Below are 57,671 nucleotides of genomic sequence, written 5' to 3' on the forward strand. Positions count from 1 at the left end.
AGACAATCCGTCTACTTTAGAAGCAAGGAAAATGTTTGGGTTTGAAATCCAATGGAAAACAAAGTTAGAATTGACACCGGCATTGTGTTGATTCAAAATAAGTATTGAAGCAGCAAAAGCAGCCAAACTTACCATAAAAGCTACCGATTTAGCCAATTTGTCTCCGGAAAAATACGTTGCCAGAGCTCCAAACAATAATAAAATGAGTATAATTGATACGTTCATTATGCGTAATTATTAAACTAAAAATAGACAAATTAAAATCGACGCTACTCCAATAACAAAAGCCAAAAGGTAAAACCCGATGCTTCCGTTTTGAATTGCTTTCCCTTGTGTTCCCATTGCGGCTGCAATTTTACCGAATCCGAAAACCGCTTCAGAGAACGCTACTTCGAAGTAGTTTCTAAAGAAGTGTGATAATCGTTTCAATGGAGTAACAAATAAAGCGTCATACACTTCATCTACATAGTATTTGTTATATAAAACCGAAGCAATTCCTTTGATATCTTCGTCTTTAGCCGGAACCTCTGCTTTTTTGATGTATTTCGCATAAGCAATTCCAATTCCGATTAAAGCTCCTACAGTTGCAATACCCATTAAGGCATAAGCTGTTCCATCCAAATGATGCGCCTCATGAGCTTTTTTGAATAAAGGTGCTAAATAATGATTCAACCAACTATTCCCAGGTAGACTGATTAATCCACCTACTGCAGCAAGGATTGCTAAAATCACCAATGGAATCGTAATTAAAGCTGGGCTTTCATGCAAATGATGCTTCTGTTCTTCTGTCCCTCTGAATTCTCCGAAGAATGTCAAATACATTAAACGGAACATATAGAAAGCCGTCATGATAGAAGCGATTGAGCCCACTACCCATAACACAGTATTTCCGTGGTAGGCTGTCATTAAAATTTCATCTTTAGACCAGAAACCAGACAATGGGAAAATACCCGAGATTGCCAAAGTGGAAATCATCATTGTCCAAAAAGTGATAGGCATTGCTTTACGCAAACCACCCATGTTACGCATATCCTGTTCGCCGTGCAATCCGTGGATTACCGATCCAGAACCTAAGAACAAACAAGCTTTAAAGAAAGCATGCGTGATTACGTGGAAAACGGCAACTTCATAAGCTCCCAAACCTAAAGCCAAGAACATTAACCCTAGTTGAGAAACAGTAGAATATGCCAATACTTTTTTGATGTCGTTTTGAACCAATCCAATCGAAGCCGCTAACACAGCAGTTGCTGCTCCTATGATGGCGATGATGTCTTGAACTTGTGGTGCCAAATCGAATACGAAGTGCATTCTTGTCACCATAAAGATACCTGCTGTTACCATCGTAGCAGCGTGGATTAACGCCGAAACTGGGGTAGGTCCCGCCATCGCATCAGGCAACCATGTATACAAAGGAATTTGAGCTGATTTTCCAGTTGCACCAATGAATAAACAAAGTGCCGCTAATGCAATCAAACCTTCATTATTTGCTATAATTTTTAGATCAGAAGCATTTGCAGCGATCACTTGATAATCCAAGCTACCGAAAACGAATGCCAGAATGAACAAACCGATTAACAGACCTAAGTCACCCACACGATTCATTATGAATGCTTTTTTAGCTGCATCATTATAGTCTTGGTTTTTATACCAGAATCCGATTAATAGATACGAACATAATCCAACGCCTTCCCATCCGATGAAAAGAATCAACAAATTGCTTCCCATTACTAACGTAATCATGAAGAATACGAATAGATTAAGGTAAGCAAAGAATTTGTGCATGTTTTCGTCATCATGCATATAACTCACCGAATACATATGGATTAAAGTTCCGATGCCGGTTACGAATAATAACCACAATACCGACAACTGATCCAACAAGAAAGAAAAGTCAACATTGAATTTTTCCAAAGTAATCCATTGGAATAAATTTACCACTATGGGCTGACCCGGATTTGCATTAAGTTTGGAAAAGAAAAACAGAGTGGCAAGAAACGAAACCAAAATGGATACGGTTCCTACTACACCTACAATACCTTTTCCAGCTTTCTTTCCTACAAAAACATTGAATAGAAATCCGAATAACGGCGCTAACAATAATACTAAAGCTACATTTTTCTCCATTAGTATTTATCCTTTTAAATTCTTTAAATTATCAACATCAATCGAACCTGTGTTTCTGAAAATAGAAACCAGAATTGCCAAACCAACTGCAACTTCGGCAGCAGCCACAGCCATGGAGAAGAATACGAACACTTGTCCTTCTGCATCCTGATGTAAGGTAGAAAAAGCCACCAACAAAAGATTTACGGCATTTAGCATAATTTCGATTGACATAAACATGATGATTGCATTACGTCTGTATAATACTCCAAAAGCACCAATACAAAACAACAGTACACTCAAAAAAATGTAATTTTCAATACCTATCTCATTCAGTATATTTCCCATGTTACTCTACTGTTTTTTGTTTTTTAGACAATAATACCGCACCGATCATAGCTACTAATAACAAGATGGAAACGAATTCGAACGGCACCATGTATTCATTCAACAATACTTTACCCAAAACTTTAATCGATTGAAAATCTTGTCCACTAGACTGATAGTTATCAATCTTAGGCATAGCATTGATGAAAGCTTTCAACATTACGTAGCATAAAATACCGAAAGCAACTATGGCAGCAAATACTGAGGCTTTGGATTTAATGGGTTCATTGTCTTTGTTAAGATTCATCAACATGATTGTGAAAAGAATCAATACCATGATTGCTCCTGCATAAACGATAATATGCACCAATGCTAAGAATTGTGCGTTAAAAAGTAAATAATGCCCTCCAATACTGAAGAAACACATTACCAAATAAATAGCACTATGAATTGGATTTTTACTGATTACTGTCATAAATCCGGTAGCTAAAGTTACCGCAGCCAGTATATAGAATATAGTTAGTAACGACATATTAGTGAACTGATTTAGAATTTTTAATCGCCATTTCAAGCGGCATTACTAATTTATCTTTTCCGTAGATGAAGTCTTCTCTGTTCGATGCCGATTTCACAATTACTTTCGATTCGGTTAAGTAAATAGCATCCTTTGGACAAGCTTCTTCACATAAACCACAGAAAATACAACGCAACATATTGATTTCATATACCGAAGCATATTTCTCTTCGCGGTACAAGTGCTCTTCTCCAGGTTTACGTTCAGCTGCCGTCATGGTAATGGCTTCAGCAGGACAAGCAACAGCACACATACCACAAGCGGTGCAGTTTTCACGTCCTTGCTCGTCACGTTTTAACATATGTTGTCCACGATATACCGGACTGAACTCACGTTTTTGTTCCGGATATTTAATGGTTACTTTTCTTTTGAATAAGTGTTTGATCGTAATTACCAATCCTTTTGCGATGGCAACTATGTACAAACTTTCGAAGAAAGTCATCTTTTTGTTAGAGACTTCTTTTTTTCTTCCTGATAATGAAATGGTATCTATTGACATTTTATTATACGTATTTATCAGCTATAATAATGAAAATTCCAGTCAACACAATATTAGCAATTGCTAAAGGAATTAACATTCTCCAACCTAAGTTCATTAATTGATCGTATCTGAAACGCGGGATAGTCCAACGAATCCACATATAGAAGAATATGAAGAAACAGATTTTCGCGAACAACACAACGATACCCAATATATTGGCAATATTTACCCCTGCATTTTCGGCCATCCAGTCCATTCCTGGATAATTATAAGCACCGAAATAAAGGATAGACAAAATTGCTGATGAAATAAACATAGCGGCGTATTCACCAAACAAATAGAATCCCATTTTCATAGATGAATATTCTGTGTGGTGACCACCAATTAACTCGGCCTCACATTCTGCTAAATCGAAAGGCGTTCGGTTTGTTTCAGCGAAAGAACACACTAAGAAAATTAAGAAACCAACCGGTTGGTAGAACACATTCCAGTTCATTCCTTTTTGACCAGCAGCAATCTCACTTAAGCTTAATGTTTCAGTCATCATTACCAAAGCAATTACTGACAATCCCATGGCTACTTCATAAGAAATCATTTGAGAAGAGGCACGCAAAGCACTCATTAACGAATACTTATTGTTCGAAGCCCATCCACCAATCATGATTCCGTAAACGCTAGTAGACAAAACAGCGAAAACGTACAATAACGCTACATCAATATCTGTAGCTTGAAGAATTACCGTTCTTCCGGCGATTTCCAACTTATCTCCCCATGGTAATACCGCACTAGTAATAAGTGCCATACTCATAGAGATTGCTGGTCCTAAGATGAATAAAAATTTATTAGGCGTATCAGGCATAAACTCTTCTTTGGCGAAAAGTTTCAAACCATCAGCAAGTGGTTGAAGAATACCTCCTTTACCTGCACGGTTTGGACCGATACGATCTTGAAGCCAAGCTGCGATTTTACGCTCAGCTAATGTAGAATACATCGCCATTAACATGGTAATAGCGAATATTGCAACAATAAAAATACTTTTTTCTATGATAATTGCACTGTCCATTTCTTATTGTTTTGAATTTTCAGTGTCCTTTAAAGGAACATCTACCATACTAATTTTTTTACGGTCTTGCTCACGTCCGATAAGAATGTGGTCTTCTGTTTTGATTTCCACTTTTGGAGTATTGAGCGCATATTTGTTACGGTTGATTACCGAAGTTTTTTCGAAAGTACGAGGTCCTTCAATAGTCCAATCGTTCACCTCTTTTTTATCGAAACGGCACGTATTACAGATGAATTCTTCCACTTCATGGTATTCGTCTTTACGACCCGTAACACGTTGAATTTCGTTACCAAACATCCAAACTGTAGTTTTCCCGCAACATTTATCACAATCTCTGTGCGCGTTATATGGCTTACTGAACCACACTCTCGATTTGAATCGGAACGTTTTGTCAGTCAACGCACCAACAGGACACACATCAATCATATTTCCTGACATTTCATTGTCGATAGCTTTGGAAATACAAGTCGAGATATTAGCGTGATCACCACGATCCATTACACCATGTACACGTTTGTCTGTCAACTGATCTGCTACCTGAACACAACGTTGGCATAAAATACAACGATTCATGTGCAATTGAATATTCGGACCGATATCTTCCGGTTCGAAAGTTCTTTTGGTTTCGATGAAACGTGTTTGTGATTTTCCGTGTTCGAAGCTTAGGTTTTGCAAATCACACTCTCCTGCCTGATCACAAACCGGACAGTCCAACGGGTGATTGATCAACAAAAATTCAGTAACCGACTTTCTTGCTTCTTCAACACGAGGTGAAGCTTTGCTGGCTACCTCCATACCATCCTGACATCCTGTTACACAAGAAGCAACCAGTTTAGGCATTGGTCTTGGATCGGCCTCACTTCCTTTGGTAACATCAACCAAACAGCAACGGCATTTTCCTCCGCTTCCTTTTAATTTAGAATAATAACACATGGCTGGTGGAACTACTTCTCCACCAATCATTCTTGCAGCTTGCAAGATTGTTGTTCCTGGTTCGACTTCTATCGATTGACCATCTATTGTTACTTTCATTCTCTATATTGTTAGAATGTTTAAAGTTCGAATGTTTTTAAAGTTTTTGGGACTTTTCAACTTTCCAACTTTCAACTTTGAACTCAACTTATATTGTTTGCTTTGCCACTAAATGCTTAACTTTTTCGAAAGGTTCAGCAACAAAGTGATCTCTATTTTTAATTTTTTCAGGGAAACGAACATGGTATTCGAATTCTTCTCTGAAGTGGCGAATTGCCGCAGCTACCGGCCAAGAAGCCGCATCACCTAATGGACAAATCGTGTTTCCTTCAATTTTCGATTGAATGCTCCATAACAGCTCGATATCCTCTTCACGACCGTGACCGTTTTCGATACGGTGCAAAATTTGCTCCAACCATCCTGTTCCTTCACGGCAAGGTGTACATTGACCACAAGATTCGTGGTGGTAGAAACGTGAGAAATTCCATGTATTACGAACAATACAAGTCGTATCATTGTACACGATGAAACCACCTGACCCTAGCATTGATCCGGTTGCGAATCCACCATCCGATAATGATTCGTAGGTCATTAAACGATCTTCACCGTTTGCCGTTTTATAAATTAGATGTGCAGGTAAAATTGGCACCGAAGAACCACCAGGCACTAATGCTTTCAAAGGACGGTCATTCAACATTCCGCCAAGATATTCATCAGAATTCATGAATTCTTCCACAGAAAGGCCCAACTCGATTTCGTAAACGCCAGGATTTTTGATATGTCCTGAAGCAGAAATCAATTTGGTTCCAGTAGAACGGCCTACACCTATTTTTGCATACTCTTCACCTGTATTCATTACAATCCAAGGCACAGCAGCAATGGATTCCACGTTGTTAACCACGGTAGGATTTTGCCATAATCCCTGAACAGCAGGGAATGGTGGTTTGATGCGAGGATTTCCTCTTTTACCTTCCAATGATTCGATAAGGGCCGTTTCTTCTCCACAAATGTAAGCTCCTGCACCGCAGTGAACGTACAATTCCAAGTCGTAACCAGAACCCATAATATTTTTTCCTAACCAACCGGCAGCTTTAGCTTCGGCTATAGCTCTTTCCAAGATTTTATATACCCACATGTATTCACCACGAATGTAGATATAGGACAAATTAGCTCCTAAAGCATAACTTGACGTAATCATTCCTTCTATTAATAAATGCGGAATATATTCCATTAAATAACGGTCTTTGAACGTACCTGGTTCAGACTCGTCGGCATTACAAACCAAATGACGTGGCTTACCTGATTTTTTATCGATAAAACTCCATTTCATCCCTACTGGGAAACCAGCACCGCCTCGACCACGGATTCCGGAAGTTTTCACTTCTTCAGTAACTTCATCGGGAGTCATCTGTTTCAACGCCTTTTCCACAGAAGCGTAACCACCATTTTGACGGTACACCTCATAGGTTTTAATACCCGGAATATTGATTTTGTCTAATAATATCTTTTTTCCCATAGCACTATTTATCCAATAATGTTACTTTACCTGCTTTACAGTCATCTATAAGCTGGTCTACTTTTTCTTTCGTTAGATTTTCATGATAGAAATCACCTAACTGTAACATTGGTGCGTATCCACAAGCGCCCAAACATTCTACTCCACGCACTTCGAAAAGTCCATCGGCTGTTGGCTCACCAATTTTTACACCTAATTTCTCACAAGTGTAATCCATTAAATTTTCCACACCGCGTGTTACACAGCATGACGTTTGACAAAATTCAAACATGTATTTACCGATTGGTCTTCTGTTAAACATCGTATAAAACGATACAACTTCATAGACTTCAACGGGTAAAATTCCTAAAATTTCAGCCACTTTATCCTGCAATTCATAGCTCAACCAGTTATCGTGAGCATCCTGTACTTCATGTAATACCGGAATTAAAGCCGATTTGCGTTTATCCTCCGGATAATGACTGGTTAGCTCATTAATTCGAGCTAATAATTCAGGAGTAATATTGATTTCTTGTTTAAAATTATGTTTTTCCATACTCATTATGCGTCTAATTCGCCAGCGATAACATTTAAACTTGACAAGGTTGCGATAGCATCAGATAGATTCTGACCTCTAACCATATCGTTAAATGCTTGATAATATATAAAACACGGTCTTCTGAAATGTAAACGGTATGGCGTACGGCTACCATCTGTAATCAGATAGAAACCTAACTCACCGTTTCCTCCTTCAACTGGGTGATACACCTCAGTCAACGGAACCGGAACCTCACCCATTACAATTTTAAAATGGTAAATAAGAGATTCCATTGTAGTATAAACATCCTCTTTTGGAGGCAAGTAATATTCTGGAACATCAGCATGGAATGGGCCTTCAGGCATTTTTGCCAAAGCTTGTTTGATAATTTTCAAACTTTCCCACACTTCGGCATTACGAACACAGAAGCGATCGTATGTGTCACCTGATTTTCCAACAGGAACATCAAATTCGAAATCTTCATAAGAAGAATATGGTTGCGCAACACGAACATCATAATCGATACCTGCAGCACGTAAATTAGGACCTGTAAATCCGTAACTCATGGCTTTTTCAGCAGAAATAGGACCAACATTTATTGTTCTGTCCATAAAAATACGGTTACGCACCAACAGATTTTCAAATTCTTGCCAAACACCAGGAAATTCTTCAAGGAACGCATTAATTTTAGTCCACACGGCCGGCGACCAATCTCTTTCAAAACCACCTATACGCCCCATATTCGTTGTTAGACGGGCACCACAAATTTCCTCGTAGATTTCATAGATTTTTTCACGGAACTGAAACACATACAAGAAACCTGTTAAAGCTCCTGTATCAACACCTAGAACCGAATTACAAATAATATGATCCGCAATACGCGCCAATTCCATTACGACAACACGCATGTATTGCACACGCTTAGGCACTTCAATACCTAAAGCTTTCTCCAACGTCATCCACCAACCCATATTATTGATTGGTGCCGAACAATAGTTCAAACGATCCGTCAATACGGTAATTTGGTAAAAAGGACGATTTTCAGCAATTTTTTCAAAAGCTCTGTGAATGTAACCCACTGTTCCTTCCCCATCCAAGATTCTTTCCCCATCCATTAAAAGGATATTTTGAAAGATACCGTGAGTAGCAGGGTGCGTAGGTCCTAAATTCAATATAGTTAATTCGCTTCCGTCTTCATTTCTTCTCTGATTGATGACGTTTGCGTAACGTTGTTCTGGTGGTAATAATAACTCTGACATGGGTAAAGTTTTCAGGTTTATTAACAATTTTGTTGTGTTCTTCCGAAGAAACGGTCGTCTTTATCAGTACGTCCTCCGTCTTCAAGCGGGAATTCTCTTCGCATTGGAAAAACTGTCATTTCGTCCATATTTAAAATGCGTTTCAACTGTGGGTGACCTTTAAAAATGATCCCAAAGAAATCGTAGGTTTCACGCTCCATCCAGTTAGCTCCTAAAAACAAAGGGATAACCGAATCAATTTCCGGATTTGAAGCTGGTAAAAAGCTTTTGATTCTAATACGGACATTATCCAACCAATTGTGCATATGGTAAACAGCAGCAAATTGGCGCTCTTCTGCATATTCAGGATGATGAATACCACAAATGTCGGTTAGAAAATTAAAACGAAGTACTTCGTCTTCTTTAAGGTATTTCATAACTTCTAAAATAGCATCGGGTGCCACTTCAAAAGTTAATATATCGTGTAGTTGTACAAAATCAGACACTTTTAGCCCAAATTGTTCAATTAATTTCTGTTGAATTACAGCGCTCTCTAAAGCCATACTATTTGATGTTATAAGAACCTAATAAATCTTTATACTCGTCTGAACTACGACGGCGTACCGATTCGTTTTTCACAATTTCCTGTAAACGCATGATTCCGTCTAAGATTTGTTCCGGTCTTGGTGGACATCCAGGCACGTAAACGTCTACCGGAATCACTTTATCAATACCTTGTAATACCGAATAGGTATCGAAAACACCTCCTGAAGAAGCACATGCACCTACCGCAATTACCCATTTAGGCTCTGACATTTGTTCGTATACTTGACGTAAAATGGGTGCCATTTTTTTGGCAATAGTACCCATTACTAAAAGCATATCGGCCTGACGAGGAGAAAAACTCATACGCTCAGAACCGAATCGTGCCACATCATAATGCGATGCCATAGTTGCCATAAATTCTATACCACAACAAGAAGTTGCAAAAGGCAAAGGCCAAAGTGAATTAGCGCGAGCCAATCCCACCACATCACTTAGTTTTGTAGCAAAAAAGCCTTCTCCGGCATAACCTTCCGGAGCATCGGCCATCTTATATTTAGAAGAATCACTCATATTATTTAGATTTTGGGCATTGGGTCTCCGATTTCAATACTTCGACCGCAAATCTCAATTTCACGTTTTATTCCCACTCCAATCCTTTTTTCTTGATCACATAATAGAAACCAACCACAAGCAAAGCCATGAAGATTCCCATTTTTGCTAGACCTTCCATTCCCATTTCACGGAAATTGACAGCCCATGGATACATAAAGATAACCTCCACATCAAACAACACGAAAAGGATAGCTACCAAGAAATATTTTACAGAAAACGGTACGCGAGCATTTCCAACAGATTCAATTCCACATTCGAAATTTTTATCCTTATTGGCTGAATGACGTTTAGGCCCTAACAATCCTGAAATAAAGATCGTAGCTCCCACGAAACCTACTGCTAATCCCACCTGCATCAAAATGGGCAGAAAATCCAACTGATTTGTTTGCATATTGTTTGAATAGTTTTATCAGAACAACAAAGATAATTGGGCGCAAGTTAAATAACAATTATAAATATGTATTTCGTTACAAAAACACACTTTATTTATGTTATTTTTACTCATTCTAAACAATAAATAAAAAAACCGCCAAGATTTCTCAAGGCGGTTTTTGATAATTTTAATCTTCTATAGAATTACCGTTTTGATCTAAAAACTTGTATTCTAAATACGTGTAAGCGTCACGAGGTATAATTTTCACCCATTTTTTATGTTCAAAAAACCATTTTGAACGTATTGATGGAAAACCTTTGGTAAGGTAGGCAGCAATAAAAGGATGTACGTTTAATCGTATTTTTTTATGCTGTTTAACGAGTCTTTCTAAATCCGAAGCTATCTTATCTATAACAACAATTGGTGCATCAACTTCTGCATGCTCATTGTTTGGATCTTCTTCTTTAGTTTTAATATTCACTTCCGGTCGGACTCTTTGACGTGTAATTTGGACCAAACCAAACTTACTTGGAGGTAATATTTTGTGTTTTGCTTTATCGTCACTCATTTCTTCTTTCAAGAAATCATATAAGACTTTGCGGTTATCTGGATTTTGCATATCTATAAAATCCACCACAATAATTCCGCCCATATCACGAAGTCGTAACTGACGAGCTACCTCAGCAGCAGCTATCATATTCACTTCAAGCGCCGTATCTTCTTGATTGGCAGCTTTATTTGAACGATTACCACTATTAACATCTATGACGTGCATAGCTTCGGTATGTTCAATGATAAGATAAGCACCTTTGCTCATTGAAACTGTTTTCCCGAACGAAGTTTTGATTTGGCGTTCAATACTATATTTCTCAAAAAGAGGTACGTCTTTCGACTGATAGAGTTTGACGATTGATTCTTTTCCTGGAGCAATTTGCTGCAAATACTCCTTAGTTTCGTTTAACAACTCTTTATCATCAGTAATAATTCCGCTAAAAGTATCATTAAAAACATCCCTTAAAATGGAGGATGCTCTATTTAATTCACCTAGCACTTTTGACGGATGATGAGCTGTCGGAATGCGCTTGCACATTGCTGTCCATTTGTCCAACAAATTTTGCAAGTCTTTGTCAATTTCTGCAACTTTTTTGCCTTCGGCTACTGTTCGAACAATGATACCGAATCCCTTTGGTTTTATCGATTGGACCAAACGTTTTAGACGATCTTTTTCTTCTTTGGATTCAATTTTCTGAGAAATCGAAACTCTATCTGAAAAAGGCACTAAAACAATATATCGACCAGCAAGAGAAAGTTCAGAACTTATTCTTGGCCCTTTGGTTGATATTGGCTCTTTAACCACTTGTACTAAGATTGATTGATTTGCACTAAGCACATCGGCAATAGCACCATCTTTATTAATCTCAGACTCGAAAGGGAAATTTTTTAGGGAGAAATCTTTTATTTTACCTGCGCTTACAAGTTTAATGAATTTCAATTGAGAAGCAAGATTTGGACCCAAATCATGGTAATGTAAAAAGGCGTCTTTTTCAAAACCCACATTTACAAAAGCCGCATTCAGACCAGCAACCGGTTTTCTTATTTTGGCAATAAAAATATCACCCACCTGAAAGTTGCTTGTTTCTTCTTCTTTGTGTAATTCAATTAGTTTTCCATCTTTTAATAAGGCAAAATCTACAGCTTCAGAACTTGTACGAATAATTAATTCTTTATTCATGTGTAAATTTTTATCCCAACTTTTTGGCAAGAAATCACAACAAAACGGATCATAAACAAAAGATGACTATGATTTATACCGAATGACTCAATGCTAATTGTGAGGATGGATTAAACATTTTTTTACAGGCAATTTACCCGATGGCAGATTTCGAAATTTAAAAATGTATTTATTTCCGAAATCACCGATTTCAATGAACGTTTAAAAAGAAAAAAGTAGTTTAGAACTACTTTTTCTTTTTGTGACGGTTAGCTCTCGCTCTTTTTTTACGTTTGTGAGTAGCTACCTTATGTCTTTTTCTTTTTTTACCACTTGGCATAACTTTGTAGTTTTATTGATTAGTAAATTATTTTGCTTCGTTATTTGTTTTTACACCTTCTACGAACACTTTAGCAGGTTTGAATGCTGGGATGTTGTGCGCAGGAATTTTGATGGTTGTGTTTTTTGAAATGTTTCTTCCTGTTTTTTCAGCTCTTGTTTTAACAATAAAACTTCCGAAACCTCTTAAATACACATTATCACCTGTCTCTAATGAATTTTTCACCTCATCCATAAAAGATTCAACTGTAGCTTGAACATCTCCTTTTTCTAAGCCTAATTTGTCAGCAATTTTAGCTACGATATCTGCTTTTGTCATTTTAATATATAAATTAAGTTTATCTAATTTTTTTGAGAGTGCAAATATATAAATTAAAAAAAGAATAATTCAACTATAAACGATTAAAATTTAATAACATAAAGATTTATTTTTGCCAACCAATACTCAACAATGATATTTAGTAAGACATTAATTACGTGGTATTTAGAAAATAAACGCGATTTACCTTGGCGAAATACAACCAATCCGTACCACATTTGGTTGTCCGAAATTATGCTGCAACAAACGAGAGTCGCGCAAAGTTTGTCCTATTTTTTTGCTTTTACCGAAGCTTTTCCAACGGTTTTTGATTTAGCCAACGCAGAAGAAGAACAGGTTTTAAAACTATGGCAAGGATTGGGCTATTATTCAAGAGCCAGAAATCTGCACGCAACCGCAAAACACATAGCTTACAAATTAGAAGGCAACTTTCCCAACAACTATAACGATTTACTTTCCTTAAAAGGAATAGGCGAATACACTGCTGCAGCGATTGCCTCTTTCGCATTTAATGAAATAAAACCGGTAGTCGACGGCAATGTATATCGTGTTCTAGCACGTTATTTCGGAATCACGACTGATATCGCGTCAACAAAAGCCAAAAAAGAATTCACACAATTGGCATCAGAATTGATTGATCCAAAAAAACCCGCTTTGTTCAATCAAGCCATTATGGAATTCGGCGCTTTACAATGCACACCAAAAAGCCCAAATTGCTCCATCTGCCCATTAAACAACAGTTGTTTGGCTTTAGCACATAAAAAAGTCAACGAATTACCCATCAAACTCAAAAAAATAAAAATTAAAGATCGCTTCCTGAATTACATCCTTATTATAGACAACAACAACAAAAGTATTGCCAACAAAAGAACTCAAAAAGGAATTTGGCACAATTTGTATGAATTACCTTTAATTGAAACTGATTGCCTGGAAACCGAGAGCGATATCAAACAAAAAATAATTAAAGACTATCCAGAAGAAAAAAAAATAACACTGCTAACCTCAGAAAGCACCATTCACAAATTATCCCATCAGCATCTTCATATTCGTTTCTGGAAAGTAGAACTCGAAAAAACTTTGGACAACAGTTTACATTATGAAGAACTAATGCAGCTCCCATTCCCCATTGTACTTCATAATTTTATGGAGAACAATAAGTATTGATTTTTTACGTATATTTGATAACAACTAAATTATAAGCCATGAACGGTACATTGAACAAAGTAATATTGATAGGTCATTTAGGTGATGAAGTGAAAATGCATTATTTTGATGGTGGAAATTGCATAGGAAGATTCCCATTAGCCACTAACGATATCTACATCAATAAAACCACAGGAGAAAAAATCACCTCTACCGAATGGCACAATGTGGTTGTACGAAACAAAGCGGCCGAAATTTGCGAAAAATACCTTTCAAAAGGCGACAAAATCTATGTTGAAGGACGAATCAAATCTCGCCAATGGCAAGCTGAAGACGGGTCTACCAAATACACTACGGAAATACAAGTTACCGAATTTACTTTTTTAACTACTAAAAAAGATTCGGAAGCTGTTAAAAACACTCCGGATACACCAAAAAGCACTAATTTTGACAATCCAATTGAAAACGACCTACCTTTTTAATTCTTAATTAATGCCGACTAAATACCTTAGCCTTTTACTTTTTGCCTCTATCAGTATAGCTGTTATAAGTTGCAAAGACGATGTATTACCAAAACCCAAAGCGTATCTAAGTTTAGAATACCCAAAACCAAATTATAAAGCATTTGATCAGAATTGCGGTTACACTTTCGAATACAACACACTTGGAAAAGTAGTCGATCAGGGCAATTGCAATTTCCACATAGATTATCCCAAACTAAAGGCTACAGTATATTTAACCTACAAACCGGTCAATCAAAATATAGACAAACTATTACGTGATGCACAAAAACTCACTTATGAGCATGTCATCAAAGCCGACGGCATTGTGGAACAACCTTATGTAAATAAAGAAAAGAGAGCGTATGGTATGTTTTATGAAGTTGGAGGAAATGCCGCTTCGCAGTCACAATTTTACCTAACCGACAGTACAAAACATTTCTTGGTCGGTTCAGTTTATTTTTATGCAAAACCTAATTTTGATTCTGTTTTACCCGCAGCAGCGTATATTAAAAACGATTTACGCATTTTAATGGAATCCTTAAAATGGAAGAAATAAAAAAAAGCTTCAGCAATGCTGAAGCTTTTTTTATTACAACTATCTACAATTATAATGTAGCTGGTTTTGCATCTTTCTCAGAACATGCTTTTTTACCTGAACAACATCCCGATTTCTTTTCGGCTTCAGGTGCTGCTTCTGTTTTAGCTTCATCAGCTTTAGCAGCTTTCTTTTTCTTTTTCTCTTGTTTTGGCTCCTGATAGTTCATTGCTTTATCCGCAGAGTTTTTAACATCAGAAACTTTATACGTTTTACCATCCGCAACAGCCTCGACAGTTTCTACTAATTTCTCTGGAGTTTGAATTGCGGCATCATATTCCACAGTTGCCGTTTTCTTTTCAAAATCAACACTCGCTTTTTGCACACCATCCATTCCGGCTAATTTGTTTTCGATTGTTTTAGCACAACCCATAGCACAAGTCATACCATCAATTTTAAAAGAAGTTGTTTCTGCCTTAGCAACTGTTTTAGTTACTTCTTTTGGCGCACTTTCTACTGTGGTACTTTCAGCAGCCTCTTTTTTACAACCAATCAAGGTCAGACCAGCACACACTAAAGCCAGGACCGAAAATTTCATATTTTTCATAGTATTGAATTTTAATTGTTTATTATGCAATGAAGCAAAATTATCGAAAAAGTAATTTGATTGTCATAAAAATAACAGAATTTTGGGAAATCAAACTCCGACCCATGTTCTCAAAAAACAACAAATGGCTTTTATTAGTTCTTCTCTCATTGATTTGGGGAAGTTCCTTTATACTTATCAAACGTGGTCTAGTAGGACTAAATCCTTTTCAATTAGGCGCTTTACGGATTATTTTCGCATGTGTCTTCATGGTAATTATTGGTTTTAAAAGCATTTCTAAAATACCACTATACAAATGGAAATATGTCGCCATCACTTCCTTATTTGGAAATGGATTACCCGTTTTTTTATTTGCCTATGCTCAAACAGGCATTAAAAGCTCCGTTAGTGGAATTTTAAATTCATTAACACCGTTATACACATTACTTATTGGTGTCCTCGCATTTGGCTTGTCTTTTGTAAGAAATCAGGTAATTGGGGTCATTTTAGGATTAACAGGCTGCCTACTACTGATTATATTTGGAAAAAGTGCAAGCGGTGAAACCAACTATTTTTGTGCTTTATTAGTTGTCATTGCAACAATCTGTTATGCTTTGAATGTAAATTTAATCAAGAAATACTTATCCGATGTTAGTCCGCTCGCCATTACAACTGGTAACTTCCTAACACTCTTAGCACCTGCACTACTAATTTTATTCGCTAGTGGTTATGGCGAAATCATGACTGAACCAAAAGTGATCCATTCGACACTGTTCATTATTATTTTAGGAATGGTCGGAACAGGAATTGCCAACATTTTGTATTACCAACTCATACAGATCACCTCACCGCTTTTTGCATCATCGGTAACTTATTTCATACCCATTGTAGCAATGAGTTGGGGAATACTTGATGGAGAAATCTTAAACCTTATGCAGTTTTTTGGAGCTGGTGTAATCTTAAGTGGCGTGTATTTGGCGAGTAAAAAATAAAACGTTAGCCCTAAAACAAAAAGTTGTATTTGTAACTTGAATACAGCTTTATTTTATTATAACTTTGATTATCAAACCCACAACCTATGAAATTAAAACATTACTTATTATTACCAGTACTTTTTTTAAAAATCAATTTATTTGGACAAATTTCTAATCAGCTAAATTCACGAGTAGGAAAAGATGGAAATAGCTCTGAAATATCAGCTACACAAAATAGCAATCCATCATTAACTTCGGCATCTTCCCATTTAAACTTTGACGGAGTTAATGATTATGTAGCAATTACTCATTTTGAAAGACCGACGGAATTCACTTTTGAAGCTATGATAAAAACGAGCGTAACTTCTGAAGTATGCATACTATCATGGATAGATGATCAAATTGACACCGGTTACAATGTTGATAGAAGCAAAATAAAAATTTTAAATGGTAAATTATTATTCCATTTTGACCTTAATTCCGGAGGTATTCCTTATTCCTCTTCTGGCCGTTATATGGGAAACATCACGATTAATGACAATCTTTGGCATCATATAGCAGTTGTAAAAAAAAATCAGGCAAGTAATGATGTTTTGTTATATGTAGACGGAGTACTAGATATTACAGGAACTCTAGGGATTTATCAATATAGATCTAAAAACATTTATTTAGGAGCTGATGGCAAATATGTCTATGAGGCACCTATTGCAAATTCAAACTTGTCAAAACACAAGAAAAAGTCAGAAAACAAAGAGACACAAAGGAACGTTTATTCTCCAATCCCATTTGAATTCTACCCAGGCGATTTAGACGAAGTACGTGTATGGAACAGAGCTTTACCCATAGCTGAAATTCAAAACAATATAAATTGTGAACTGCCCTCTCCAACTACTCAAAATGGTTTAATCGCTTATTACAATTTCAATCAAGGACTTGATGGCGACAATAATAGTTCTGTAACTACATTAACAGATGCTACAAGTAATGGCTATAACGGGACTTTAACTGATTTTGCATTGAATGGTACAACATCAAACTGGATGGCAGGTTCAAGTATTGTTTCCGGTAACACTTGTGCTCCTTTTTTGAGTACAACTGATTTTGAAATAAACCATCAGTTCAAATTATATCCAAATCCAGCTACAAATGAAGTAACTATAGAATTCAAATCTTTAACAAATGTTCAGTTAGAAATAATTGACATTAATGGTAGAGTTTTATTAAATCAGGCATTAGATTACACTAGCAACAAATTAAATATGACTACTTTACCATCGGGAATTTATTTCTTTAAAATAAATTCAAAAGAAGGTGTAGCAACGAGCAGGGTAATTAAACATTAAAAATATTTTTGCAGCAATGGCTGTCCAGAAAGGACAGACGCTCTTTATTAAGAGATCAATACACTGTTCATAAACAACAAAAGAGGCGGAATTCCGCCTCTTTTGTTGTTTTATCGATATCAAAACTATTATTCAATTGCTTTTACAACTGCTTTTTCTGCTTCTTTTCTAGATCCATCAAATCCATCAATTCCCGATACTGTAGTATATTTCAATACATATTTTTTCCCAGGATTCAACTTGTTGTACACACTTTGACACATTAAAGTAGCTTCGTGGAAACCACATAAAATTAACTTCAATTTGCCTGGATACGTATTTACATCACCTATCGCATAGATACCTTCAACATTAGTCTGGTAATCCAAAGCATTGTTCACTTTAATAGCATTTTTTTCAATTTCCAATCCCCAGTTGGCAATTGGCCCTAATTTTGGAGTCAATCCAAATAATGGAATGAAATAATCACAAACCACATTCATGCGTGCACCATTGATTTCAATATCAACAGATTCTATTCGTTCTGAACCCTTAAAACCGATTACTTCGGCAGGCGTAATCAATTTGATTTTACCTTGTTTTTTTAATTCTTGTACTTTTTCAACCGAATCCAACGCACCGCGGAATTCATTACGTCTATGCACCAAAGTCACTTCGGAAGCAACATTCGAAAGGAAAATACTCCAATCCAAAGCCGAATCACCACCGCCTGAAATTACAATCTTCTTATCACGGAATTTTTCAGGATCTTTCACAAAATACTCCACTCCACGATCATCCTGCTCGTAAAACTCCAAATCTTTCAACGATGGTTTCCTTGGTTCAAATATCCCTAAACCACCTGCGATAGCAACCGCTTTTGCATGATGTTCAGTTCCTTTGTTAGTGGTTACAATAAAAGTACCGTCTTCTAATTTTTGTATTTTTTCGGCTACTTCGTTCAATGTAAAACCAGGCTGGAACTGTTTGATTTGTTCCATCAAATTATCAACCAATTCTCCTGCATTTACGGAAGGGTATCCCGGAATATCAAAAATGGGCTTTTTCGGATACAGCTCTGTCAACTGTCCGCCCGGTTGAGGCAAGCCATCTATAATATGGCATTTTAATTTTAAAAGTCCGGCTTCAAACACCGTAAAAAGTCCTGTTGGACCGGCACCTATGATAAGTATATCGGTTTCAATCATTATTCTATGGATTGTAAAGTCATCGGGCGACTACATATTGCGTTAGGGATTGCAGCATTTGTCTGAGCTCTTTTGTTTTCATCTTTTCGATGATAACAAAAAGCGAGTGCGGAAAGCCCGGCCACGCCAAAGCGAGGAAACGCCCAAAAAATTAGTACTGAGATTTTAATTTAAGCAACATTCACTACCGTTTCGATTTGCGGCGCATATTTTTTGATAGTCGTTTCAACACCTGCTTTAAGCGTACTGATACTTAAACTACAACTTGTGCACGCTCCTTCAAGGCGAACTTTAACGTGCTTTTCATCTTCGATAGCCACTAATGAGATATCACCGCCGTCAGAATTCAAGAACGGACGAATTTCCTCTAATGCCTTTTCGATATTGATTGTTAATTCTTCTTTTGTCATCTTTTTTAGATTTTTAGACATCTATAAAATCTGTTTCAGCTGTACCATTGCTTGCAACGAACAGCTGAAAAAGCGATTTTTATTTTTTATTTACAGCAGAGCAACCTGCCATAGTGGTTATTTTAATTGCTTCGGTAGCAGGTAAATTTTCATTTCTGTTTACCACTTCTTGCACTACGTTTCGTGCGATATTTTCAAAAATTCCTTCCAATGGAGAAGCGGTCTGAAGCGCAGCTGGTCGGCCGTAATCTCCAGCCTCACGGATACTTTGAACCAATGGCACTTCACCAAGGAATGGCACTTGTAAATCTTCTGCAAGATTTTTTGCACCCTCTTTACCAAAAATGTAATATTTATTGTTCGGCAATTCTTCTGGAGTGAAATAGGCCATATTCTCAACGATACCCAAAACCGGCACATTGATACTGTCTGACATAAACATTGACACTCCTTTTTTAGCATCGGCTAATGCCACTGCTTGCGGAGTACTTACTACGACAGCACCGGTGATTGGCAAAGATTGCATTATGGACAAATGGATATCTCCGGTTCCTGGTGGCAAATCGATTAACATGAAATCCAAATCACCCCAAGCCGCGTCAAAAATCATTTGATTCAATGCCTTTGCAGCCATTGGTCCACGCCAGATTACAGCCTGACTTGGTGCTGTAAAGAATCCGATAGACAACAATTTAATTTCGAAGCTTTCAATCGGTTTCATTTTCGATTTTCCGTCAACTTCGATTGAAATTGGCTTTTCAGTTTCTACGTCGAACATGATTGGCATGGATGGTCCATAAATATCGGCGTCTAAAACTCCGACTTTGAATCCCATTTTAGCCAAAGTCACAGCCAAATTAGCAGTAACGGTAGATTTACCAACACCACCTTTACCCGAAGCCACAGCAATAATGTTACTGATTCCTGGAATGGTTTTACCCTTGATTTCATTCGCCTTTTCAGGAACTTCAACTTTGATGTTGACTTTTACCTTCGCATCAGCTGAAAAAGTATCATGAATTAATTTGCGGATATCGTCTTCTGCTCTTTTTTTGATGTGCATGGCTGGTGTTGATAACACCAAATCAACCACAACCTCATCTCCGAAAGTGATTACGTTTTGTACGGCACCGCTTTCCACCATATTCTTTCCTTCACCAGCTATCGAAATGGTTTCTAAAGCCTTAAGGATTTCTTTTCTATCTAATTTCATTTCTTTGGTAATTCTGTTTCAGTTATCTTTATTTAAACTGATTTTAGATTGCAAAGATAGTCAGAAGTTTAAAAGTTTGAAAGTTTGAGGGTTTAAAGTTTTGTTATAATGGAATAGTTAGAACTTATTCAGAAAAAACAAATCCAAATACTCGTCAAAAACATAATCTGGAAACGATTTTTCAAATTCATTTCGCAAAACACTCGTATCGAATTGAGAACAATTAACAAAACCTGTAAACTCATTGGAATAATAAACATTCCCTTTATTATAGAGTTTTACTCTCAATTTTGTTTTAAAAGCTCCATAATATTTAATTATAGGGTAAACCATATATTTCTCAGGAATGAGTTTATAATGAAACTGTTCGGGGTTACCACATCCACCAAAATTATAATAACACTCTATTGGCTTCCATTTTCCATTCTTGTCTTTTGCCTCCTGAATAAATTTGAACCTACTAAGAATTGTATCATTGGATCTATTCAAAACCAGTAAAGGATAACACTCTACATAATCATCGGAGAACTTGAATTTTTCATCTAAGTATTTAGAAAACTCGATATTAACTTTTTCAGACTGCATATTTGTAGGTATTTTACCATTCAACAAACCATCTATAATAATGTTTTTTGGCATTGGAATATACTTGTATTCAAATCCGGAAGCATAGGCAACATAAGATGTATCGACAATAACATCAATATTATATCTAGGAAGCAGTGTATCCGGCCTTAATCTTTTAAAGAGATAACGCTGTTCTGTATTTGATGGATATCTCTTCTTACTATCAATATCAAAATCCTCACTAATATTCCAGGCCAAAAATGAATAATCAGAAAACTGAACCATTACATTGGCATTGACCTTTACGGCACTTCTTTCTTTATGTTCAATTATTTTAGGATATACACTTTTATCCTTACATGAAAAGAGAACAATAAATAACAAAATAAACAAATACTTTTTCATAATTGATTATTCTTCTCTAACGTCGGGTTGCCAAAAATGTTTTTCAAAATCAACAATTTGATTATCAATTACCTCAACGCCTTCACTTTCCAACAATTGCTGCATCAAGCTTGTACCGTCAAAATGATGTTTCCCGGTGAGCACCCCATTTCGATTAACCACACGGTGTGCCGGAACATATTCCATATTGTGTGATGCATTCATTGCCCATCCCACCATTCTTGCTGAACGAGCCGCTCCCAATGCTTTGGCAATAGCACCGTACGAAGTCACTCGGCCTTCCGGTATTTGGCGTGCAATTTCATACACTCGCTGAAAAAAGTTTTCGTTGTCCGGATTAGTCTTGGTTTGTGCCACGGATTCAGTATTTAGGGTACAAAGTAATACTTCAAGATATTATACAATGTAAAAACAGAAATCATTCCAGTGATAGAACCGATAATAATATTCATGTTTTTCATGATGAATTCGGTTTTATATTGAATTTTATTGAAGAAAGCAATGTAGGTATAAAACACTCCGAACGATCCTAGCACCACACCCAATACAAAACTATACACAGATGAAGGTTCAAAGTTAAAATAACCAAATGAAGCCAAACTTACACTGACAAAAACATAGTAAGGAATGGGGAAAAAATTAATTGCAGATACTAACATTCCTAGAAAAAAACGGCTTTTTTTACTTTTAAGCTTTAAATCTTTTTTGATTTTAACTTTGGGTTTTTTGGCAATCAACAAAAAATAAATGGTTACCAATGTAAAAATTCCAAAGCCGATTTCCCGTAAAAGAATAACAACTTCCTGATGTGCATCAATGTAACGTGCAAAAATTAAGGCGAGATAGGTTTGAAAGAAAATAATTAAAACAGCACCAGCCACAAACATCATGGCTCGGTTTTTACCATCCTGCAGACTAATCTTTGCTGCTGTCATATTGATTAGTCCCGGAGGAAGAATCCCTATTACGGAGGCAGCAAAACCTAGAAGAAGCGGCAGAATGTAAGCCATAATGCTATTTTATTTTAAATCGAATATACGTAATTGCCTTGTTAATTTCCAAATATTGTTTTTCGTAGAAAGTTTGGATTGATGTTACTTCTTTTGGAGCACCTTCATTTTTGTATACATTATGATTCGCATACAATACTTCGTGACCTTCTCCATGTAATAATCCCAAGGTATAACCATGCATGAATTCAGAATCGGTTTTAAGATTCATCACTCCGTCCGGTTTTAATATTTTTTTATACAATTGTAGAAATTCCGAGTTCGTCATACGGTGTTTGGTACGTTTGTATTTGATTTGCGGATCTGGGAACGTAATCCAAATCTCACTGATTTCATTTTCAGCAAAAATATAATCGATCAACTCGATTTGTGTACGAACAAAAGCAACATGCGCCATGCCGCTTTCCACTGATGTTTTGGCACCACGCCAGAATCGAGCACCTTTCACATCTATACCGATAAAATTCAAATTCGGATTATTTTCGGCAAGACCAACAGTATATTCTCCTTTTCCGCAACCTAATTCCAATACAATTGGATTGTCATTTTTAAAAAATTCAGCATTCCACTTCCCTTTTAAAGCAAAACTATCAGAAACCACTTCTTCTCTTGTTGGCTGAAATACATTCGTGAATGTTTCGTTTTCCTTAAATCTCTTTAATTTATTCTTACTTCCCACTGCGATAAAATTTTGGCAAAAGTAGGCATTTATATTGTTTTTGAAAACCAAAGTTGCTTTGATCCAAAAAATTAAATCAGGAAACTATTTTATAACATCGCAGTAACATTCCTGCAACATATCTTGACGTAATTTGAAATTAAAAACATTGAAAAAGAGAAAAGTAGAAGTCGTTGTCATTTCAGATGTTCATTTAGGAACCTACGGCTGCCATGCCAAAGAACTACTAGAGTATTTATCCTCTATCAAACCAAAAATTTTAATTCTCAATGGTGATATTATTGATATTTGGCAATTTAGAAAATCCTACTTCCCTCCAACTCATCTGAAGGTTTTGAAAAAAATCATTGCATTGAGTTCCAAAGGCACCAAAGTATATTACCTCACAGGCAATCACGATGAACTTTTACGCAAATTCACCGACATTCATTTGGGTAATTTCAGCCTACTCAACAAAATGACACTCGATTTGGACGGAAAAACAGCCTGGCTTTTTCACGGTGATGTCTTTGACGCTTCCATTACACATACCAAATGGCTGGCAAAATTGGGTGGATGGGGATACGATTCACTGATACTCTTAAACAGAGCCATCAATTGGGTATTAATTCAATTGAATAAAGAACCCTATTCTTTATCCAAAAAAATAAAATCAAGTGTAAAATCGGCGGTTAAGTTTATTTCTGATTTTGAAAATGTATGTATTGAACTAGCCATTGAAAAAAAATACGATTTTGTGATATGTGGTCATATTCACGAACCCAAAATTGAGCACATTAAAAACCAACATGGAGAAACCACATATCTAAATTCAGGAGATTGGGTTGAAAATCTGACCGCTTTAGAATACAATAAGAAAAAATGGCGCTTGTATGACCATAAGACCGAAAGCATTACTTTTGAACAATATGAGGAAACTTTCGAGTATGAAAACCATTTGGTAGAACAATTCATTTCCATCATTGAAAAATAATTTATGTTTAAAACACCAACACAAAAAAGAAATATACTTGTAGCTCCACTGAACTGGGGTTTAGGACATGCAACTCGATGCATACCTGTGATCAATGCATTAATCGACAACGATTTTAATCCGATTATTGCATCAGATGGCATTGCTTTGGAACTATTGCAAAAAGAATTCCCAAACCTACAAACCATTGAACTACCTTCCTACAAAATTGAATATGCTAAGAATGGCGCCAATTTCAAATTAAAATTGTTTTTGAACAGCCATAAAATGATTAGAGCCATACTGAAAGAAAAAAGCAAGACACGACAGATAATAAAAGAATACAATATTGACGGAATTGTTTCGGATAACCGATTGGGAGTGGTAAGTGATAAAATTCCATCAGTTTTTATTACACATCAACTCAATGTGATGACAGGCAATACCACTTGGCTTACTACACAACTACACAACATGATCATCAAAAAATTCGATGAATGCTGGGTACCCGATGTAGACACAGTACCTAACTTAAGTGGTAACCTTGGTCATCCGGAAAAAAAACAACCCAATGTAAAATACATAGGCCCTTTAAGTCGCCTTCACAAAAAAAATCTGGAAAAAAAATACGATTTGATGGTCATTCTATCTGGGCCGGAACCACAGCGTACCATGCTAGAAGAAAAATTGATTTCTGAGCTAGAATCCTATAACGGCACTATTCTTTTTGTTAAAGGCAAAATAGAGGATCAACAGATTATCGAGAAGAAAAATCAATTTACCTATTACAACTATATGAATTCGGAGCAAATCGAAATTGCTTTTAACGAAAGCGACAAAGTTGTATGTCGTTCCGGCTACACCACAGTAATGGATTTAGCCAAATTAAAGAAGAAAGCATTTTTTATTCCTACACCCGGACAATACGAACAAGAATACTTGGCCAAAAAATTCAAAGAAGAAGGACTCGCACCAAGTTGTAAGCAGGAAAAATTTAAAGTTAAAAAATTAGAAAAAATCAATTTATACAAAGGATTACGAAGCTTTGAAAGCAATACAAAATGGATGGATTTACTTGAAATATTCCAATAAAAAAACCGGCTTACTGCCGGTATTTTTTTTATCAAGTAGGTCAGTTTGGCTTATTTTCGATAAGCAACTGTTTCTTTTTCCCATTTATTAATCACAGCTACTCTGCTGTCTTTGTAATCCACTTCGTTCAATGCTCCATCACTCCAGAAAAACCACTTACCTGATTTATTTCCGTTTGTAAATTCTCCCATTGAAGTTTTGATTCCTTTTTCGTTATAAGAAACCCATTGTCCATGAACTTTACCGTCTTTGTAAAAGCCTTCTTGCTTCACACTCCCATTTTCGTAATAGTACGTTGCTTTGACTAAATTACCATCAATTTCATATTTAGGCTCAATTTCCTGCGCCATCATCATTCCTGATACAAATAAAGCGCATGCTAATAACTTATTTTTCATAGGTCTACGATTTAAGGATTCATAATTAATTAATCAAATATAGATTATTAATTTACAATAAAAAAACTTTTGCTTAACAATTTCGTAACATTGAAAAAAGCAACAAAAAAACCGAATTGATTCAAATTCAACAACTTGACATCAATTCGATTTTTTTTTCAATTTTATAGTCTAAAAAACCAAAAATTTTACACTTTTTCTAACGTAAATGAAAATTCTGAGCCTTTACCAAATTTACTTTGGACGTAAATTTTTTCATCATGTGCTTCTATAATATGCTTAACAATAGACAATCCGAGTCCGGAACCACCTTCACTTCTTGCTCCACTCTTATCTACTCTGAAGAATCGTTCAAACAAACGCGGTATATTTTGCGGCTCAATTCCTTCGCCGTTATCGCTTACACGAATGATTACTTTATTATTGGTTAAATCTTCGATACCTATTTCTGTTGAACCACCCTCTTTTCCATATTTGATAGAATTCATAACCAAGTTCAACATTACCTGCTGAATTTTTTCAAAATCAGCCAAAACCATAATTGGCTTATAATATTTAGAATCGAAACTTAACGTAATATCTTTTTTATTGGCTTTAATCTCTAACAAATCCATTACATTCTGAGCCAAATCAACCATATCGAATTCAACCATTTCAAGACTCTCGTCACCCATTTCAAGCTTGGAAATCATGTCGAGATCTTCAACGATATATACCAAACGTTCAACTCCTTTTTCGGCACGTTCCAAGTATTTTTTTCGCAAAACTTTATCCTTATGTGCACCGTCAAGCAAAGTTGATATATAACCTTGAACCGTAAAAAGTGGTGTTTTTAGTTCGTGCGAAACATTTCCTAAAAACTCGCGTCGGTATTCTTCACGGTCTTTAAGCATTTCGATTTCCAACTTCTTATCGGTAGCAAACTTCTTAACTTGTTTAGTTAACGTTGCCATATCTGTGGTAATTGGCTGACTTCTGAATTCGGCAGAATCCAAAAAGGAAATATCATCATAAATCTTTTTGACTCTTCTATAGATAAAATGTTCAACACGGTATTGCAGTACAAAAAAAGAAAAGATAAAAATTGAAATACCAAAAACTATACTGAAAGCCAAGTTTATTGCAAAAAAGAAATAGGACAAAATGGTAACAAATCCAGAAGAAAACAATCCTATATACATTGCCGATTTTACAGCAAACTTATACGTCTTCTTAAAATTGATACTCATTAAAATTCAAATTTATAACCTACTCCTTTAATTGTTTTGAATAACTCTTCTCCAATTTTTTCACGAAGTTTTCTAATGTGCACATCTATAGTACGCCCACCAACTACAACTTCATTCCCCCAAACTTTATCTAAAATTTCTTCTCTCTTGAAAACTTTACCGGGTTTGGAAGCCAACAAATAGAATAATTCAAATTCTTTACGTGGAAGAATGATTTCTTCACCGTCTTTATGAATCTTATATTCTTCACGATTGATTTCAATGCCTCCTACATTCAAACTATCACTTGCCGCTTCATCTTCTTTTAATCTACGAAGTAATGCTTTCACCTTACTCACCAATACTTTTGGTTTGATTGGCTTCGTGATATAATCATCTGCTCCGGCATCAAATCCTGCAACTTGTGAATAATCTTCACTACGAGCCGTTAGGAATGTAATAATGGTTTGACTTAATTCGGGGATTTTTCTAATATTTTCACAAGCTTCCATCCCGTCCATTTCCGGCATCATGACATCCATAATAATTAAATGTGGAAGATGTTTTTTAGCCTTTTCAACGGCTTTCTTTCCGTTATCAGCCGTAAAGATCTGATAACCTTCTTGTGTTAAGTTATATCCTACAATTTCCAGGATATCTACCTCATCATCAACTAAAAGAATCTTAATATCCTTCTTTTTCATACAAAGAGCTCGATTGTTTATTTGACGTAAAAGTAGACAATATTTGAAAGAAAATATTGTGATTACGCAAATTTAATCTCTTAACATTCCCGAAACATAATGAAAACCAAAAAGTAACTTCCAATTAACACAATCTTTACTTTGCTAACATTCCTTTGCACCAAAATTAAACACAGCTACTCAATGAAACTTAAATTAACATTTTTGTTCTTACTATTCTCTTTAGTAGGTTTTTCACAAAAAACCACTATATCTGGTGTGGTGTCAGATAAAGACTTAAAAGGAGAACCTCTTCCGTTTGCCAATGTAACCATTAAAGGAAAATCATTAGGTGTAACTACAGATATCGACGGAAAATACATATTAGAAATTCCAGCTGGAACACATACTGCAATTTTCAGCTTTTTAGGTTACGAATCCAAAGAAGTTCAATTTTCTATTGCTCAAGGCGAAAACAAAATCATCAACGAATCTATTGGATCAGGAAGCGTTACTCTTGAAGATGTCGTAATCAAGTCAACCATAAATCGTGAGAAAGAAACAGCTTTACTTTTAGAACAAAAGAAAGCCGTAGAAATCAAACAAAGTATCGGTGCGCAAGAAATGTCTAGAAAAGGAGTTAGTGATGTAGAGGAGGGATTGACTAAAATAACAGGAATAGCTAAAGTAGATGGACGCGGATTATTCGTTCGTGGTTTAGAAGATCGCTACAACAACTTATTGATTAATGATTTACAAGCGCCATCAAACAGTCCGTTCAAAAAAATCATTCCAACCGATTTATTTCCTACTGACATTGTTGGTGTATTGAATGTATATAAAACTTTCAACCCAAACATTTCGGGAGATTTTGCAGGAGCAACTATCAACATCGAAACTTCACAACCTAAAAACAACATCACTAAAATCACTTCAGGTTTTAGTTATGTAACCAACAACAACGGTCAAGATTTCCTATTATCTGAAGACGCTAATACAACACAAGGATTTTTAGGATTGAATGGAGATGATAAAGTTTTACCGGGTTATTTTGGAGGGAGACCTTCTGGCGTAGTAATGAGTCCGTCGCAATATTCAGATTATAGCAAAAACAGCAATTGGAATGCAGATAAATCTTCTAGTCCAATTAATACCAACTTAGGTTTTTTACACGCCAACAAAGTAAAAGTAGGCGACAACAGTTTGAATTATATTGTATCTGTTAATCAAGACAATGCGTATGTAATCAGAAAAGGAGTGGAACGCACTTTCAATTTCGGCCAAGGAAATTATGATAACAATTTGTTCACTACTTCTTATGATTTCAAAACAACAGTTTCAGGATTGGCAAGTGTAAAATACAAAACTAATCGTTTCGGAATTGGCTTTAATTCATTCCTTCTAAGAGCAACATCATCTAGAATCGACGATCAGTTCGGTTATACCAATAGTCAGGCAAACAAGCCAAATATGATTATTCGAATGAATCAATTTGAAGAAACACAATACTGGAACAACCAAATCATCGGAAATTATGATTTAACAGAAGACAAAAAGCACACATTAAAAGGTGGATTTTCATTTGTAAAAACCAAATTTGGACAACCGGACAGAAAATTCGTCGTAGGTGAATTGAACGGTGAAGATCAAATCACTGCGAGTTTTGGAGGAAACAACTTAATCAGACAATATTTGGATATTTCAGGTGATCGTTTCTTTTCAGGCATGTTAGAATACAACGTAAAACTAAATACTACAGAAAGTGGTAAAGAAAACAAATTATCTGTAGGATATAACGGATTCAGTAATGAAGAAATCTCATCGTACCGTTTCTTATTCGGAAAACCAATTTCATCAGGATTACCTCAGTTTACTACAAGCTTAAATAACATTGAAGGAGTGGTAGCCAATGCAGTGCAAAATGGAATTATCAATTTTACGGAGACCTCAAATGAAGATTACAAATCAAAATTATACCAAAATGTACAATCAGGATATGCTAATTTATTTTGGAATTTTGGTGAAAAATGGGAAATCAACGGAGGTTTACGTGTAGAAAAATCTTTAAGAGAAATCAAATTCAGACGTTTAGGATACGGAATCAATAGTCCCTTCTCTAAATTAACCGAAGACAACATTGACTTCTTACCATCGGTAAATACAAAATACAGCTTAAACGATAAAAGCAATTTACGTTTTGCTGCTTCAAAAACAATCACAAGGCCAGCTTCAGCGGAACTTCTTCCTATAGAATACTTAAACGCAGACGGTACGGTTGTATTAGGAAACTATCCATTAGCTAGAACTGTTTTCCAATCTCAACAAAACTGGAAATCCTTGAAAAACACTGACAATTTGAATTTCGATTTGAAATACGAAATCTTCCCAAAAGAAAACGAAATGCTTGCTATTGGCGTTTTCGGAAAACAAATTCAGAATCCAATCGAAAGAATCTTTGTACAAAGTGCAAGTAGCGGTGGTCAAATCACCACATTCGACAATTCAAAAAGTGCTACCATTTTCGGAGCAGAATTAGAGTTATTGTTACAATTAAAACGCATAAGTCCAGTTTTAGACAAATTCACTTTCGGATTCAATACTTCATTGATGAATACCAAAGTAAAAGTAGACAAAATCAATAACCCTGCTGAAAATTCAGACACAAGAAAACTGCAAGGTGCGGCGGATTGGGTAATTAATTCCGATTTAAAGTATGAATTCCAATTCAACGAAGAGATGAAAAACACTGTGACTTTAGTGTATGGTGTAACAGGTGACAGAATTTATGCTGTTGGAACTTCGAATCTGGATCACATTTACGAAAAACCATTCCAAAAACTAGACTTTGTATGGACCAGTAAATTCTCCAAAAATTTAGAAGCGAAATTATCTATTGACAACATCTTGAACCCAAATTTCAAAAGAGTAATGGGCGATAACAGCAAAGTAACCATATACGAAAACGACTTAACGGTTCGTCAGTACAAAAAAGGAACCGGTTTCGGATTGACAATTGGTTACACTTTTTAAAAAGTTAACAAACTTAACGTAGAGTTTAAACAAAATACACAAAGTATAACAATTCAATAATTTTCTGATAACCATAAAAAAAAACAATCAAACTAGTTTTGTATCAGTAAATTAAAACAGACAACACCATGAAAAAATTAATCTTAAGTCTTTCAATTTTAGCTACACTTTTTACAGGTTGTACTTCAAGTGATGACGATTCTTCAGTAGAACCAGTAACTGGGGAAATTTCTGGAGATATTACTACAAACAAAACGTATGTAAAAGGAAATTATACTTTAACAAGTTCAGTGAGAGTAAAATCTGGCGCTACTTTAACAATAGAAGCAGGATCAGTTTTAACAGCTCAAGATGCTAACGGCTTGATCACTTTAACTGTTGAAAAAGGAGGAAAATTAATCATGATCGGAACACCTGCAGAGCCAATCATCTGTACATCAACTACAAAATTAGCGGGTTCTTGGGGTGGAATCGTTATGTATGGAGATGCACCAGTTGTTCCTTCAACAAGCGCAACAACTGCTACATCTGAAGACGGAACAAGTACAACTTATGGCGGAACAGTTGCAGCAGATAACAGCGGAACATTGAAATATGTACGTGTAGAATATGCTGGAAGAAAAATTGCTGACGGAACAAAAGAATTGAATGCATTCTCTTTTTATGCAGTTGGAAGCGGAACAGTTTTAGAAAACTTAGTTGCTTACAAAGGTTCTGATGACGGGTTCGAATTTTACGGAGGAACTGTAAGCGCAAGTAACATTATCGCTTTTGGAAATACTGACGATTCATTCGACTGGCAAGATGGATGGAGAGGCCAAAACAATACCAACTGGTATGCTTACCAAACAGGAACAGGAAACTTCGGTATGGAAGTAGAAGCAAAATCAGTAAATAATGCTTTCTGGCCAAAAGTTACTAACATTACTTTAAAAAGAGCTGCTGGTACATTAACCGAAAACGCTTCTGTAGAATATGATGCTATCCAATTCAAAAAAGAAGGTAATGGTGAATTCAGTAACATCTGGATTGAAGGTTATAATGACACAAATGCCGTAGCGGTAAGAATTCAAGACGCAGCAACCAACAACAACCAAGTTAATGCTTCTAAAATTAAATTGACTGACGTTAAAATCGTTGGTTCAACACCTCAAACTGGAGCTGGTGCTTCTTTTACAGTGGCATTCCCTTCTGGACAATACACTACAGTTTCTTCAACATCAGGAGCTAGCCTTACGACTGGTGCTTGGAGCACGGTTGATGGCATCAATTTAATACAATAATCAAACATACGTTATACAAAAAATGCTCCAAATCATTGGGGCATTTTTTTTGGTATACTATTTGAAATATTTTTTATATCTTTACAATTCAATTCGATTCAATGGTAAAAAAATACTTTTATATTACATCTCTGCTACTTCTATTTTCTCTGAACGCAAGTGCTCAGGAAAGTAAGGATGGCACATTGAATTCTAAGATCCAAGAACAACCCTTTGAAAACTTGAACATTTACCCGAATCCTGTGGTAAATGACAGAGTATATATTACCTCCAAAACAACAGCCCCAAAAGACATCGAAATTTTTGACGTGTTGGGAAAAAGGGTGATGCAGGCCACTATTTCAGGAAAAGAGCTAAGTGTAGCATCATTAACTCCTGGAGTATACATCATTAAAATCAAAGAAGGAGATTTACGTGCCACTCGTAAACTAATTATAAAGTAGTTACTTACTTCTTTACATTTTTCTTAAAACTTTAAGTTTTATTTACATCATTTCTTTTTTGATAAAGAAATTACTTGTTATATTTGTTATCCAATTTTTAAACAAAAAACAATGAAAAAAATTTACTTAGCGTTCATCATAACGTTGTTTTCGACATTATTTGCAAATGCGCAAATCGTAATCAGCCAAGTTTACGGATCCGGTAACAACGCTGGAGCTACTTACCAAAACGACTTTATTGAAATCTTCAACAGAGGAAGTGTGGCTCAAGACTTAACAGGATGGTCTGTACAATATGCGTCCGCAACAGGAACAGCTTGGGCTGTTACCAATTTGACTAGTGTTGTATTACAGCCAGGCCAATATTATTTAATTCAAGAAGCAGGAGGAACAACAAATGGATCCGCTTTACCAACCCCAGATGCCACTGGAACCATCAACATGAGTGGTTCAAACGGAAAAGTTATTTTAGTGAATGTTACAACAGCACAGACAGGAACAAACCCAACAGGTTCACAAATTATCGACAAAGTCGGTTTTGGATCAACACCTAATGGTTTTGAAGGTCAAAATACCGGTGTTGCATTGACAAATACAACTTCAGCAACAAGACTTACTAGCGGTTGTACAGACACAGACAATAATGCAAATGATTTTGTAGAATTGACTCCTTCTGCAAGAAATACAGCTACCACTCTAGCGCCATGTAGTTCCGCACCAGATATTGTAATTACAACCCCTACAAATGGAACTGCATTTTCTCCAGAAACAACACTTCAAAATGTAGATTTATTTGTTGCAAATTTCAACGTAGCTAATGGAACAGGCGATGGCCACATTCACTATACAGTTAACGGGGGCCCTGTTGTAATGAAATACGACACTACACCAATTATAATCCCTACAACTCCAGGATCTTACACTGTTTACGTTGAACTTGTTGACAATGCTCACAACCCAATCGTTCCAGCACAAAATGCAACAGTTACATTCACTGTATCAAGCTACAACAACGTATCAACCATTGCTGCTGCAAGAGCAGTTGGAGTAAATAACTGGGTAAATTTTACCGGTGAAGCATTAGTATCTTTCACAAGAACTACAAGAAACCAAAAATATGTTCAAGATGCTACCGCAGGAATCTTAATAGACGACAACGCTGCTTCAATTTCAACTCCATTTATAATTGGAGATGGAATTTCAAGCCTTAGAGGTCAAATAATTAACTTCAATGGTGTATTGGAATTAGTTCCAAACCAAAATGCAACTAAACCTTCAACTGGAAATACAATAACACCACAATTAGTAACAGCTAATGATATTGTTGGTAACATTGATGCTTACGAAAGTGAATTAGTACGTATGAATGGAGTGACTTTTACTGCTGGTGATGGTAATGTAACGTTTATTGTAAACACTGACTATGCTACTACAGATCCAAATTCGTTGACTTTCAGAACTCTTTTCAGTGCAACTGAGGTTGATTATATTGGAACTGTAATCCCAGTTGGACCAACTAACTTCATTGGAATTGTTAGTGAAAACAATGGAGTAGCTAGAATAACTGCAAGATCTCTAAGCGAATTAACCTTAGCAAAAGACAAATTCGATGATATTGCAGGTTTACAAGTTTACCCTAACCCTGCTAAGACTTACTTAAACATAACTTCGGACAGCTTTGCTACTAAAAATGTTGAAATTTATGACGTTTTAGGTAAAATGGTAGTAAACACTAAAGTGACCAATTCTTCTATAAATGTTTCTGGTTTGACTAAAGGTGTTTATGTTGTAAAAATCAACGAAGAAGGAAAAACAGCTACTAGAAAATTAGTGATTGAATAAATAAAACTTCGCTATTTTATAGCTTTTAAAAAGCGTCAACATAAAAGTTGACGCTTTTTTTGTGCTTATAAACGATAAAATCTACTTATCATCCATTAAATTTCTTACAATTAACTCACCTACCTAAATTTACTCCAAACATTTAACCTTTTGTCCTATGAAAAAAAATTACTTCATTGTATTCATGACCTTATTGGGTCTATCCCTCAACGCGCAAACCACTTTGACGCAATGGAATTTTGATTCCAGCTCAACTACTCCTTCTACTGGAACAGGCACACTAACAATAATAGGAGGAACAACCCCATCCTCGACTGCATATCCTACTGGAAACCCAGGACTATCCTATAGCATCACAACCTTTCCTGGTGACACTTCAGCCTCAGGAACCGCAGGATATCGATTCGCAACCAGTACCGTAGGCTACAATGGCATAACAGTCTCTTTTGAAGTTTCAGGAACCAACCAATCCTCTAAATGGCAACGTTATGAATACACTGTCGACGGCACCAACTGGATTACTCTAGGAAACAACAATGGTGATTTACTTACAACCTTCATCTCTAAATCATTTAACCTGCCTGCAACTTGTGATAACAATCCAAATGTTGCTTTTAGAATCGTTTCTATATTTGCCCAACCAACCAATACAGCTTATGCCTCTGTAACAGGAGGAGGTTATAACGGAAACAATGGCAGATGGCAAGTTGATAATTTTCGTTTCTCATTCAACACATTACGAACAGATGAACATACTATTCCTAATCTGAAAATGTATCCAAATCCAGCAAAATCTCAAGTAACTATTTCTTCAGACAACTTTGCAGAGAAAAAAATTGAAATATACAACACCTTAGGAAAAATGGTATTGGCACAAAGAACCACAAACAATCCTATTGATATTACTTCTTTAAGTAAAGGCATTTACATGGTAAAAATTAGCGAAGAAGGAAAAACTGACACATTACGCCTTTTAATCGATTAAACAAATAATTCATTATCAATCACTTAAGCCTTGTTTCAAATCTACGAAGCAAGGCTTTTTATGTTTACAATAAAAATGTACCCAAATACACCAGATCTGCATCACTAAAATTAGTTAGATAAAAAATCTACAATCTAATCATTTTCAGTACAATGTGTCTTTTTATCGAGTAAATAGTTTTGTTAGCGATTAAATTATTCAGTATAAAATTCCAGTATTACTTTTACATCATCAATAACAACAAACATAACACAAACATCAATATGAAAACTATTTATCTTTTATTAGTATTAAGTCTTACAGTTACAGCAAACGCATTTAATGGTGGTGAAACTTCTATAGAAAATCCTAAAACAGGAAAAAAAGCTTCTGTGATTGAAAGCAAATGGACAAAAAATGCAATCGGAGGATTGAAAATTGTTTCTTACGATTCTAAAAAAATGGGAAAACACATTTATGTAGTTTCAGATAATTATGTACCAAAAAGAGTAACTATTTATAATTTCAAAGGTGAAAAAGTGTACAAAGCTACCACTGTAGGCTCGCCTATCTACTTGGCTAAATTTGAAAAAGGAAACTATGCCATCAAAATCAAAGAAGGCGGGAAAACCGAAATCAAAGAATTAATTGTGAAATAATTTGATCTTCATATTTTTAAGAAGCCCTGCATTTTGTAGGGCTTTTTTATTTTATGTATTTTTGACACATGTTAACAACTTCCGACATATTCCATATTGGTTCCAAAAAAGAATTTGAAAAAATCACACTGAAAATATTTCGTTATCAGTACGACAACAATTCAGTATACCGAGATTTCTGTACATACCTTAAAAAAGACAAAACCAACGTGAAACGTTTGGATGAAATCCCTTTTCTTCCGATTCAATTTTTTAAAAGTCATGAAGTTGTAAGTTCAACAGCACCCATTCAAACCACATTCACCAGTAGTGGCACTACAGGGATGAATACTAGCAAACATTATGTTACTGATTTAGAATTTTACGAAGATAGTTACCGCTTGGGATTTCGACAATTCTACGGATCGATAGAAGACTATGTAGTTTTGGCTTTACTTCCATCCTATTTGGAGAGAGAAGGATCGTCGCTGATTTATATGGTAGATGATTTGATTCAGCAAACCAATAATCCAGAGAGTGGATTTTACCTAAACAACCACGTTGAATTGATTGATAAATTAATTCGATTAGACAAAGAAGGCCAAAATGTGATTCTCATTGGCGTAACCTACGCGTTATTGGATTTAATTGAAAAACAGAAGTTCAACCTTAAAAATACCATTATCATGGAAACTGGCGGCATGAAAGGCCGTCGTAAGGAAATTATCCGAGAAGAGCTCCATTCTATACTGTGCGAAGGATTCGGCGTATCCGAAATTCATTCTGAATATGGCATGACCGAGTTATTGTCCCAAGCATATTCTTTGGGCGATGGCATTTTCGAATGTCCTGCCTGGATGCAAATCCTTATTCGCGACACAGAAGATGCACTGAGTTATGTCGAAAATGGCAAAACAGGTGGCGTAAACGTTATAGATTTAGCCAACATTAATTCCTGTTCATTTATTGCAACACAAGATTTAGGAAAAATCGTGGGCAACAACGCATTCGAAGTACTGGGTCGATTTGATAATTCTGATATTCGAGGATGCAACTTGATGGTACTATAAGCAAAAGAATTATAAATCAAAAACCCTCACCTCCGAAACTACGGATCGCAAGGGTTTTAACCAATTCATAATCAAAATTAGTATCTGGCAAACGAAAAACTCTGACCGCCCATACTTATTGTAAATTCGCTTTTAGATTCATTGTACTGAAGTTCTACACCAGCGGCATCAGATTTAAATTTATCTTTTCCTGCTACCTCAAAAGAAAGTGCCGGACCTTGGCCATCTTCAGGTGTACCAACCAGAGTACCATCTTCATTCGTAAAATTAAGTTTAATTGGAATCTGTTTACTTGAAAACTTTCCTAAATAAGCGTCTAAAATCGGTTCTTTTTCCAATTCACTTTTACCTTCTTCCCATACATTATTACTTGCATTCACATCAGGAAAAACACGATCAGGATCAATTGTAATCGATGCAATTTCTTCTGAAGAATTCAATTTAAATTTCCAATCCGAGTTACGTTGCCAAACCTCAACCGGTAACTGCACTCGACTTACCGCACCGGATTTCGTTTTCACTTCCAAAACAACCGGCATTGCCATTTTTTCCAAGTTTTGAATAGAAACCAACGCACCGTTTTTTGGATTATTTTTAATGTATTTAATTTTCGTTATCCCTTGATCCAATCTCCAATTATTAACGAACCAACCTCTCCAGAACCAACTCAAATCTTCACCAGTAACATTTTCCATTGTTCTGAAAAAATCATCTGGAGTTGGATGCTTAAAAGCCCAACGTTCAATATACACTCTAAATGCTCTATCGAAACGTTCTCTTCCCAGAACTTGCTCACGTAGTATAACTAAGCCTAAAGAAGGTTTTTCATAAGCTAAAACGTCCAAATTCTGTTCTTTCATTCCGTCTGGAGCAGTCATTACCGGTTCTAAATCTGGATTGGTTAAAAAGTTAGCCCCACGATGCATATTTCTAGGTCTAGTTTTATATTCACCTTGATTAAAATCAGCAGAACTTAATGAATTAATAAATGTATTCAACCCTTCATCCATCCACGCGAATACTCTTTCATTAGATCCTACAATCATTGGAAACCATGTATGACCAAATTCATGATCCGTAACTCTCCATAAATCTTCACCGCCATACTTCCAGTCACAGAAAACAATACCAGGATATTCCATTCCTCCTGCGCTACCACTAGCTACATTAACTGCAGCAGGATAAGGATACTCCAACCAACGTTTCGAATAATTTTCAACAGAATATTTGGTATACTCTGTAGCTCTTCCCCAAGCTTCTTGACCGGCACTTTCAACCGGATAAGCCGCAATCGCAATAGATTTTTTTCCGCTTGGTAAATTAATTTTAGAAGCATCAACTATGAAAGATGCGGAAGAAGACCAAGAAACATCACGTGCATTCTTAATTTTAAAACGCCAAGTTAAAGTTGTTCCCGTAGGTCTTGAATTCTTATTGGTTACTTCTTCAGCCGAACGAATCGTTACCGTTTTATCGCTATCAGCTGCCAGCTTCCATCTTTTTTGTTGTTCAGCAGTATACACCTCCGAAGGATTCATTAATTCACCTGAACACACCACAATATGATTTGAAGGAGCGGTCACAGCGATATCAAAATCACCATATTCCAAATAAAACTCTCCAGCACCAAGATAAGGCAATGAATTCCATCCTTTTACATCATCGTACACACACATTCTCGGATACCATTGTGCCATGTTGAATATCTTACCGTTTTGCGTTTCATGCACTCCCATTCGATTAGAACCGAAATTCGGAGAGATAAATGAAAAATCAATTTTAAGTGTCACCTTTCCACCATTGGCCTGAAGTTGTTGAGGCAAAAACACTTGCATTCTAGTATCTATAATTTCAAATTTCGCTTCCTTTTCAACCGTCTTTCCATTAGCATTAGAAACTACACGAACCGATTTAATCTTATGACCACCGTCAAATACTTGTCCTTTATCCACATAAAGCATCCCTGACGTAGAAACAGTCGATTTACCACGAGAACCTTCTTTAAAGAGATTTTGATCAACATTCATCCACAAAAAAGAAATCTGATCAGGGCTATTATTAGTGTAGGTCAAAACTTCTGTCCCAATAATTTCATTTTTGGCATCATTAAGAATCGCAGTCAATTTATAATCTGCTCTGTTTTGCCAATACTTTGCTCCAGGCTGTCCGCTTACCGAGCGCGTTTCAGTACCATTTTTGGTATAAAAATTCGGTCCAAATGCAGCGTGATAGTCGTAATTCGATACTGATTTAGGCTGCTCTTGAGCCAACATTTTGGTCGTCCCTAATGATGCTATCAAAAGGGAAGCCATTGTAATAATTTGTTTGTTCATGATTTTGATTTTTTCCGCTGCGCTCCAAACAGTTCGGCTGCGCCTCGTGTGATGATTGTGATTGATGAGTTACTACAATTTATTCGTCTAACTTTTTAGTCATATTGAATCCAATAAACAACGATACCCCAGCCATTGTAAAAATTGTAGCAGGATAAACACCATCTTGATTTAAAGAAGTGTAAGTAGTTAACAATAATGCGACAAAAGTGCCCACACCGATTCCCATTAACAATAATGCAAGATTTAAAAGAATTACTTTGTAAAACGGAGATTTGGATTTAGCACCTGGCATAAAAATACTGGCATCTACTCCTTTTTCGATAAGAGCCAAACGCTCTCTATTGCGTGTTGACAAATAAAGATAAAAAACACCGAAAACGGCTGCAAAAAAACTAATTGGAATTAAAATGTCTCCTAACATGATTGATTGATTTAAAAATTAATATTGATTGATATGTTCACAAGCTATGACGACAAGTCTTCTGTTTTGGTTACAAAAAAATTAAAAAAATATTTTTTCAATAAAACTGTAACCGATACACACTTTTTATCGTCTTACCTCTATATGACTTTTATAGAAGACCAGCATTATATCAACTTAGTCCTGAATGGCAACACGAATAGTTTCGCTACTTTAGTGGATCGTTATAAGGATATGGTATATACTTTGGCTTTAAAAATGCTCAACAACAAAGAAGAGGCCGAAGAAATTGCTCAAGACACCTTTATAAAAGTTTTCAACTCATTGAACAAGTTTAAAGGAGAATCCAAATTTTCAACTTGGGTTTATAAAATAACCTACAATACATGCCTTGATGCATTAAAGAAAAAGAAGAAGCAAAACAATGTAGCCTATATTGAAGATTTTAGCGAACATCAAACCAAAACATTCGAAGGAATTCTGGACAACATTGATGAAAAAGAAAGAAACCAAGCCATACAAGATTGCTTGGAGGAATTAGCAAGTGACGAAGCTTTTTTACTTACACTTTATTATTTTGATGATCAATCAGTAGACGAAATAGCCAAAGTTCTTAACTTAAGTACTGATAACGTAAAAGTAAAATTATTCAGAACCCGAAAAAAATTGGCTACCATTTTAAAAAGAAGATTAGAACCTGAAATTTTAGATTATTATGAATACGAACGAAGATAAACACATCGAGAAATTAATCGACAAAATGTTGAAAGATCAGACTTTGGAAACTCCTTCGTTTGATTTCACATCAAAGGTGTTGTCACAGGTAACCGCAATACAATCAAGTAGAATAACGACCTATAAACCTTTACTTTCAAAAAAAACAGTTTTAATTATTATCAGTATACTACTAGCATTGATTGTCTTCAGTATTTTTTACGATAGTAAACCAACAAGCAATTGGATTCCTCATATTGAATTTATTCCTTTCAAAAATCTAACAACATCGTATGAGTTTTCTAAAGTAACCACTTACAGCGTAGTATTAACTGCAATAATGATATTTATTCAGATTCCTATTTTAAAAAATTATTACGATCGTAAATTTGACGCATAATAGCCATTCAAAATAAAAAGCCGCTCTAAATAGAGCGGCTTTTATATTTAAACCGAGGTTAAATCGGATTAATATCTATAGTACTCAGGCTTAAATGGCCCTTGAACTTCAACACCAATATAAGCAGCTTGCTCATTGTTTAATGTTTCTAATTCAACTCCTAATTTAGCTAAGTGTAACGCTGCTACTTTCTCATCTAAATGTTTAGGTAACATGTATACTTCGTTTTTGTATGCTGCAGAGTTAGTCCACAATTCGATTTGTGCTAATGTTTGATTCGTAAACGAGTTAGACATTACAAATGATGGGTGACCTGTAGCACATCCTAAGTTTACCAAACGTCCTTCAGCCAAGATAATGATATCTTTACCGTTTACGTTATAAATATCAACTTGTGGTTTTACTTCTGTTTTCGTTGAACCATGGTTTTTATTCAACCAAGCCATATCGATTTCATTATCGAAGTGACCAATGTTACATACGATAGTTTTATCTTTCATTGCTTCGAAATGTTTCCCTACAACGATATCTTTATTTCCTGTTGTTGTAATTACGATATCCGCATTACCAACTACAGTATCTAATTTTTTAACTTCGAAACCATCCATCGCAGCTTGTAAAGCACAAATTGGATCAATTTCAGTCACAGTAACAATAGAACCAGCACCACGGAAAGAAGCCGCCGTACCTTTACCTACGTCTCCGTATCCACAAACCACTACTCTTTTACCTGCTAACATAACGTCAGTTGCACGACGAATTGCATCTACAGCAGATTCTTTACAACCGTATTTGTTATCAAATTTCGATTTAGTAACCGAATCATTTACGTTGATTGCCGGCATGAACAATGTTCCGTTTTTCATTCTTTCGTATAAACGGTGAACACCAGTAGTAGTTTCTTCTGATAAACCTTTAATCCCAGGAATTAATTCTGGGTAACGGTCAAAAACCATATTGGTTAAATCTCCACCATCATCTAAAATCATATTCAATGGTTTTCTATCTTCACCAAAGAATAATGTTTGTTCGATACACCAGTCAAAAGATTCTTCATCAAGACCTTTCCAAGCATATACTTGAATTCCAGCAGCAGCGATTGCAGCAGCAGCCTGATCCTGAGTCGAGAAAATATTACAAGAAGACCAAGTAACCTCAGCTCCTAAAGCAATTAATGTTTCTATTAAAACCGCAGTTTGAATTGTCATGTGTAAACATCCTGCAATACGAGCTCCTTTTAGCGGTTGGCTTGCACCATATTCAGCACGAAGTGCCATTAAACCTGGCATTTCAGCCTCAGCTAATTCGATTTCTTTTCTTCCCCAAGCTGCAAGGTTAATGTCTTTTACCTTGTAAGCCACAAATGGAATTGTCGTTGTACTCATCTATTTCTATATTTGTTTTATATTCGAATAATTTCGGACAGCAAAATTAAGCATTTCCTTTTTATTTCCTAAATCATTTTGCTTATTTTGTGAATTGTTTAAGTTTCTAATCTTTTGAAATCCAATAAAATAACAGATGCCGCTTTTTAAAACCTACCACATTAACGATTCAACAACCGTTTTTCTTTGGAAAATAACCGAAGATTACACCGATTTGTTGCGTTGTGTTACTATGAAAGAAGCATCATTAAAAAGACTGGAAAGCATGAAATCTGAAGGCCATCAAAAAGGTTTTTTAAGCGTACGAATGCTTCTTCAACATTGTGGTTATAATGATTATGACTTAGTGTACGACGAATTCGGCAAACCCCATTTACAAGACGGAAAACATATTTCCATTTCCCACTCCTTCGATTTTTCCGCTATAGCCATAAGTAATGAAAACATTGGTATTGACATCGAACAAGTGAAAGAAAAAGTACTGCGAATTGCTCCTCGTTTTATGGAAATGTGGCATTTAGAAAATCTTTCCGAATCAGAACAAATGAAAAAAGCCACCGTGATTTGGGGAACCAAGGAGGCGATTTTTAAAGTGAAAAATGAAGCCGGAATAAGCTTTCCTGAACATATTTTTGAAAAACCTTTTTCTCTATCCGATAAAAAATGCAAAGCCGAACTACACTTCAACACACGAATTGAAAAATTCGAAATTTCGTTTGAAGAGGCAGAAAATTACATGTGGGTTTGTGCTATTCTTGCCGACTAATTAAAATCTTATAGAATAGTAGTATTAACCAAAATAGCCAATACACTGATAAATACACTGGCAATAATCAAATCAAATACTAATTTATGTTTTTGCTGTGACAAAATCGCTCCGTTTACAAAACTACATGCAATCACCACAAACGCCAATTGTATCATTTGTAAAAGCGAAACTCCATTTTGCAAAATATACATGGCAGCTGCTCCACCCAAACAACTTTGCCCTATAATCGCCAAAGTAGTAAACCCTAAATACCCTCTCTCGAAGTCCTGAAATGTTTTTTGATATAAAGTCATGATTTCTATTATTTTATACTCCAAAATTACCATTGTAAGTCAACCTATTTCATGACAAAAGTCATATCCTGAAAAGTATTTTAATCGTATCCTTTTTCAATTCAGAAGATGATACACTTAAAAAAACTATTTTTACAACAGAATAAGAACAAGCAAATGATTTATCAACAAATACTAACTGCCAAAAAGGAAAAAAGGAAGTTATTGGCCATTTTACTCGACCCCGATAAAATTGACCTGAACTCTTTATCTTCACTAGTAGAAAAAATCAATCAATCACCAGCTACGCATATTTTTGTGGGAGGAAGTAGCGTTGAAAGCAACATCATAGACGAACTAATACTCTTGTTGAAAGAAAAGACAGATTTACCTATTGTATTATTCCCAGGTAATCCGTCGCAGATTTCTGACAAAGCCGATGCCATTTTATTCCTAACCTTATTGTCAGGAAGAAACCCCGACTACCTAATTGAACATCAGGTAAATGCAGTTCCCATTTTAAAAAAAACACATTTAGAAGTAATTTCAACAGGCTACATCCTTATTGAAAGCGGCAAACAAACTGCAGTTGAGCGTGTAAGCCAAACCTCTCCTTTAAATAGAGACAACTCCGATTATGCACTTCAAACAGCCCAAGCCGGTGAATATATAGGAAATAAATTAATTTATTTGGAAGCTGGCAGCGGAGCACAACAAGCCGTTCCAACAATAATGATTGAAAAAATAGCACAAAACCTTCAGATTCCTATTATAGTTGGCGGTGGTATCCGTTCGAAACAAGGTATTGATGATGCTTTTTCCGCTGGGGCAGATTTAGTAGTCATTGGAACTGCTTTCGAAAACGACATTCACTTTTTCAATTCTTAACCATAACCCAACATGATCGATTTTTTTATTGATGCTTATAAAAACACTCCTCTTTGGCAAATACTTTTAGAGGCCATCGCATTTATCTTTGGAATATTGAGTGTTTGGTATGCTAAAAAGGAAAATATTTTAGTATACCCTACCGGGCTCATCGCCACAATGATTAGTGTTTATTTGCTTTGGAGAGCAGAATACTTAGGAGATATGATGATCAATTTATACTTCTCTGTCATGAGTATCTATGGCTGGTGGAATTGGTCCAGAGGTAAAAACGAGGAAGCATTGGAAATCACCAGAACCAATACCAAAGAAAAACTTTACGGCATTGCTTTATTCTTACTCACACTATTTGTTGTAATAGGGATTTACAAATACTTTGAATACGAGATAAAAACAGAAAATTATTTTGATATTTTTGCATCTGGTATTTTCTTCACCGGAATGTGGTACATGGCCAAAAAGAAAATCGAAAACTGGACTTTGTGGATTATCGGCGACATCATAGTAGTTCCACTTTATGCATATAGAGGACTCGGGATGCTTTCGTTACAATATCTAATATTTACACTATTGGCCATAGCGGCTTATTTGGAATGGAGAAAGATCTTAGACAAAAAGAGACTTCAATTATAAAGGTAACTCTTTACGGACCTGAAAGCACTGGTAAGACTACTCTTGCCAGACAATTGGCCGAACATTTTAATACCGTATGGATTGAAGAATTTGCAAGGGATTATCTTCAAGAAAAACTAACAAAATTCAATGCGATTTGCGACGAATCTGATTTGTTGCCTATTGCTATTGGTCAAACTCAACTGGAAAACAAAGCTCTAGAAAAAGCCAACCGATTCCTTTTTTGCGACACCAATTCTTTGGTAACCAAAGTCTTCTCTGACATCTATTATGACCACTGTACAGACGAATTGGAAGAAGCCGCCCGGTTGCATGAATACGATTTGTTTTTCCTTACTGACATTGATGTACCTTGGGAAGACGACGGATTAAGAGACAGTCAAGAATATCGAGACAATTCTTTTGTCCTTTTTGAGAAGGCATTAATCGATTATCAAAAGCCCTATATTTTAATATCCGGAAACCAAGAAGAACGCCTGCAAAAAGCGATTCAAATTGTTACTGATTTGGAAAAAGCAAAGAGAATCGGACTGACAAATCACGATTTCATTGCAATTCATAAACAAGAAAAAAACATCGATTACATCGTTACTCAAATTAACAATATCAAATCCGGAGTTTCGAAAATCACCATAGACAAACCAGCCACATTAAACAATGGCATTACCCAACTGTCTGAAAACGAATTTGACTATTTCAGCTCTGTTTATGATACTAAAATGCATCAATATACAGTGGAGAAATTTGTTCCCGCATCTGGAGCAGCTAGTCGTATGTTTAAATTTTTGACCGATTTTATCCAAGAGTACAATCCAGCCACTGAAACCATAAATGGCTACATCAATAGATCCAAAAACAATTCACTTTCAACGTTTATTGTTGCCATGGATAAATTACCCTTTTTCAGAGAAGTAGACACCTATTTAAAATCAACTTATCCTGATTTCAACTCCTTTTCAATTGACCGAAAGAATCATCTTTTTATCGCAACGATATTAACCGATAAAAATTTCAATTATATTGATAAACCTAAAGGAATCCTTCCTTTCCATCAATACGAAGGGATAAATGCTACCCCAATTGAAGAACATTTAAAAGAGGCTTTAGCGTACTGTGCTAACGAAGAGAAAGCAACGCTACACTTCACTATTTCAGAGGAGCACAAAGTAGACTTTGAAACCATTATTCAAAAAGCAAAAAAGGAAATCAAGAAGAAAATTGACTACAGTTTTTCCGTTCAAAATACTTTAACCGATTCCATTACGCTAAATGAAAAACTGGAAACCAATAAAGATGGTAAGGGCGAAATTATTTTTAGACCCGGTGGTCATGGCGCTCTACTTCATAATTTAAACGAACGAGAGTCAGATATTATTTTTATCAAAAACATTGACAACGTAAGCCACAACAGCCTAAACACCATTGCATTGTACAAAAAGGCTTTAGGTGGTGTTTTAATTGAAAAACAATCGCAAATTTTTGAACAAATTCAACTATTAAACAAAGCTGAATTATCTAAACAGGATATCAAAAAAATCGCAAAATATATCACCGAAAACTTAAATATTGCCATCCCTAAGAGTTTTGAAGACTATAAAACGGAGAGCAAAATTAAGCATCTCAAATCCATTTTAAACCGACCAATTCGAGTGTGCGGTATGGTGAAAAATGAACAAGAACCAGGTGGCGGACCATTTTGGGTTAAAGAAAAAGACGGTAGTATTTCATTGCAAATAGTTGAATCAGCACAAATCGATTTAGACAATAAAACACAGGCTAATTTATTTAAAAGTGCTACACATTTCAACCCGGTAGATTTAGTTTGTGGCATCAAAAACCATAAAGGAAAAAAATTCGATTTATTGAATTTCACCAATCCGGAAACAGGCTTCATAGTAGAAAAAAGTAAAAACGGAAAAACATATAAAGCCTATGAATTACCTGGTCTTTGGAATGGAAGTATGGCCAATTGGATAACATTTTTCATCGAAGTACCGATTGAAACTTTTAACCCTGTAAAAACAGTGAACGATTTACTTAAAGCGAACCATCAACCTCGATAATCGTGGAAAAAGAGACAATCCTTTCAGAACTACAATACAAAGCTGTTAGAAGCAGTGGAGCAGGTGGTCAAAATGTCAACAAAGTTTCAAGCAAAGTCATTCTGTTCTTCGAATTACTCAATTCCAAAGGGTTAACTGACGAAGAAAAAGAATGGCTACTTAACAAATTAAGCAAAAAGTTAAACCAGGAAAACATACTGCTGTTAACTTGTGAAGAAGACCGAAGTCAGCTAAAAAATAAAGAAATAGTCACAAAAAAACTTTTTGAACTACTAGAGAAAACATTACTGAAACCCAAAACCAGAAAAGAAACTAAAATTCCAAAATCAGTCAAAGAAAAAAGACTGAAAGAAAAGAAAACGAATGCCGAAATCAAGAATTCTCGTCGCAAACCCGACTTTTAATTATTGTTTCTTGAATTGATTTAATGCATTTACTGTAAAGTCACTTAACACCAATTTACCTGAAATTGCCGCTCTTTCATACAAAAGCGTTCCCCAATTTTCGGTTCCTTCCCACAAGACTTTTTTCATTTCCAACAAAGCTTCTGGATTATAGGAACTTAATTTGAGAACATAAGCATGCAAAGCTTCATCCATCTCAACAACCGTAGAAAACAATTCGGAATATAACCCATTTTGATAGGCCCACTGTGCACTTTTCCATTCCGAAGGCTGTAACGTCATTTGCGACATTGCTGTTTTACCAATCTTCCTAGAAACTGCTGGTTCAATTACGAACGGACCGATTCCGATAGCAATTTCTGAAAGTTTTACAGCTGCATTATCGACTGCAAAAGTATAATCACAAGCAGAAGCCAAACCCACTCCTCCTCCTACAGCTTTCCCTTGAATTCTTCCCACGATTATTTTTTTACATCGGCGCATCGCGTTAATCACATTGGCAAAACCACTAAAAAAGACTGTCCCATCTTCTAAATTACGAATAGAAAGCAATTCGTCAAAAGAAGCTCCTGCACAAAAAGCCCCTTCTCCAGCACTTTGAAGGACAATAACAGAAATAGCATCATTTTCACTTAAAACATCCAACTGCTCCGTCAATTCTTTCAATTGCGAACTGGGAAATGAATTACTTGCCGGATGAGCAAAAGTTATTGTAGCTATAGCTTTATCGATGGTTGTGGTAATTGTTCCGTTAGCAGACATTGTATTTTTATTTGATGCGTAAAAATAAAGAAAAAGCATAAAAAAATCCCGATATAATCGGGACTTTCTTTATTTACCTTTATTTACTTCGGCAACATATTTTTCTAGAGCCATCGTCATGGATGGAGCTTCAGGCGTTGGTGCCATTATATCCACTCGTAAACCATGCTCTAATGCTTCTTTTTGTGTTGTACTTCCAAATACCGCTATACGAGTATTGTTTTGTTGAAAGTCAGGGAAATTTTTAAACAATGATTTAATTCCTGTCGGACTAAAAAATGCCAATACATCATAGTACACATCTTTCAAATCAGACAAATCACTCATTACAGTTTTGTAAAAAGTTCCCGGAGTCCAATCCAGTTTCAAGTTATTTAATGTTTGCGGAATATCTGCATTCAATTGATCAGATGCAGGCAACAAGAATTTTTCCTCTTTGTACTTTTTGAAAAGCGCAGACATATCAGCAAAATCTTTTTGCCCAACATATATCTTACGTTTTCTGTACACTACATATTTTTGCAGGTAATAAGCAATCGCTTCACTCTGACAAAAATAGCGTAAATCTTCAGGAACTTTGTAACGCATTTCCTCTGCCACTCTGAAAAAATGGTCAACGGAATTTTTACTCGTTAAAATAATCGCAGTAAAGTTGTTCAAATCAATTTTCTGAGCGCGAACCTCTTTGGCCGGAACTCCTTCTACGTGTATAAAAGGTCTAAAGTCAACTTTTATTTTGTGCTTATTTTGTAAATCAAAATAAGGCGAGTTATCAACTTTGGGTTCAGGTTGCGATACTAAAATCGTTTTCACTTTCATATTAGACATGCCTAAATCTGTTATCGGTTTGTAATTGCATAATACATAAAGTAATAGGGAGCAATTTCAAGAGCGCAAATATATAAAATAAAATAAAACAACTTACTCAAAAGCAAATTTTGATAATTTCTTAACGAAACGAGGTAAGTTACCGAGTTAGTTATCAATAATATAACTAAAACACCAAGAATCACATAAGAATTCATTAAATTAGTATAAAAGAGCAAAATGTTAATTGGCAACAACAACAACCCTACATAGGTTCGATAGCTCACTTTGAACAAATTGAACTGCTCAATAAAGCTTTCAATATTAAAAGAAGCGGCTATAATTTTCTCGATCAAAAATTTAGACAAGACAAAGAAACTCAGAAAAGTAAAAATTTGAATAAAGCTAATCCAGTTGGTCTTAGTGGTATACCCAAAATAACTCAAGACTAACAAAATAAAAAAAGAGAAAGAAACCAACTGCACAAAAAACAGCAAAATGGTAAACCAACTCATCAAGTTACTGGTATCTTTATACACTTTAAGGTATTTATTATTGACCAGCAGACTGACAAAATCACTGAATCGATTTTCGAAAGCCGCTCTGGTTATCACAACAATTCCTATAGTAACAATAAAAACTATTGTTATCCAGTCTTTGTTTTCGACAATTCGCGGAATCAATTCGTATTTTCCCATGGCGCAAAATTACAAATTTTTTAATCGTAATGCTGAATTATAAATTATTTAAGAAACACATAACCTAAAAAGTTTATTTTTGCATCAGATTTTAACACCATGCAAGACGGAATTGTCATTATACCTACTTATAACGAGATAGAAAACATTGAAACTATTATTCGTGCCGTTTTTTCATTACCGAAAAAATTTGACGTTTTAATTGTAGACGATAATTCTCCTGATGGCACTGCTGACAAGGTCGTTGAACTTCAACAGGAATATCCTGATGCGCTGCATTTAGAAAAAAGACAAGGAAAAGCTGGTTTAGGCACTGCCTACGTTCATGGTTTCAAATGGGCAATCCAACATCACTATGAATATATCTTTGAAATGGATGCTGATTTCTCTCACAACCCAAATGATTTAGAGAAATTATACAATGCCTGTAAAATCGAAAACGCCGGAATGTCAATCGGCTCTCGATACATTACTGGAGTTAATGTAGTTAACTGGCCATTAAACCGGGTATTAATGTCTTACTTTGCATCTGTATATGTACGTATGATTACCGGTATGCAAATTCAGGATGCCACTGCAGGTTTTGTTTGCTACCAAAGACAGGTTTTGGAAAAAATTAATTTGGACCGACTAAAATTCACTGGCTACGCTTTCCAAATTGAAATGAAGTACCGCACTTTTGTCAATCATTTCAAAATCGTTGAAGTTCCCATTATTTTTACCGACAGAACTAAAGGTGAATCAAAAATGAGCGGCGCCATTATCCGCGAGGCTATTTTGGGCGTTATCATGCTACGTATCCGAAAAATATTCAACCGATTATAACACACAACTATGAACTCGATTTTAATTAAAAACGCAAAAATTGTTAACGAAGGAAAAATAACCGAAGGCGAAGTTTTAATTGAAAATGAATTCATCAAACAGATAGGCAAGAACCTCAACATTCCTGCAAATTGCGAAATCATAGATGCAAAAGGCAATTATCTAATTCCTGGAGCTATTGATGATCAAGTCCATTTTCGCGAACCAGGACTAACCCACAAAGGAAATATCGCTTCCGAATCACGCGCTGCAGTGGCTGGAGGTATCACTTCTTTCATTGAACAACCCAATACAGTTCCCAATGCTGTTACCCAAGAAATTTTAGAGCAAAAATACCAAATTGCTTCTGAGACATCTTATGCCAATTATTCTTTTATGATGGGCGCCACGAATGATAATTTGGAAGAAGTTTTAAAAACCAATCCGAAAAATGTAGCCGGAATTAAAATTTTCTTAGGCTCTTCTACTGGCAACATGCTGGTTGACAGAGAAGAAGTGCTAACCAACATATTCTCTAATACAAAAATGCTCATCGCGGTGCATTGTGAAGATGAAACCACGATTAAAAATAATTTAGCGGAGTACAAAGAAAAATATGGTGATGACATCCCGATGGAGTTCCATCATTTGATCAGAAGCGAAGAAGCGTGTTATCTTTCTTCTTCGAAAGCAATCGAATTAGCTAAAAAAACAGGCGCACGCTTGCATATTTTTCATCTTTCAACTGCCAAAGAAACGGAATTATTCAGGAATGACATTCCGCTGGAAGAAAAACAAATTACAGCAGAAGTTTGCGTTCATCATCTTTGGTTTACCGATGAAGATTACAAAACCAAAGGCTCACTCATTAAATGGAATCCGGCAGTAAAAACCCAGAAAGACAAAGACGGATTATGGAAAGCATTACTAGATGACCGAATTGACGTAATTGCTACTGACCATGCTCCACATACATTAGAAGAAAAAGCCAACCCTTACACATCAGCCCCTTCCGGCGGACCATTAGTACAACATGCTGTGGTTGCGATGTTTGAAGCCAACAAACAAGGTAAAATCTCGGTAGAGAAAATCGTTGAAAAAATGGCACATAATCCTGCTAAAATTTTCAAAATAGACCGCCGTGGATTCATTAAAGAAGGCTTTTATGCTGATTTAGCCATCGTTGATCCAAATTCACTTTGGACAGTAGCAAAAGAAAACATTTTATACCATTGTGGTTGGTCTCCATTAGAAGGAACCACTTTCAGTTCAAAAATAACCCATACCTTTGTCAACGGAACTTTGGTATTTGAAAACCAAGAAGTCAAAGAAATCAACAAAGGAAAACGTTTAGCTTTTAATCGATAGATCATGAAAAAAATATTGTTTTGCATCACAATAGTCTTGCTGGCATCTTGTTCAAACAGTATTGAGGTTGAAAAACCTGAAAACCTTATTGAAGAGGAAACCATGGAAAACATATTATATGATTTGGCTTTATTACAAGCATTGAAAGGTCACAGCCCTAAAGAAATGAAGAAAAACGGAGTCGATGCTAAAACCTACATTTATCAGAAATACAAAATTGACAGTCTACAGTTTGTAAAAAGCAATCGCTATTATTCCGCTGATGTACAAAACTATATGAGTATGTTCGGCAAAGTAATCGAACGTTTGGAAGAAGAAAAAAAAGCAGCTAAAGAAATTGTAAAAAAAGAAAATGAAGCAATGCAAAAAAAGAAAAAAGATTCTATTGCAAAGTCTTCAAAAATCAAATCGACAAATTAAATCCAATCTTCTTTTTTAATTTCATAAATAAAATTGAGTTTTTCAGGTTCACCGTAATACTCAATTAATTTTTCACTTATTTTTTTCGCTCCAATCCTTTGTATGGCAATTTGAGAACGAATATTATTTTCGCCAATGTGAAAGTGTACTGCTTCTACAAACTGAAAAGCATAATCCAACATTATTTTTTTTACAATCGGATTAATGCCTTTACCCCAATACTCTTTAGCATAAAAAGTATAGCCAATCAAAACAACATTCATCTCAGAATCATAATCATAAAATCTAGTACTACCCAAAATCGTTTCTGAAACAACATCAACAATCTTAAAAGCGCCATTACTTTCCATAGCACCCTGGAAGAAATTCTCAAAAACTTCTCGCTTGTAGCGATCCTTATTCGGATGCTGTTCCCACACCTCCGGATTGGCAGCACAACTAAACAAAGCCTCAAAATCAGTCAACTGTAAAGGAACTAGGCGAACCATTTCCGTTTCCAAAGTCGTAGGTTGTAAGTTCATCTTATTTTTTTATATATTCCGAAATGGTTTCAAATTCTATCCCGATAGCTGTTTTTACTTTAGAACTATCATAAAAATCAACCGTGTGCAGTGTTCTTGCCATATCTTTAGACAATACTCTCTTCTTGCCAAATAACCCCAAAACATAATCCAATCGCCAAGCAATACTTGTCATCCATCGTTTAGCATGAATTTTAGGCAGACTGACTTGTAGTTTATTCGCAATTAAAGCTGTCACTTCCTGATACGTTAAGGTTTCGGAAACCAAAACAAAACGTTCACCTGTAACTCTAATCTGCATCAATTCAAACATTGCTTTTACCACATCGGTTACCGAAACAAATCCTGTTCCTCCTTTTGTATAAAAAGGCAAACCATTTTTTACTTTTTGATAAATTTCTCCGCTTCCTTCAATCCAGAAAGTCGGCCCTAAAATTACGCCAGGATTAACTACAACAACTTCCAAACCTTCCTGATGACCTCGCCAAACCTCCATTTCGGCTCCATACTTTGAAATCGCATAATCACTGTGTTGCGTTTCAGGGTTCCATTCCGTTTCTTCGGTAATTACTTTTTCAAAATCTTTCAAATCGCCCAAAGCAGCAATCGAACTTACATAGCACAATCTTTGAATCCCAAAATCAATACACAGATTAACTACATTGGCTGTCCCTTCGATATTATTTTTTCGTAATTTCTCTTCATCCTTTGGATCAAAAGAAATCAAAGCTGCACAATGATAAACTATTGCAACACCTTCAAAGGCCAATTCCAATGAAGGAACATCAAGAATATCCGCCGAAATCCATTGAATTTCATCAAACAATTCAGCTTTTTGATTGTACTCAAAAACCTTTAAAACTTGCTTTTTCGATTCTTCTTTTCTAAAGAGTGCTTTAACATGTTGCTTTTGTGAGGCCAAATGCAAAAGCAAATGCGAACCTACTAATCCTGTTGCTCCTGTGACTAAAATCATATTCCAAAGATAGAAATTTGAATCAAAGACAAAAAGACATACTGAAATTAAGGCAAATGGATTCCAAAAACATTTTAAACAGAACCGCCTTATATATCTTCAAATCTCTTTTATCTTGTAATTCTAATCTATTATCTTTGCGAAAATTTTATAATAATGGAAAACTTAATTGCTGAATTACAATGGCGTGGACTGGTACACGATATGATGCCGGGAACTGAAGAACAATTGTTAAAAGAAAGCACTGCAACATATATCGGATTTGATCCAACATCGGATTCATTACATATTGGAAGTTTGGTTCCAATTATTTTATTGGTTCATTTGAATAAATTCGGGCACAAGCCTATTGCTTTAGTAGGTGGTGCAACAGGAATGATTGGTGATCCTTCAGGAAAAAGTGACGAAAGAAACTTATTGGACGAAGAAACGTTGGCTAAAAATGTGGAAGGAATTAAAAACGTCTTATCCAAATTCCTTGATTTCAATTCGAATGAAGCCAATGCTCCAGTTTTAGTCAACAATTATGATTGGATGAAAACATTCTCATTCATTGATTTTGCGCGTAACGTAGGAAAACGAATCACCGTTAACTATATGATGGCCAAAGATTCGGTTAAAAAACGTCTATCAGGCGAGACTGGAGAAGGAATGTCTTTTACTGAATTCACCTACCAATTGATTCAAGGATATGATTTCTACCATTTGCACAAATCACACAACTGTTTATTACAAATGGGAGGAAGTGACCAATGGGGTAACATTACAACTGGAACAGAATTAGTCCGCCGTATGAATCCGGAAGGAAACAACAAGGCGTTTGCTATGACATGTCCATTAATCACAAAAGCGGACGGATCTAAATTTGGTAAATCGGAAGGAGGAAATGTTTGGTTGACTGCTGACAAAACTTCCGTTTACAAATTCTATCAATTTTGGTTGAATACTACGGATGTGGATGCGGAAAAATATATTAAGATTTTCACTTTCTTGAATAAAGAAACAATCGATACATTAATTAAAGAACACGCTGAAGCACCACACTTACGTGTTTTACAGCGTAAATTAGCTGAAGAAGTAACTATTTTCGTTCATAGCAAAGATGCTTTAGACAAAGCTATAGCAGCTTCTAATATTTTATTCGGAAATTCAACATCTGATGATTTAAAAGGATTAGATAGTGAAACGTTCCTTGAAGTTTTTGACGGAGTTCCACAAGCTGAAGTTTCACTAGAAGAAATTAAAGCTGGAATCAATATCGTTGATGTATTAAATACCAAAACCGGATTTTTAAAATCCAACGGAGAAGCACGACGCGCACTAACTGAAAATTCAATTTCAGTAAACAAGGAAAAAGTTACCGAAGAATATACCATTTCAACTAACGATTTAATCAACAACCAATTTGTTTTATTGCAAAGAGGCAAGAAAAATTACTTTGTTGTCAAAGCAATGTAATTCTGATTAAAAACCTAATAATCAACCACTTCTAAAGAAGTGGTTTTTTTATTTCTAAAACCACGCAAAACCCAATAATATTAAGGTTTTCATAATTTTATTTCTACCATTTTAAGCATTTCGTTGTTATATTTTTACTTTTTGCGGTATAAAATTGTTAAATAATTAAAAAAATATAAATATATTCGCATCCAAAATCAACTAAAAAACCAACATTATGAAAACCAAACTACTTTCCGTTATGTTATTAGCGGTTACAAGTTTTGCTTTCGCACAGGATGGCTCCCTTTGGAGAAAAACCACAAGTTCTGGCAAAGTTCAACTTGAAAAAAGAATGCAACTTCCGGAGAAGAATCTCTTTGAATTGGATGTAACTTCTCTACAAACTGCTTTAGCAAAATCACCTCGCAGATCAAGCACAACTAAAGCTACAAATATCATCGCACTTCCTAATGCTGAAGGACAATTGGAGCGTTTCAGTATCTATGAAAATTCTATTATGGATCCTGCATTAGCAGCAAAATATCCAGAAATCAAATCCTATATTGGAATTGGTATCGACAACCCAACTTCGACTGCCTATTTCAGCATGTCACCATTAGGTTTTAAATCGATGACAATTAATGCTGACAAATCAGCATCATTTATCGAACCACTTTCTGCCGACTTAAGAACTTATACCGTTTACAAAAAAGCAGACAAAAAAGCAGATCTTTCACCTTTTGAGTGTAAAGTAATTGACCGAATCGAGCCTCGTGTAACGAATGGCGGCGCTAACTTACGCCCAAATGCAGACGATTCGACTTTAAGAACATTCCGTTTAGCCATGTCGGTAACCGGCGAATATACCGCTTACTTCGGAGGCACTAAAGCACAGGCTTTAGCTGCCATCAACAACACTATGACTCGTGTTAACGGTGTTTTCGAAAAAGATTTTTCTGTAAGAATGGTTTTAGTCGCAAACAATGATGCAGTAATTTATACTAACGCTTCAACTGACCCTTACTCAGCGGCATCTTCAGGAGCTGGAGGGGCATGGAACTCAGAATTACAAAATACCCTAACTTCTGTAATTGGAGAAGCTAATTATGACGTTGGTCACTTATTTGGTGCTTCAGGTGGTGGTGGAAACGCGGGATGTATTGGATGTGTCTGCGTTAATGGTCAAAAAGGGTCTGGATATACTTCACCTAGTGATGGTATTCCTTCCGGAGATAATTTTGACATCGATTATGTTGCTCACGAATTAGGTCACCAATTTGGCGCCAACCATACTTTCTCTCACGGTAACGAAGGAACGGGCGCTAACATGGAACCCGGTTCAGGTTCATCAATCATGGGGTATGCCGGTATTACATCTCAAGACGTACAACCGCATTCGGATGCATATTTCCATGCATTCAGTATCCAACAAGTTACGAATAACATCAAGACTAAAACATGTCAAACCAATACAGCAACAGGAAACGCAGTTCCAACTGCAAATGCTGGTGTTGATTATACGATTCCAAAAAGCACTCCTTTCATGTTAACAGGCACAGGAACGGATGCTAACGGCGATGCTTTAACCTACAACTGGGAGCAATTTGATAATGCATCTAGTTCACAAACAGGAGCAAGTTCTGCTGCAAGCGCAACAAAAACTTCAGGACCTACTTTCAGATCGTATCCTTCTAGCACTTCTTCTGTGAGATATTTCCCTAGAATGGCTTCTGTATTAACAGGTGCAACAACGACTGCTGGAGCGGAAATCACTGTAGAAGCAGTACCTTCTGTTGCCAGAACAATGAACTTCAGATTAACCGTTCGTGATAATAGAGCTGGTGGTTCTGCCAACAATTCTGACGATATGGTGGTAACTGTAAATGCGACTGCAGGACCATTCGCTGTAACAGCACCAAATACTGCAGTTTCTTATGCAGGTGGATCATCACAAACTGTTACTTGGAATGTAGCTGGTACCACTGCAAACGGTGTTAACTGTGCTAACGTGGATATTTTAATCTCTACTGATGGTGGAAATACTTGGTCAACAGTTTTAGCTGCAACTCCAAACGACGGAACGCAAGCAGTAACTATTCCTAACACAGCAACTACTTCTGCACGATTAATGGTAAAAGGAACCAATCATATTTTCTTTGATGTTTCAAACACTAACTTTACAATTACTGCAGGAACAATTGACAATACAGCTCCATCAGCTCCAACTAGCTTGACTGCTTCTGGAACTACACAAACCACTACCAACTTATCATGGACTGCTTCTACTGACAACGTAGGTGTGGCAGGATATGATGTATACCAAGGCGCTACTGTAATCGGAACAACCGCTTCGACCACTTACAATGTAACAGGATTAACTGCTTCAACTGCGTATACTTTCTCTGTAAGAGCAAAAGATGCTGCTGGAAATGTTTCAACGGCAAGCAATACAGTTAATGTTACAACATTAGCACCGGTTGTTGATACGACTGCTCCAACAGCTCCAACCAACTTGGCTGCTTCAGGAACTACATCGTCTTCAACAAATTTATCATGGACAGCTTCAACTGACAATGTTGGTGTTACAGGATATGATGTATACCAAGGTGCCACTGTAATAGGAACAACTGCTTCGACTACTTACAATGTAACAGGATTAGCGGCTTCAACTGCGTATACTTTCTCTGTAAGAGCAAAAGATGCTGCTGGTAACGTTTCGACAGCGAGCAACTCGGTTAACG

61 protein-coding genes (2 of these 61 only partly in view) are annotated in these 57,671 nt (G+C 35.9%); 26 read left to right on the forward strand and 35 right to left on the reverse strand.

Annotated elements, in window-relative coordinates; genetic code table 11:
- The 15 genes from ACFO7M_RS02840 to ACFO7M_RS02910 all read right to left on the reverse strand — a co-directional run.
- Positions 1–225: the start of a complex I subunit 4 family protein gene (locus ACFO7M_RS02840; RefSeq protein WP_379718302.1), read on the reverse strand. It extends 1,224 nt beyond the left edge of the window; the window shows 225 of its 1,449 coding nt (coding positions 1–225); the start codon lies at positions 223–225; the stop codon falls past the left edge of the window.
- A gap of 12 nt (positions 226–237) precedes the next feature.
- The gene (gene nuoL, locus ACFO7M_RS02845; protein WP_379733937.1) at positions 238–2,124 is read right to left on the reverse strand and encodes an NADH-quinone oxidoreductase subunit L; all 1,887 of its coding nucleotides are present in this window, start codon (positions 2,122–2,124) and stop codon (positions 238–240) included.
- Positions 2,125–2,130: 6 nt separating this feature from the next.
- Positions 2,131–2,451, reverse strand: coding sequence for an NADH-quinone oxidoreductase subunit NuoK (nuoK, locus tag ACFO7M_RS02850; RefSeq protein ID WP_379718298.1), 321 nt, complete (start codon positions 2,449–2,451; stop codon positions 2,131–2,133).
- Position 2,452: 1 nt separating this feature from the next.
- On the reverse strand, positions 2,453–2,962 hold the full coding sequence (locus ACFO7M_RS02855; protein WP_379718296.1) for an NADH-quinone oxidoreductase subunit J: 510 nt from the start codon (positions 2,960–2,962) through the stop codon (positions 2,453–2,455).
- Between the two features lies 1 nt (position 2,963).
- A complete protein-coding gene (locus ACFO7M_RS02860) occupies positions 2,964–3,503 on the reverse strand; it encodes a NuoI/complex I 23 kDa subunit family protein (RefSeq protein WP_379718294.1) in 540 nt (179 codons plus the stop codon).
- A gap of 4 nt (positions 3,504–3,507) precedes the next feature.
- Positions 3,508–4,548, reverse strand: coding sequence for an NADH-quinone oxidoreductase subunit NuoH (nuoH, locus tag ACFO7M_RS02865; RefSeq protein ID WP_379718292.1), 1,041 nt, complete (start codon positions 4,546–4,548; stop codon positions 3,508–3,510).
- Between the two features lie 3 nt (positions 4,549–4,551).
- Positions 4,552–5,580 carry a 2Fe-2S iron-sulfur cluster-binding protein gene (locus ACFO7M_RS02870; protein ID WP_379718290.1) on the reverse strand — a complete coding sequence of 343 codons (1,029 nt, stop codon included), beginning with the start codon at positions 5,578–5,580 and terminating at the stop codon, positions 4,552–4,554.
- Between the two features lie 88 nt (positions 5,581–5,668).
- Positions 5,669–7,036, reverse strand: coding sequence for an NADH-quinone oxidoreductase subunit NuoF (gene nuoF / locus ACFO7M_RS02875; protein WP_379718288.1), 1,368 nt, complete (start codon positions 7,034–7,036; stop codon positions 5,669–5,671).
- Between the two features lie 4 nt (positions 7,037–7,040).
- Positions 7,041–7,571 (reverse strand): NADH-quinone oxidoreductase subunit NuoE, encoded by a 531-nt coding sequence (nuoE, locus tag ACFO7M_RS02880; RefSeq protein ID WP_379718286.1) that lies wholly within the window; start codon positions 7,569–7,571, stop codon positions 7,041–7,043.
- Positions 7,572–7,576: 5 nt separating this feature from the next.
- Positions 7,577–8,812 (reverse strand): NADH-quinone oxidoreductase subunit D, encoded by a 1,236-nt coding sequence (locus ACFO7M_RS02885; protein WP_379718284.1) that lies wholly within the window; start codon positions 8,810–8,812, stop codon positions 7,577–7,579.
- A 20-nt stretch (positions 8,813–8,832) separates the two neighbouring features.
- Entirely contained in the window at positions 8,833–9,354 is a 522-nt protein-coding gene (locus ACFO7M_RS02890; RefSeq protein ID WP_379718282.1) for an NADH-quinone oxidoreductase subunit C, read from the reverse strand.
- Position 9,355: 1 nt separating this feature from the next.
- On the reverse strand, positions 9,356–9,907 hold the full coding sequence (locus ACFO7M_RS02895) for an NADH-quinone oxidoreductase subunit B (protein WP_379718280.1): 552 nt from the start codon (positions 9,905–9,907) through the stop codon (positions 9,356–9,358).
- Between the two features lie 67 nt (positions 9,908–9,974).
- Positions 9,975–10,340 carry an NADH-quinone oxidoreductase subunit A gene (locus ACFO7M_RS02900; protein WP_379718278.1) on the reverse strand — a complete coding sequence of 122 codons (366 nt, stop codon included), beginning with the start codon at positions 10,338–10,340 and terminating at the stop codon, positions 9,975–9,977.
- A 169-nt stretch (positions 10,341–10,509) separates the two neighbouring features.
- A complete protein-coding gene (locus ACFO7M_RS02905; protein WP_379718274.1) occupies positions 10,510–12,054 on the reverse strand; it encodes an Rne/Rng family ribonuclease in 1,545 nt (514 codons plus the stop codon).
- A 346-nt stretch (positions 12,055–12,400) separates the two neighbouring features.
- Positions 12,401–12,691, reverse strand: coding sequence for an HU family DNA-binding protein (locus tag ACFO7M_RS02910; protein ID WP_073308587.1), 291 nt, complete (start codon positions 12,689–12,691; stop codon positions 12,401–12,403).
- A 132-nt stretch (positions 12,692–12,823) separates the two neighbouring features.
- On the opposite strand from ACFO7M_RS02910, the gene mutY reads away from it, so the two are divergent.
- Genes mutY through gldD form a run of 3 tightly spaced genes read left to right on the forward strand, consistent with a single transcriptional unit; the run spans position 12,824 to position 14,893 of the window.
- Entirely contained in the window at positions 12,824–13,855 is a 1,032-nt protein-coding gene (gene mutY / locus ACFO7M_RS02915) for an A/G-specific adenine glycosylase (RefSeq protein WP_379733939.1), read from the forward strand.
- 38 nt (positions 13,856–13,893) lie between these two features.
- A complete protein-coding gene (locus tag ACFO7M_RS02920; protein ID WP_379718269.1) occupies positions 13,894–14,316 on the forward strand; it encodes a single-stranded DNA-binding protein in 423 nt (140 codons plus the stop codon).
- 10 nt (positions 14,317–14,326) lie between these two features.
- Positions 14,327–14,893: a gliding motility lipoprotein GldD gene (gldD, locus tag ACFO7M_RS02925; RefSeq protein ID WP_379733941.1), complete on the forward strand. Its 567-nt coding sequence runs from the start codon at positions 14,327–14,329 to the stop codon at positions 14,891–14,893.
- A 49-nt stretch (positions 14,894–14,942) separates the two neighbouring features.
- On the opposite strand, the gene ACFO7M_RS02930 is transcribed toward gldD, so the two are convergent.
- The gene (locus ACFO7M_RS02930) at positions 14,943–15,479 is read right to left on the reverse strand and encodes a heavy-metal-associated domain-containing protein (RefSeq protein WP_379718265.1); all 537 of its coding nucleotides are present in this window, start codon (positions 15,477–15,479) and stop codon (positions 14,943–14,945) included.
- Between the two features lie 104 nt (positions 15,480–15,583).
- Between ACFO7M_RS02930 and ACFO7M_RS02935 the strand changes: the two genes are divergently transcribed.
- Together ACFO7M_RS02935 and ACFO7M_RS02940 are read left to right on the forward strand one after the other, a co-directional pair.
- Positions 15,584–16,450: a DMT family transporter gene (locus ACFO7M_RS02935; RefSeq protein WP_379733943.1), complete on the forward strand. Its 867-nt coding sequence runs from the start codon at positions 15,584–15,586 to the stop codon at positions 16,448–16,450.
- Between the two features lie 86 nt (positions 16,451–16,536).
- The gene (locus ACFO7M_RS02940) at positions 16,537–17,775 is read left to right on the forward strand and encodes a T9SS type A sorting domain-containing protein (protein WP_379733945.1); all 1,239 of its coding nucleotides are present in this window, start codon (positions 16,537–16,539) and stop codon (positions 17,773–17,775) included.
- A 128-nt stretch (positions 17,776–17,903) separates the two neighbouring features.
- On the opposite strand, the gene ACFO7M_RS02945 is transcribed toward ACFO7M_RS02940, so the two are convergent.
- The 7 genes from ACFO7M_RS02945 to trmB all read right to left on the reverse strand — a co-directional run bounded on the left by ACFO7M_RS02945 (position 17,904) and on the right by trmB (position 23,246).
- Entirely contained in the window at positions 17,904–18,962 is a 1,059-nt protein-coding gene (locus ACFO7M_RS02945; protein ID WP_379718261.1) for an NAD(P)/FAD-dependent oxidoreductase, read from the reverse strand.
- 170 nt (positions 18,963–19,132) lie between these two features.
- A complete protein-coding gene (locus ACFO7M_RS02950) occupies positions 19,133–19,372 on the reverse strand; it encodes a NifU family protein (RefSeq protein ID WP_379718259.1) in 240 nt (79 codons plus the stop codon).
- Positions 19,373–19,451: 79 nt separating this feature from the next.
- Positions 19,452–20,585, reverse strand: coding sequence for a P-loop NTPase (locus ACFO7M_RS02955; RefSeq protein ID WP_379733947.1), 1,134 nt, complete (start codon positions 20,583–20,585; stop codon positions 19,452–19,454).
- A 117-nt stretch (positions 20,586–20,702) separates the two neighbouring features.
- A complete protein-coding gene (locus ACFO7M_RS02960) occupies positions 20,703–21,557 on the reverse strand; it encodes a hypothetical protein (RefSeq protein WP_379718255.1) in 855 nt (284 codons plus the stop codon).
- A gap of 6 nt (positions 21,558–21,563) precedes the next feature.
- Entirely contained in the window at positions 21,564–21,914 is a 351-nt protein-coding gene (locus ACFO7M_RS02965) for an MGMT family protein (protein ID WP_379733949.1), read from the reverse strand.
- 11 nt (positions 21,915–21,925) lie between these two features.
- Entirely contained in the window at positions 21,926–22,567 is a 642-nt protein-coding gene (locus tag ACFO7M_RS02970; RefSeq protein WP_379733951.1) for a LysE family transporter, read from the reverse strand.
- A gap of 4 nt (positions 22,568–22,571) precedes the next feature.
- Entirely contained in the window at positions 22,572–23,246 is a 675-nt protein-coding gene (trmB, locus tag ACFO7M_RS02975; protein ID WP_379718249.1) for a tRNA (guanosine(46)-N7)-methyltransferase TrmB, read from the reverse strand.
- Between the two features lie 148 nt (positions 23,247–23,394).
- Here trmB and ACFO7M_RS02980 point away from each other — a divergent pair, with 148 nt between their 5' ends.
- Together ACFO7M_RS02980 and ACFO7M_RS02985 are read left to right on the forward strand one after the other, a co-directional pair.
- The gene (locus ACFO7M_RS02980) at positions 23,395–24,219 is read left to right on the forward strand and encodes a UDP-2,3-diacylglucosamine diphosphatase (RefSeq protein ID WP_379733952.1); all 825 of its coding nucleotides are present in this window, start codon (positions 23,395–23,397) and stop codon (positions 24,217–24,219) included.
- 3 nt (positions 24,220–24,222) lie between these two features.
- Positions 24,223–25,290: a glycosyltransferase gene (locus ACFO7M_RS02985; RefSeq protein WP_379733954.1), complete on the forward strand. Its 1,068-nt coding sequence runs from the start codon at positions 24,223–24,225 to the stop codon at positions 25,288–25,290.
- A 50-nt stretch (positions 25,291–25,340) separates the two neighbouring features.
- Here the strand turns inward: ACFO7M_RS02985 and ACFO7M_RS02990 are convergent, their stop codons facing one another.
- The 3 genes from ACFO7M_RS02990 to ACFO7M_RS03000 form a co-directional block, all read right to left on the reverse strand.
- Positions 25,341–25,688 (reverse strand): toxin-antitoxin system YwqK family antitoxin, encoded by a 348-nt coding sequence (locus ACFO7M_RS02990; protein WP_379733956.1) that lies wholly within the window; start codon positions 25,686–25,688, stop codon positions 25,341–25,343.
- Positions 25,689–25,876: 188 nt separating this feature from the next.
- Entirely contained in the window at positions 25,877–26,917 is a 1,041-nt protein-coding gene (locus ACFO7M_RS02995; protein ID WP_379733958.1) for a sensor histidine kinase, read from the reverse strand.
- Entirely contained in the window at positions 26,917–27,600 is a 684-nt protein-coding gene (locus ACFO7M_RS03000; protein WP_379718239.1) for a response regulator transcription factor, read from the reverse strand. The genes ACFO7M_RS02995 and ACFO7M_RS03000 overlap by 1 nt, the downstream gene beginning before the upstream one ends.
- 183 nt (positions 27,601–27,783) lie before the next feature.
- Here ACFO7M_RS03000 and ACFO7M_RS03005 point away from each other — a divergent pair, with 183 nt between their 5' ends.
- The 7 genes from ACFO7M_RS03005 to ACFO7M_RS03035 all read left to right on the forward strand — a co-directional run bounded on the left by ACFO7M_RS03005 (position 27,784) and on the right by ACFO7M_RS03035 (position 36,849).
- Positions 27,784–30,609, forward strand: a complete 2,826-nt coding sequence (locus ACFO7M_RS03005; protein ID WP_379733959.1) for a TonB-dependent receptor — start codon at positions 27,784–27,786, stop codon at positions 30,607–30,609.
- Positions 30,610–30,737: 128 nt separating this feature from the next.
- Positions 30,738–31,892 carry a hypothetical protein gene (locus ACFO7M_RS03010; RefSeq protein ID WP_379733961.1) on the forward strand — a complete coding sequence of 385 codons (1,155 nt, stop codon included), beginning with the start codon at positions 30,738–30,740 and terminating at the stop codon, positions 31,890–31,892.
- Between the two features lie 101 nt (positions 31,893–31,993).
- Positions 31,994–32,335 carry a T9SS type A sorting domain-containing protein gene (locus ACFO7M_RS03015; RefSeq protein WP_379718233.1) on the forward strand — a complete coding sequence of 114 codons (342 nt, stop codon included), beginning with the start codon at positions 31,994–31,996 and terminating at the stop codon, positions 32,333–32,335.
- 111 nt (positions 32,336–32,446) lie between these two features.
- Positions 32,447–34,177: a T9SS type A sorting domain-containing protein gene (locus tag ACFO7M_RS03020; protein WP_379733962.1), complete on the forward strand. Its 1,731-nt coding sequence runs from the start codon at positions 32,447–32,449 to the stop codon at positions 34,175–34,177.
- A 157-nt stretch (positions 34,178–34,334) separates the two neighbouring features.
- Positions 34,335–35,162, forward strand: a complete 828-nt coding sequence (locus ACFO7M_RS03025; RefSeq protein WP_379733964.1) for a T9SS type A sorting domain-containing protein — start codon at positions 34,335–34,337, stop codon at positions 35,160–35,162.
- A 263-nt stretch (positions 35,163–35,425) separates the two neighbouring features.
- Positions 35,426–35,800 carry a T9SS type A sorting domain-containing protein gene (locus ACFO7M_RS03030; protein WP_379733966.1) on the forward strand — a complete coding sequence of 125 codons (375 nt, stop codon included), beginning with the start codon at positions 35,426–35,428 and terminating at the stop codon, positions 35,798–35,800.
- A 68-nt stretch (positions 35,801–35,868) separates the two neighbouring features.
- Positions 35,869–36,849 carry an acyl transferase gene (locus ACFO7M_RS03035; RefSeq protein WP_379733968.1) on the forward strand — a complete coding sequence of 327 codons (981 nt, stop codon included), beginning with the start codon at positions 35,869–35,871 and terminating at the stop codon, positions 36,847–36,849.
- Between the two features lie 77 nt (positions 36,850–36,926).
- Here ACFO7M_RS03035 and ACFO7M_RS03040 read toward each other — a convergent pair whose 3' ends face one another.
- Positions 36,927–39,182, reverse strand: a complete 2,256-nt coding sequence (locus ACFO7M_RS03040) for a M1 family metallopeptidase (protein WP_379733970.1) — start codon at positions 39,180–39,182, stop codon at positions 36,927–36,929.
- A gap of 79 nt (positions 39,183–39,261) precedes the next feature.
- Positions 39,262–39,606 (reverse strand): DUF6249 domain-containing protein, encoded by a 345-nt coding sequence (locus tag ACFO7M_RS03045; protein WP_379718221.1) that lies wholly within the window; start codon positions 39,604–39,606, stop codon positions 39,262–39,264.
- A gap of 33 nt (positions 39,607–39,639) precedes the next feature.
- On the opposite strand from ACFO7M_RS03045, the gene ACFO7M_RS03050 reads away from it, so the two are divergent.
- Entirely contained in the window at positions 39,640–40,341 is a 702-nt protein-coding gene (locus ACFO7M_RS03050) for an RNA polymerase sigma factor (RefSeq protein WP_379733971.1), read from the forward strand.
- Complete coding sequence (locus ACFO7M_RS03055; protein ID WP_379733973.1) at positions 40,322–40,720, forward strand: hypothetical protein; 399 nt, start codon at positions 40,322–40,324, stop codon at positions 40,718–40,720. Before ACFO7M_RS03050 ends, ACFO7M_RS03055 begins: the two co-directional genes overlap by 20 nt.
- A gap of 68 nt (positions 40,721–40,788) precedes the next feature.
- On the opposite strand, the gene ahcY is transcribed toward ACFO7M_RS03055, so the two are convergent.
- Positions 40,789–42,105 carry an adenosylhomocysteinase gene (gene ahcY / locus ACFO7M_RS03060; RefSeq protein ID WP_379718215.1) on the reverse strand — a complete coding sequence of 439 codons (1,317 nt, stop codon included), beginning with the start codon at positions 42,103–42,105 and terminating at the stop codon, positions 40,789–40,791.
- 136 nt (positions 42,106–42,241) lie between these two features.
- Here ahcY and ACFO7M_RS03065 point away from each other — a divergent pair, with 136 nt between their 5' ends.
- Complete coding sequence (locus tag ACFO7M_RS03065; protein WP_379718213.1) at positions 42,242–42,871, forward strand: 4'-phosphopantetheinyl transferase family protein; 630 nt, start codon at positions 42,242–42,244, stop codon at positions 42,869–42,871.
- A gap of 8 nt (positions 42,872–42,879) precedes the next feature.
- On the opposite strand, the gene ACFO7M_RS03070 is transcribed toward ACFO7M_RS03065, so the two are convergent.
- Entirely contained in the window at positions 42,880–43,167 is a 288-nt protein-coding gene (locus ACFO7M_RS03070) for a hypothetical protein (protein WP_379718211.1), read from the reverse strand.
- A 108-nt stretch (positions 43,168–43,275) separates the two neighbouring features.
- Here ACFO7M_RS03070 and ACFO7M_RS03075 point away from each other — a divergent pair, with 108 nt between their 5' ends.
- Genes ACFO7M_RS03075 through arfB form a run of 4 tightly spaced genes read left to right on the forward strand, consistent with a single transcriptional unit; the run spans position 43,276 to position 47,134 of the window.
- A complete protein-coding gene (locus tag ACFO7M_RS03075) occupies positions 43,276–44,034 on the forward strand; it encodes a geranylgeranylglyceryl/heptaprenylglyceryl phosphate synthase (RefSeq protein ID WP_379718209.1) in 759 nt (252 codons plus the stop codon).
- Positions 44,035–44,046: 12 nt separating this feature from the next.
- Positions 44,047–44,667, forward strand: coding sequence for a nicotinamide riboside transporter PnuC (gene pnuC, locus ACFO7M_RS03080; RefSeq protein ID WP_379718207.1), 621 nt, complete (start codon positions 44,047–44,049; stop codon positions 44,665–44,667).
- Complete coding sequence (locus ACFO7M_RS03085) at positions 44,628–46,730, forward strand: DUF4301 family protein (RefSeq protein ID WP_379718205.1); 2,103 nt, start codon at positions 44,628–44,630, stop codon at positions 46,728–46,730. Before pnuC ends, ACFO7M_RS03085 begins: the two co-directional genes overlap by 40 nt.
- Before the next feature lie 2 nt (positions 46,731–46,732).
- On the forward strand, positions 46,733–47,134 hold the full coding sequence (gene arfB, locus ACFO7M_RS03090; RefSeq protein ID WP_379718203.1) for an alternative ribosome rescue aminoacyl-tRNA hydrolase ArfB: 402 nt from the start codon (positions 46,733–46,735) through the stop codon (positions 47,132–47,134).
- Here the strand turns inward: arfB and ACFO7M_RS03095 are convergent, their stop codons facing one another.
- From ACFO7M_RS03095 to ACFO7M_RS03105, 3 genes are all read right to left on the reverse strand, one after another.
- Entirely contained in the window at positions 47,135–47,896 is a 762-nt protein-coding gene (locus ACFO7M_RS03095; RefSeq protein WP_379718201.1) for an enoyl-CoA hydratase/isomerase family protein, read from the reverse strand.
- A 69-nt stretch (positions 47,897–47,965) separates the two neighbouring features.
- Positions 47,966–48,715 carry a uroporphyrinogen-III synthase gene (locus ACFO7M_RS03100; RefSeq protein ID WP_379719033.1) on the reverse strand — a complete coding sequence of 250 codons (750 nt, stop codon included), beginning with the start codon at positions 48,713–48,715 and terminating at the stop codon, positions 47,966–47,968.
- A gap of 20 nt (positions 48,716–48,735) precedes the next feature.
- Positions 48,736–49,401 (reverse strand): DUF4271 domain-containing protein, encoded by a 666-nt coding sequence (locus ACFO7M_RS03105; protein ID WP_379718199.1) that lies wholly within the window; start codon positions 49,399–49,401, stop codon positions 48,736–48,738.
- A 99-nt stretch (positions 49,402–49,500) separates the two neighbouring features.
- Between ACFO7M_RS03105 and ACFO7M_RS03110 the strand changes: the two genes are divergently transcribed.
- The 3 genes from ACFO7M_RS03110 to ACFO7M_RS03120 are packed head-to-tail and all read left to right on the forward strand — an operon-like array spanning position 49,501 to position 51,993.
- Positions 49,501–50,226: a polyprenol monophosphomannose synthase gene (locus ACFO7M_RS03110; RefSeq protein WP_379718197.1), complete on the forward strand. Its 726-nt coding sequence runs from the start codon at positions 49,501–49,503 to the stop codon at positions 50,224–50,226.
- 9 nt (positions 50,227–50,235) lie between these two features.
- Complete coding sequence (locus tag ACFO7M_RS03115) at positions 50,236–51,573, forward strand: dihydroorotase (protein WP_379733974.1); 1,338 nt, start codon at positions 50,236–50,238, stop codon at positions 51,571–51,573.
- Between the two features lie 3 nt (positions 51,574–51,576).
- Positions 51,577–51,993, forward strand: a complete 417-nt coding sequence (locus ACFO7M_RS03120; RefSeq protein ID WP_379718193.1) for a DUF4296 domain-containing protein — start codon at positions 51,577–51,579, stop codon at positions 51,991–51,993.
- Here ACFO7M_RS03120 and ACFO7M_RS03125 read toward each other — a convergent pair.
- On the reverse strand, positions 51,990–52,514 hold the full coding sequence (locus ACFO7M_RS03125; protein ID WP_379718191.1) for a GNAT family N-acetyltransferase: 525 nt from the start codon (positions 52,512–52,514) through the stop codon (positions 51,990–51,992). The two genes, ACFO7M_RS03120 and ACFO7M_RS03125, sit on opposite strands and share 4 nt — an antisense overlap.
- 1 nt (position 52,515) lies before the next feature.
- Complete coding sequence (locus tag ACFO7M_RS03130) at positions 52,516–53,490, reverse strand: NAD-dependent epimerase/dehydratase family protein (protein WP_379718189.1); 975 nt, start codon at positions 53,488–53,490, stop codon at positions 52,516–52,518.
- A 156-nt stretch (positions 53,491–53,646) separates the two neighbouring features.
- On the opposite strand from ACFO7M_RS03130, the gene tyrS reads away from it, so the two are divergent.
- Positions 53,647–54,948: a tyrosine--tRNA ligase gene (gene tyrS / locus ACFO7M_RS03135; RefSeq protein WP_379718187.1), complete on the forward strand. Its 1,302-nt coding sequence runs from the start codon at positions 53,647–53,649 to the stop codon at positions 54,946–54,948.
- A gap of 217 nt (positions 54,949–55,165) precedes the next feature.
- Positions 55,166–57,671, forward strand: partial view of a reprolysin-like metallopeptidase gene (locus ACFO7M_RS03140; protein ID WP_379733976.1) — the 5' portion only. Its footprint extends 1,433 nt past the window's final position; only the first 2,506 of its 3,939 coding nucleotides appear in the window; the start codon lies at positions 55,166–55,168; its stop codon lies off the right edge, out of view.

Origin of the sequence: Flavobacterium sp. GCM10023249 (assembly GCF_042653365.1) — a bacterium.
GTDB lineage: Bacteria > Bacteroidota > Bacteroidia > Flavobacteriales > Flavobacteriaceae > Flavobacterium.

Coding starts and splice junctions, on each gene's coding strand:
- ACFO7M_RS03040 (WP_379733970.1), bottom strand. CDS start 39,182: ATGAACAAACAAATTATTACAATGGCTTCCCTTTTGATAGCATCATTA.
- nuoF (WP_379718288.1), bottom strand. CDS start 7,036: ATGGGAAAAAAGATATTATTAGACAAAATCAATATTCCGGGTATTAAA.
- ACFO7M_RS03020 (WP_379733962.1), top strand. CDS start 32,447: ATGAAAAAAATTTACTTAGCGTTCATCATAACGTTGTTTTCGACATTA.
- ACFO7M_RS02890 (WP_379718282.1), bottom strand. CDS start 9,354: ATGGCTTTAGAGAGCGCTGTAATTCAACAGAAATTAATTGAACAATTT.
- ACFO7M_RS02940 (WP_379733945.1), top strand. CDS start 16,537: ATGAAATTAAAACATTACTTATTATTACCAGTACTTTTTTTAAAAATC.
- ACFO7M_RS02920 (WP_379718269.1), top strand. CDS start 13,894: ATGAACGGTACATTGAACAAAGTAATATTGATAGGTCATTTAGGTGAT.
- ACFO7M_RS03050 (WP_379733971.1), top strand. CDS start 39,640: ATGTTCACAAGCTATGACGACAAGTCTTCTGTTTTGGTTACAAAAAAA.
- ACFO7M_RS02990 (WP_379733956.1), bottom strand. CDS start 25,688: ATGAAAAATAAGTTATTAGCATGCGCTTTATTTGTATCAGGAATGATG.
- ACFO7M_RS03055 (WP_379733973.1), top strand. CDS start 40,322: ATGAATACGAACGAAGATAAACACATCGAGAAATTAATCGACAAAATG.
- ACFO7M_RS03035 (WP_379733968.1), top strand. CDS start 35,869: ATGTTAACAACTTCCGACATATTCCATATTGGTTCCAAAAAAGAATTT.
- gldD (WP_379733941.1), top strand. CDS start 14,327: ATGCCGACTAAATACCTTAGCCTTTTACTTTTTGCCTCTATCAGTATA.
- pnuC (WP_379718207.1), top strand. CDS start 44,047: ATGATCGATTTTTTTATTGATGCTTATAAAAACACTCCTCTTTGGCAA.
- ACFO7M_RS03125 (WP_379718191.1), bottom strand. CDS start 52,514: ATGAACTTACAACCTACGACTTTGGAAACGGAAATGGTTCGCCTAGTT.
- ACFO7M_RS03010 (WP_379733961.1), top strand. CDS start 30,738: ATGAAAAAATTAATCTTAAGTCTTTCAATTTTAGCTACACTTTTTACA.
- ACFO7M_RS03015 (WP_379718233.1), top strand. CDS start 31,994: ATGGTAAAAAAATACTTTTATATTACATCTCTGCTACTTCTATTTTCT.
- ACFO7M_RS02950 (WP_379718259.1), bottom strand. CDS start 19,372: ATGACAAAAGAAGAATTAACAATCAATATCGAAAAGGCATTAGAGGAA.
- ACFO7M_RS03005 (WP_379733959.1), top strand. CDS start 27,784: ATGAAACTTAAATTAACATTTTTGTTCTTACTATTCTCTTTAGTAGGT.
- ACFO7M_RS02855 (WP_379718296.1), bottom strand. CDS start 2,962: ATGTCGTTACTAACTATATTCTATATACTGGCTGCGGTAACTTTAGCT.
- ACFO7M_RS03105 (WP_379718199.1), bottom strand. CDS start 49,401: ATGGGAAAATACGAATTGATTCCGCGAATTGTCGAAAACAAAGACTGG.
- ACFO7M_RS02955 (WP_379733947.1), bottom strand. CDS start 20,585: ATGAAATTAGATAGAAAAGAAATCCTTAAGGCTTTAGAAACCATTTCG.
- ACFO7M_RS03025 (WP_379733964.1), top strand. CDS start 34,335: ATGAAAAAAAATTACTTCATTGTATTCATGACCTTATTGGGTCTATCC.
- tyrS (WP_379718187.1), top strand. CDS start 53,647: ATGGAAAACTTAATTGCTGAATTACAATGGCGTGGACTGGTACACGAT.
- nuoL (WP_379733937.1), bottom strand. CDS start 2,124: ATGGAGAAAAATGTAGCTTTAGTATTATTGTTAGCGCCGTTATTCGGA.
- mutY (WP_379733939.1), top strand. CDS start 12,824: ATGATATTTAGTAAGACATTAATTACGTGGTATTTAGAAAATAAACGC.
- ACFO7M_RS03065 (WP_379718213.1), top strand. CDS start 42,242: ATGCCGCTTTTTAAAACCTACCACATTAACGATTCAACAACCGTTTTT.
- ACFO7M_RS03100 (WP_379719033.1), bottom strand. CDS start 48,715: ATGAAAGTGAAAACGATTTTAGTATCGCAACCTGAACCCAAAGTTGAT.
- nuoE (WP_379718286.1), bottom strand. CDS start 7,571: ATGGAAAAACATAATTTTAAACAAGAAATCAATATTACTCCTGAATTA.
- ACFO7M_RS03095 (WP_379718201.1), bottom strand. CDS start 47,896: ATGTCTGCTAACGGAACAATTACCACAACCATCGATAAAGCTATAGCT.
- ACFO7M_RS03130 (WP_379718189.1), bottom strand. CDS start 53,490: ATGATTTTAGTCACAGGAGCAACAGGATTAGTAGGTTCGCATTTGCTT.
- nuoH (WP_379718292.1), bottom strand. CDS start 4,548: ATGGACAGTGCAATTATCATAGAAAAAAGTATTTTTATTGTTGCAATA.
- ACFO7M_RS02970 (WP_379733951.1), bottom strand. CDS start 22,567: ATGGCTTACATTCTGCCGCTTCTTCTAGGTTTTGCTGCCTCCGTAATA.
- ACFO7M_RS02910 (WP_073308587.1), bottom strand. CDS start 12,691: ATGACAAAAGCAGATATCGTAGCTAAAATTGCTGACAAATTAGGCTTA.
- ACFO7M_RS02930 (WP_379718265.1), bottom strand. CDS start 15,479: ATGAAAAATATGAAATTTTCGGTCCTGGCTTTAGTGTGTGCTGGTCTG.
- ACFO7M_RS02960 (WP_379718255.1), bottom strand. CDS start 21,557: ATGAAAAAGTATTTGTTTATTTTGTTATTTATTGTTCTCTTTTCATGT.
- ACFO7M_RS03115 (WP_379733974.1), top strand. CDS start 50,236: ATGAACTCGATTTTAATTAAAAACGCAAAAATTGTTAACGAAGGAAAA.
- ACFO7M_RS03075 (WP_379718209.1), top strand. CDS start 43,276: ATGATACACTTAAAAAAACTATTTTTACAACAGAATAAGAACAAGCAA.
- ACFO7M_RS02995 (WP_379733958.1), bottom strand. CDS start 26,917: ATGAGTATCAATTTTAAGAAGACGTATAAGTTTGCTGTAAAATCGGCA.
- ACFO7M_RS03045 (WP_379718221.1), bottom strand. CDS start 39,606: ATGTTAGGAGACATTTTAATTCCAATTAGTTTTTTTGCAGCCGTTTTC.
- ACFO7M_RS03110 (WP_379718197.1), top strand. CDS start 49,501: ATGCAAGACGGAATTGTCATTATACCTACTTATAACGAGATAGAAAAC.
- ahcY (WP_379718215.1), bottom strand. CDS start 42,105: ATGAGTACAACGACAATTCCATTTGTGGCTTACAAGGTAAAAGACATT.
- ACFO7M_RS02860 (WP_379718294.1), bottom strand. CDS start 3,503: ATGTCAATAGATACCATTTCATTATCAGGAAGAAAAAAAGAAGTCTCT.
- ACFO7M_RS02895 (WP_379718280.1), bottom strand. CDS start 9,907: ATGAGTGATTCTTCTAAATATAAGATGGCCGATGCTCCGGAAGGTTAT.
- nuoK (WP_379718298.1), bottom strand. CDS start 2,451: ATGGGAAATATACTGAATGAGATAGGTATTGAAAATTACATTTTTTTG.
- ACFO7M_RS03000 (WP_379718239.1), bottom strand. CDS start 27,600: ATGAAAAAGAAGGATATTAAGATTCTTTTAGTTGATGATGAGGTAGAT.
- ACFO7M_RS02900 (WP_379718278.1), bottom strand. CDS start 10,340: ATGCAAACAAATCAGTTGGATTTTCTGCCCATTTTGATGCAGGTGGGA.
- ACFO7M_RS02945 (WP_379718261.1), bottom strand. CDS start 18,962: ATGATTGAAACCGATATACTTATCATAGGTGCCGGTCCAACAGGACTT.
- ACFO7M_RS02885 (WP_379718284.1), bottom strand. CDS start 8,812: ATGTCAGAGTTATTATTACCACCAGAACAACGTTACGCAAACGTCATC.
- ACFO7M_RS02905 (WP_379718274.1), bottom strand. CDS start 12,054: ATGAATAAAGAATTAATTATTCGTACAAGTTCTGAAGCTGTAGATTTT.
- ACFO7M_RS02985 (WP_379733954.1), top strand. CDS start 24,223: ATGTTTAAAACACCAACACAAAAAAGAAATATACTTGTAGCTCCACTG.
- ACFO7M_RS03085 (WP_379718205.1), top strand. CDS start 44,628: ATGGAGAAAGATCTTAGACAAAAAGAGACTTCAATTATAAAGGTAACT.
- ACFO7M_RS02870 (WP_379718290.1), bottom strand. CDS start 5,580: ATGAAAGTAACAATAGATGGTCAATCGATAGAAGTCGAACCAGGAACA.
- ACFO7M_RS02935 (WP_379733943.1), top strand. CDS start 15,584: ATGTTCTCAAAAAACAACAAATGGCTTTTATTAGTTCTTCTCTCATTG.
- ACFO7M_RS03070 (WP_379718211.1), bottom strand. CDS start 43,167: ATGACTTTATATCAAAAAACATTTCAGGACTTCGAGAGAGGGTATTTA.
- ACFO7M_RS03030 (WP_379733966.1), top strand. CDS start 35,426: ATGAAAACTATTTATCTTTTATTAGTATTAAGTCTTACAGTTACAGCA.
- ACFO7M_RS03120 (WP_379718193.1), top strand. CDS start 51,577: ATGAAAAAAATATTGTTTTGCATCACAATAGTCTTGCTGGCATCTTGT.